The organism is Streptomyces sp. SDT5-1, assembly GCF_052245995.1.
GTDB lineage: Bacteria > Actinomycetota > Actinomycetes > Streptomycetales > Streptomycetaceae > Streptomyces.
On sequence record NZ_CM125963.1, the window covers coordinates 6529874 to 6585359 of the forward strand.

General features: G+C 72.0%; 55 protein-coding genes (2 of these 55 cut by a window edge). 40 read left to right on the top strand and 15 right to left on the bottom strand.

Going from position 1 to position 55486, the window contains the following annotated elements; genetic code table 11:
- Positions 1-337, bottom strand: the 5' portion of a protein-coding gene (locus ACTWJ8_RS29935) for a nucleotidyltransferase family protein (protein ID WP_356379052.1). 266 nt of this gene lie to the left of the window's left edge; 337 of the gene's 603 nt are visible here — the first part of the coding sequence; it begins with the start codon at positions 335-337; the stop codon falls past the left edge of the window.
- 211 nt (positions 338-548) lie between these two features.
- Here ACTWJ8_RS29935 and ACTWJ8_RS29940 point away from each other — a divergent pair, with 211 nt between their 5' ends.
- A complete protein-coding gene (locus ACTWJ8_RS29940) occupies positions 549-854 on the top strand; it encodes a DUF5955 family protein (RefSeq protein WP_356379054.1) in 306 nt (101 codons plus the stop codon).
- Between the two features lie 12 nt (positions 855-866).
- Here ACTWJ8_RS29940 and yczR read toward each other — a convergent pair whose 3' ends face one another.
- Positions 867-2354, bottom strand: a complete 1488-nt coding sequence (gene yczR / locus ACTWJ8_RS29945; protein WP_356379056.1) for a MocR-like transcription factor YczR — start codon at positions 2352-2354, stop codon at positions 867-869.
- 105 nt (positions 2355-2459) lie between these two features.
- Here yczR and ACTWJ8_RS29950 point away from each other — a divergent pair, with 105 nt between their 5' ends.
- Positions 2460-2963 (top strand): universal stress protein, encoded by a 504-nt coding sequence (locus ACTWJ8_RS29950; protein WP_356379059.1) that lies wholly within the window; start codon positions 2460-2462, stop codon positions 2961-2963.
- A gap of 13 nt (positions 2964-2976) precedes the next feature.
- Here ACTWJ8_RS29950 and ACTWJ8_RS29955 read toward each other — a convergent pair whose 3' ends face one another.
- Entirely contained in the window at positions 2977-3600 is a 624-nt protein-coding gene (locus ACTWJ8_RS29955; protein ID WP_443260772.1) for a response regulator, read from the bottom strand.
- Complete coding sequence (locus ACTWJ8_RS29960; RefSeq protein WP_356379063.1) at positions 3597-4775, bottom strand: sensor histidine kinase; 1179 nt, start codon at positions 4773-4775, stop codon at positions 3597-3599. Before ACTWJ8_RS29960 ends, ACTWJ8_RS29955 begins: the two co-directional genes overlap by 4 nt.
- Before the next feature lie 135 nt (positions 4776-4910).
- Here ACTWJ8_RS29960 and ACTWJ8_RS29965 point away from each other — a divergent pair, with 135 nt between their 5' ends.
- Both ACTWJ8_RS29965 and ACTWJ8_RS29970 read left to right on the top strand, forming a co-directional pair.
- Positions 4911-5984 (top strand): ABC transporter permease, encoded by a 1074-nt coding sequence (locus tag ACTWJ8_RS29965; RefSeq protein ID WP_443260773.1) that lies wholly within the window; start codon positions 4911-4913, stop codon positions 5982-5984.
- Positions 5981-6682 (top strand): ABC transporter ATP-binding protein, encoded by a 702-nt coding sequence (locus ACTWJ8_RS29970; protein WP_356379066.1) that lies wholly within the window; start codon positions 5981-5983, stop codon positions 6680-6682. The genes ACTWJ8_RS29965 and ACTWJ8_RS29970 overlap by 4 nt, the downstream gene beginning before the upstream one ends.
- On the opposite strand, the gene ACTWJ8_RS29975 is transcribed toward ACTWJ8_RS29970, so the two are convergent.
- A complete protein-coding gene (locus ACTWJ8_RS29975; protein ID WP_356379068.1) occupies positions 6670-7470 on the bottom strand; it encodes an IclR family transcriptional regulator in 801 nt (266 codons plus the stop codon). The two genes, ACTWJ8_RS29970 and ACTWJ8_RS29975, sit on opposite strands and share 13 nt — an antisense overlap.
- Positions 7471-7697: 227 nt before the next feature.
- On the opposite strand from ACTWJ8_RS29975, the gene allB reads away from it, so the two are divergent.
- On the top strand, positions 7698-9047 hold the full coding sequence (gene allB, locus ACTWJ8_RS29980; RefSeq protein ID WP_356379070.1) for an allantoinase AllB: 1350 nt from the start codon (positions 7698-7700) through the stop codon (positions 9045-9047).
- Positions 9048-9168: 121 nt separating this feature from the next.
- On the opposite strand, the gene ACTWJ8_RS29985 is transcribed toward allB, so the two are convergent.
- The gene (locus ACTWJ8_RS29985) at positions 9169-9900 is read right to left on the bottom strand and encodes an SDR family oxidoreductase (RefSeq protein ID WP_443260774.1); all 732 of its coding nucleotides are present in this window, start codon (positions 9898-9900) and stop codon (positions 9169-9171) included.
- Between the two features lie 174 nt (positions 9901-10074).
- On the opposite strand from ACTWJ8_RS29985, the gene ACTWJ8_RS29990 reads away from it, so the two are divergent.
- Entirely contained in the window at positions 10075-10497 is a 423-nt protein-coding gene (locus ACTWJ8_RS29990; protein ID WP_356379076.1) for a ribonuclease, read from the top strand.
- Between the two features lie 86 nt (positions 10498-10583).
- Here the strand turns inward: ACTWJ8_RS29990 and ACTWJ8_RS29995 are convergent, their stop codons facing one another.
- Positions 10584-10733 (bottom strand): hypothetical protein, encoded by a 150-nt coding sequence (locus ACTWJ8_RS29995; protein WP_443260775.1) that lies wholly within the window; start codon positions 10731-10733, stop codon positions 10584-10586.
- A 179-nt stretch (positions 10734-10912) separates the two neighbouring features.
- On the opposite strand from ACTWJ8_RS29995, the gene ACTWJ8_RS30000 reads away from it, so the two are divergent.
- The 7 genes from ACTWJ8_RS30000 (at position 10913) to ACTWJ8_RS30030 (ending at position 19457) form a co-directional block, all read left to right on the top strand.
- Entirely contained in the window at positions 10913-12184 is a 1272-nt protein-coding gene (locus ACTWJ8_RS30000; RefSeq protein WP_356379081.1) for a sensor histidine kinase, read from the top strand.
- A 29-nt stretch (positions 12185-12213) separates the two neighbouring features.
- Positions 12214-12882: a response regulator transcription factor gene (locus ACTWJ8_RS30005; RefSeq protein ID WP_356379084.1), complete on the top strand. Its 669-nt coding sequence runs from the start codon at positions 12214-12216 to the stop codon at positions 12880-12882.
- A gap of 138 nt (positions 12883-13020) precedes the next feature.
- Positions 13021-14211: a cytochrome P450 family protein gene (locus tag ACTWJ8_RS30010; protein ID WP_443260776.1), complete on the top strand. Its 1191-nt coding sequence runs from the start codon at positions 13021-13023 to the stop codon at positions 14209-14211.
- 140 nt (positions 14212-14351) lie between these two features.
- Positions 14352-15185, top strand: a complete 834-nt coding sequence (locus ACTWJ8_RS30015; protein WP_356379090.1) for an IclR family transcriptional regulator — start codon at positions 14352-14354, stop codon at positions 15183-15185.
- Between the two features lie 117 nt (positions 15186-15302).
- On the top strand, positions 15303-16967 hold the full coding sequence (locus ACTWJ8_RS30020) for an OPT/YSL family transporter (protein WP_443260777.1): 1665 nt from the start codon (positions 15303-15305) through the stop codon (positions 16965-16967).
- Between the two features lie 58 nt (positions 16968-17025).
- Positions 17026-18093 carry a hypothetical protein gene (locus tag ACTWJ8_RS30025; RefSeq protein ID WP_356379096.1) on the top strand — a complete coding sequence of 356 codons (1068 nt, stop codon included), beginning with the start codon at positions 17026-17028 and terminating at the stop codon, positions 18091-18093.
- Positions 18094-18197: 104 nt separating this feature from the next.
- Entirely contained in the window at positions 18198-19457 is a 1260-nt protein-coding gene (locus ACTWJ8_RS30030) for an alpha/beta fold hydrolase (RefSeq protein WP_443260778.1), read from the top strand.
- Positions 19458-19461: 4 nt separating this feature from the next.
- Here the strand turns inward: ACTWJ8_RS30030 and ACTWJ8_RS30035 are convergent, their stop codons facing one another.
- Positions 19462-20466, bottom strand: coding sequence for a Gfo/Idh/MocA family protein (locus tag ACTWJ8_RS30035; RefSeq protein WP_443260779.1), 1005 nt, complete (start codon positions 20464-20466; stop codon positions 19462-19464).
- Positions 20467-20610: 144 nt separating this feature from the next.
- Between ACTWJ8_RS30035 and ACTWJ8_RS30040 the strand changes: the two genes are divergently transcribed.
- The 9 genes from ACTWJ8_RS30040 to ACTWJ8_RS30080 all read left to right on the top strand — a co-directional run bounded on the left by ACTWJ8_RS30040 (position 20611) and on the right by ACTWJ8_RS30080 (position 29625).
- A complete protein-coding gene (locus ACTWJ8_RS30040; RefSeq protein ID WP_356379105.1) occupies positions 20611-21375 on the top strand; it encodes a GntR family transcriptional regulator in 765 nt (254 codons plus the stop codon).
- A gap of 104 nt (positions 21376-21479) precedes the next feature.
- Positions 21480-22490 (top strand): sugar ABC transporter substrate-binding protein, encoded by a 1011-nt coding sequence (locus ACTWJ8_RS30045; RefSeq protein WP_443260780.1) that lies wholly within the window; start codon positions 21480-21482, stop codon positions 22488-22490.
- Positions 22491-22627: 137 nt separating this feature from the next.
- Positions 22628-23632, top strand: a complete 1005-nt coding sequence (locus tag ACTWJ8_RS30050) for a sugar ABC transporter substrate-binding protein (protein ID WP_443260781.1) — start codon at positions 22628-22630, stop codon at positions 23630-23632.
- The gene (locus tag ACTWJ8_RS30055) at positions 23629-24678 is read left to right on the top strand and encodes an ABC transporter permease (protein WP_443260782.1); all 1050 of its coding nucleotides are present in this window, start codon (positions 23629-23631) and stop codon (positions 24676-24678) included. The genes ACTWJ8_RS30050 and ACTWJ8_RS30055 overlap by 4 nt, the downstream gene beginning before the upstream one ends.
- Positions 24675-25511: an ATP-binding cassette domain-containing protein gene (locus ACTWJ8_RS30060; protein WP_443260783.1), complete on the top strand. Its 837-nt coding sequence runs from the start codon at positions 24675-24677 to the stop codon at positions 25509-25511. The genes ACTWJ8_RS30055 and ACTWJ8_RS30060 overlap by 4 nt, the downstream gene beginning before the upstream one ends.
- Before the next feature lie 207 nt (positions 25512-25718).
- Positions 25719-26888, top strand: a complete 1170-nt coding sequence (locus ACTWJ8_RS30065) for an ROK family glucokinase (protein WP_356379120.1) — start codon at positions 25719-25721, stop codon at positions 26886-26888.
- 39 nt (positions 26889-26927) lie between these two features.
- Entirely contained in the window at positions 26928-27509 is a 582-nt protein-coding gene (locus ACTWJ8_RS30070) for a sugar kinase (RefSeq protein WP_356379123.1), read from the top strand.
- 149 nt (positions 27510-27658) lie between these two features.
- Positions 27659-28957 (top strand): bifunctional 3-oxoadipate enol-lactonase/4-carboxymuconolactone decarboxylase PcaDC, encoded by a 1299-nt coding sequence (gene pcaDC / locus ACTWJ8_RS30075; protein WP_443260784.1) that lies wholly within the window; start codon positions 27659-27661, stop codon positions 28955-28957.
- Positions 28958-28989: 32 nt separating this feature from the next.
- The gene (locus tag ACTWJ8_RS30080) at positions 28990-29625 is read left to right on the top strand and encodes an MBL fold metallo-hydrolase (protein WP_443260785.1); all 636 of its coding nucleotides are present in this window, start codon (positions 28990-28992) and stop codon (positions 29623-29625) included.
- Between the two features lie 9 nt (positions 29626-29634).
- Here ACTWJ8_RS30080 and ACTWJ8_RS30085 read toward each other — a convergent pair whose 3' ends face one another.
- Complete coding sequence (locus ACTWJ8_RS30085) at positions 29635-30210, bottom strand: hydrolase (protein WP_443260786.1); 576 nt, start codon at positions 30208-30210, stop codon at positions 29635-29637.
- Between the two features lie 130 nt (positions 30211-30340).
- Here ACTWJ8_RS30085 and ACTWJ8_RS30090 point away from each other — a divergent pair, with 130 nt between their 5' ends.
- Positions 30341-31120: an exodeoxyribonuclease III gene (locus ACTWJ8_RS30090; RefSeq protein ID WP_356379134.1), complete on the top strand. Its 780-nt coding sequence runs from the start codon at positions 30341-30343 to the stop codon at positions 31118-31120.
- A gap of 57 nt (positions 31121-31177) precedes the next feature.
- On the top strand, positions 31178-31849 hold the full coding sequence (locus ACTWJ8_RS30095; RefSeq protein ID WP_443260787.1) for a class I SAM-dependent methyltransferase: 672 nt from the start codon (positions 31178-31180) through the stop codon (positions 31847-31849).
- Here the strand turns inward: ACTWJ8_RS30095 and ACTWJ8_RS30100 are convergent.
- Entirely contained in the window at positions 31839-33653 is a 1815-nt protein-coding gene (locus ACTWJ8_RS30100) for an SGNH/GDSL hydrolase family protein (RefSeq protein ID WP_443260788.1), read from the bottom strand. The two genes, ACTWJ8_RS30095 and ACTWJ8_RS30100, sit on opposite strands and share 11 nt — an antisense overlap.
- A gap of 144 nt (positions 33654-33797) precedes the next feature.
- Here ACTWJ8_RS30100 and ACTWJ8_RS30105 point away from each other — a divergent pair, with 144 nt between their 5' ends.
- The 5 genes from ACTWJ8_RS30105 (at position 33798) to ACTWJ8_RS30125 (ending at position 37591) form a co-directional block, all read left to right on the top strand.
- Positions 33798-34247, top strand: coding sequence for a DUF6278 family protein (locus tag ACTWJ8_RS30105; protein ID WP_356379143.1), 450 nt, complete (start codon positions 33798-33800; stop codon positions 34245-34247).
- 146 nt (positions 34248-34393) lie between these two features.
- Positions 34394-35137 (top strand): amino acid ABC transporter ATP-binding protein, encoded by a 744-nt coding sequence (locus tag ACTWJ8_RS30110; protein WP_356379146.1) that lies wholly within the window; start codon positions 34394-34396, stop codon positions 35135-35137.
- 20 nt (positions 35138-35157) lie between these two features.
- Positions 35158-36069 carry a glutamate ABC transporter substrate-binding protein gene (locus ACTWJ8_RS30115; protein WP_356379149.1) on the top strand — a complete coding sequence of 304 codons (912 nt, stop codon included), beginning with the start codon at positions 35158-35160 and terminating at the stop codon, positions 36067-36069.
- 11 nt (positions 36070-36080) lie between these two features.
- Positions 36081-36725: an amino acid ABC transporter permease gene (locus ACTWJ8_RS30120; RefSeq protein ID WP_356379152.1), complete on the top strand. Its 645-nt coding sequence runs from the start codon at positions 36081-36083 to the stop codon at positions 36723-36725.
- Entirely contained in the window at positions 36722-37591 is an 870-nt protein-coding gene (locus tag ACTWJ8_RS30125; protein ID WP_443260789.1) for an amino acid ABC transporter permease, read from the top strand. Before ACTWJ8_RS30120 ends, ACTWJ8_RS30125 begins: the two co-directional genes overlap by 4 nt.
- A 192-nt stretch (positions 37592-37783) precedes the next feature.
- Here ACTWJ8_RS30125 and ACTWJ8_RS30130 read toward each other — a convergent pair whose 3' ends face one another.
- The gene (locus ACTWJ8_RS30130) at positions 37784-38551 is read right to left on the bottom strand and encodes a hypothetical protein (RefSeq protein ID WP_356379158.1); all 768 of its coding nucleotides are present in this window, start codon (positions 38549-38551) and stop codon (positions 37784-37786) included.
- Positions 38552-38654: 103 nt separating this feature from the next.
- Here ACTWJ8_RS30130 and ggt point away from each other — a divergent pair, with 103 nt between their 5' ends.
- Entirely contained in the window at positions 38655-40457 is a 1803-nt protein-coding gene (gene ggt, locus ACTWJ8_RS30135; RefSeq protein WP_443260790.1) for a gamma-glutamyltransferase, read from the top strand.
- Between the two features lie 89 nt (positions 40458-40546).
- Here the strand turns inward: ggt and map are convergent, their stop codons facing one another.
- Positions 40547-41314, bottom strand: a complete 768-nt coding sequence (map, locus tag ACTWJ8_RS30140; protein ID WP_356379163.1) for a type I methionyl aminopeptidase — start codon at positions 41312-41314, stop codon at positions 40547-40549.
- A 75-nt stretch (positions 41315-41389) separates the two neighbouring features.
- Between map and ACTWJ8_RS30145 the strand changes: the two genes are divergently transcribed.
- The 6 genes from ACTWJ8_RS30145 to hydA all read left to right on the top strand — a co-directional run bounded on the left by ACTWJ8_RS30145 (position 41390) and on the right by hydA (position 48413).
- The gene (locus ACTWJ8_RS30145) at positions 41390-41641 is read left to right on the top strand and encodes a helix-turn-helix domain-containing protein (protein ID WP_356379166.1); all 252 of its coding nucleotides are present in this window, start codon (positions 41390-41392) and stop codon (positions 41639-41641) included.
- A gap of 113 nt (positions 41642-41754) precedes the next feature.
- Positions 41755-43011: a hypothetical protein gene (locus ACTWJ8_RS30150; protein WP_443265029.1), complete on the top strand. Its 1257-nt coding sequence runs from the start codon at positions 41755-41757 to the stop codon at positions 43009-43011.
- A 143-nt stretch (positions 43012-43154) separates the two neighbouring features.
- Positions 43155-44450 carry an aspartate aminotransferase family protein gene (locus ACTWJ8_RS30155; RefSeq protein WP_443260791.1) on the top strand — a complete coding sequence of 432 codons (1296 nt, stop codon included), beginning with the start codon at positions 43155-43157 and terminating at the stop codon, positions 44448-44450.
- Between the two features lie 29 nt (positions 44451-44479).
- Positions 44480-46024, top strand: a complete 1545-nt coding sequence (locus ACTWJ8_RS30160) for a PucR family transcriptional regulator (RefSeq protein ID WP_443260792.1) — start codon at positions 44480-44482, stop codon at positions 46022-46024.
- Positions 46025-46141: 117 nt separating this feature from the next.
- On the top strand, positions 46142-46984 hold the full coding sequence (locus ACTWJ8_RS30165) for a nitrilase-related carbon-nitrogen hydrolase (protein ID WP_356379177.1): 843 nt from the start codon (positions 46142-46144) through the stop codon (positions 46982-46984).
- A 22-nt stretch (positions 46985-47006) separates the two neighbouring features.
- Positions 47007-48413, top strand: coding sequence for a dihydropyrimidinase (hydA, locus tag ACTWJ8_RS30170; protein WP_443260793.1), 1407 nt, complete (start codon positions 47007-47009; stop codon positions 48411-48413).
- Positions 48414-48425: 12 nt separating this feature from the next.
- Here hydA and ACTWJ8_RS30175 read toward each other — a convergent pair whose 3' ends face one another.
- Positions 48426-48983: a M23 family metallopeptidase gene (locus ACTWJ8_RS30175; RefSeq protein ID WP_356379183.1), complete on the bottom strand. Its 558-nt coding sequence runs from the start codon at positions 48981-48983 to the stop codon at positions 48426-48428.
- A gap of 69 nt (positions 48984-49052) precedes the next feature.
- Positions 49053-50129 (bottom strand): metallophosphoesterase, encoded by a 1077-nt coding sequence (locus tag ACTWJ8_RS30180; RefSeq protein WP_443260794.1) that lies wholly within the window; start codon positions 50127-50129, stop codon positions 49053-49055.
- 197 nt (positions 50130-50326) lie between these two features.
- On the opposite strand from ACTWJ8_RS30180, the gene ACTWJ8_RS30185 reads away from it, so the two are divergent.
- Positions 50327-51310, top strand: a complete 984-nt coding sequence (locus tag ACTWJ8_RS30185) for a phospholipase (protein ID WP_443260795.1) — start codon at positions 50327-50329, stop codon at positions 51308-51310.
- Positions 51311-51324: 14 nt separating this feature from the next.
- On the opposite strand, the gene ACTWJ8_RS30190 is transcribed toward ACTWJ8_RS30185, so the two are convergent.
- Positions 51325-52542 carry an MFS transporter gene (locus ACTWJ8_RS30190; protein WP_443260796.1) on the bottom strand — a complete coding sequence of 406 codons (1218 nt, stop codon included), beginning with the start codon at positions 52540-52542 and terminating at the stop codon, positions 51325-51327.
- Between the two features lie 249 nt (positions 52543-52791).
- Here ACTWJ8_RS30190 and ACTWJ8_RS30195 point away from each other — a divergent pair, with 249 nt between their 5' ends.
- The 3 genes from ACTWJ8_RS30195 to ACTWJ8_RS30205 form a co-directional block, all read left to right on the top strand.
- Positions 52792-53661, top strand: coding sequence for an oxygenase MpaB family protein (locus ACTWJ8_RS30195; RefSeq protein ID WP_443260797.1), 870 nt, complete (start codon positions 52792-52794; stop codon positions 53659-53661).
- A 63-nt stretch (positions 53662-53724) separates the two neighbouring features.
- Complete coding sequence (locus ACTWJ8_RS30200) at positions 53725-54744, top strand: TIGR03842 family LLM class F420-dependent oxidoreductase (protein WP_443260798.1); 1020 nt, start codon at positions 53725-53727, stop codon at positions 54742-54744.
- Positions 54745-54832: 88 nt separating this feature from the next.
- On the top strand, positions 54833-55486 hold the beginning of the coding sequence (locus ACTWJ8_RS30205; RefSeq protein WP_443260799.1) for an NCS1 family nucleobase:cation symporter-1. Its footprint extends 861 nt past the window's final position; only the first 654 of its 1515 coding nucleotides appear in the window; its start codon is at positions 54833-54835; the stop codon falls past the right edge of the window.

Genomic DNA, 55486 nt, shown 5'->3' on the forward strand with positions numbered 1-55486 from the left:
CCGGCTGGTCCACCAGGAGCACGAGCACGGCGGACGCCTCGGTGTCGGCGAGCGCCGCGAGCCCCGCCCGCAGCGACGACCCCATGCCGGCCTCCCAGTCCGGGTTCTCGGTCACCCGGCAACCGTCGAGTGCGGCCCGCTCCCGTACGGTGTCGGCCGCCGCCCCGAGTACCACGTGCAGCGGATCGCATCCCCCCTCGCGCAACGTCCGCACCGCGTGCTCCACCAGCGGCCGCCCCCGGTGCCCGAGCAGCGCCTTCGGCCGCCCGCCGAGCCGCCGCCCACCGCCCGCGGCCAGCAGCAGCCCCGCCACCGCGCCTGTGTTCTTCGTCGTCATGCCCCCTGCATACCGCACCCGCGGCCCGATCGAAGTCGTTCGAATTTTCACAGTTGCCTTGCGCAACGGACTGGCGAAACGCTTGCGTGTGGCGTTAACTGGTCGGCCACCCGCCCGAGTTGGACCCGTGGCGGTCGCGTCGGCCGGGTGGTGCGGGAGCAGGACAACACACGCACAAGGACGTGCGAGGGGGAGAGCTGTGTTGCGGAGCATGGAGCAGAGGCTTGTGACCGGCAGCGACGAGGACCCGCGGGTGGCGGAACTGCGCACCGCCGTGTCCCGGTTACGCCGCGAACTGGCCGCTCATCCGGCCGAGTTCCCCGACCGGGGGATCGCCGAGGACGAGCTCGCGGCGCTGGACGCCATGGCCGGTGGGGGCCGGCCGGAAGTGCCCAGGCTGCGCCGCTCGCTGCTGCTGGTCGCGGGGGCGATCGGCTCGGTGAGCGCGCTGTCCGGGGCGCTGTCCCAGGTCAGGGGAGCCGTGGAGCTGTTCGGGGGGCCGCCGGCGCAGAACTGACGCAGGCCGGTCTCACGCCACCCAGTGCGGGCGGCCGGGCTCGTCGCCCGCGCCGCCGAGACCGCCGATCGCGTCGTCGATGGATGCGGCGATCCGCCGCACCGCCTCCTCGGCCACGTCGATCGGCTGCACGTACGGGACCCGCAGCCGGTGCTCGAACGTGCCGGGGTCCGCGCCGAACCGCGAGCCGCCCTCGATCCGCACGCCGTGCCGCAGCGCCGCACGCCCCAGTGCGGAGGCGATCGGTCGGCCCAGGTCGACCCAGAGGGAGAGCCCGCCCGGCGGCAGCTCCCAGCGCCAGTCGGGGAACTCCCGGCCGAGCGCGTCCGCGAGCCGGTCCCTGCGCTCGCGCAGCACCGGGATCCGGCGGCGCAGGATGCTGTCCTCGTGGTCGAGCAGCCGCCCCGCCACCAGTTGGTCGAGGACCGAGCCCGACATGTCCGCGGTCACCCGCAGCGCGGTCAGCTCGGTGATCAGCCGGGTGCCCGCGCGCACCCAGCCGACCCGCAGGCCGCTCCAGTGCCCCTTGCTCAACGAGCCGACGGTGACGATCTGTTCGCCGCCACCGGGCCCCGCGAGCGAGGCGAACGGCGGCTCGCCCGGCCCGTCCAGCGCGATGTCCGCGATCGTCTCGTCGATCACCAGCCAGGTGCCGGTGGCCCGCGCGGCGGCGATGATCCGCTGCCGCTGCTCGCGGGGCATGAGCCGGCCCGTCGGGTTCTGGAAGTCCGGGATCAGATAGGCGAGCCGGGGCGCCGACTGCCGCAGCGTCGCCCCGATCAGCTCCACGTCCCAGCCGTCCTCGGTGACCGGCACCGGCGCGGTCCGCAGCCCCAACTGCCGGATCACCGACAGGGCGTTCGCGTACGACGGGTTCTCCACGACGATCCGGTCGCCGGGCCTGCCGAGCAGCGTCAGGGTCAGCGACACCGCCTGCTGGGCGCCCGTCGTGACCAGGATCTGCTCGGGCAGCGTGGGCAGGCCGCGCCGCGTGTACCGCTCGGCGATCCGCGCGCGCAGCTCCGGAAGGCCGTACGGGTGGTAGCCGTTGGTCGTCGCGTGCCGGGCCACGTCGGGGGCCGCCGCCGCGTACGCCGCCGACAGCTCGTCCTCCAGGAACCCCGGCGCCGCGACCGCCAGATCGATCACGTCGTCCCCGGCGGCGGGCGTCGCCACGACGGTCGGGCGGGCGCCCTCCGGCAGCTCGGTCCACGTCCCCGCGCCGCGCCTGCTGCGCGCGTACCCGCTCTCGCGCAGCAGGTCGTACGCGGCCGTGACCGTGGCCCTGCTGATCCCGAGGGCCGTCGCGAACTCGCGCTCCGCGGGCAGCCGGGTGTGCAGCGGGATCCGCCCGTCGAGCAGCAGCGTCCGCACGCCCTGCGCGAGCGCCCGGTAGCCGGGCCGCTCCCCGGCCACACCGGTCACCAGCGCGCCGAGCCGCCGCCCGCCGAGCCCGCGTCCGGCGCCGTCCACGCTGCGGACCACCGCTCCCTCACCCATGCCACATCTCCGTGATTGGCCCTGCTGTCCAGGCCAATCAGCGTACAGAGTGGGTGCCGATCGGCGAGGAGTGGCCTGGAGGAGGCCGCGGCGAGGAGGGGTGTCATGGACGGCGAGCGGGTCGGTGGGCGTGTGGTGGTCGGGGTCAGCGGCTCCCCGGCGAGCCTGGCCGCGCTGCGCTCGGCGGTGGCCGAGGCCCGGCGCTCGGACCGTCCGCTGGTGGCGGTGCTCGCGTGGGAGCCGCCGGAGGGCGAGGCGATGTACCGGCGGTGGCCGGACGCGGCATGGGCCAGGCACTGGCACGTACAGGCCCGCGCCCGGCTCGCGGAGGCGTTCGACGAGGCGCTCGGCGGGATCCCGTACGACGTCGACGTGACGCCGCGCGTGGTGCGCGACCGGCCCGGCGCCGCGCTCGTCGAGACCGCGACGCACCCCGACGACCTGCTGGTGATCGGCGTACGCCCGCGCAGCCTGCGCCGCGCCGCGCACCGCCACGTACGACGGCACGCCGTGTGCCCGGTGCTGACCGTGCCGGTACGGCCGCTGCTGCGCACGGAGCTGCGGGCGCTGCGGCGGATGAGCGCGGCGGACTTCGAGGCGACCGGCTGAGAGAGGCGACCGGCTAGGGGCGGCGCAGGAGTCCGTCCCTGGTTGCACGGGCGACCGCCGCCGTGCGGGAGTCGACGCCCAGCTTCGCGTAGATGTGCACGAGGTGGGACTTGACCGTGGCCTGGCTCAGGAAGAGTGCGCGGGCGATCTCCGCGTTGGACAGGCCGTCCCGCACGTGCCGCAGGACCTCGAGCTCGCGCCGGCTCAGCGCCTCAGCGGGCGCCCGCATCCGGTCCATGAGCCGGTCCGCGACGGCGGGCGCGAGCGCGGAACGCCCGGAGGCCGCCGTGCGGACGGCCGCCGCGAGCTCCTCCGGCGGGGCGTCCTTCAGGAGGTAGCCGGAGGCCCCCGCCTCCACCGCCGCGAGGATGTCGGCCTCGGTGTCGTACGTGGTGAGCACCAGGACGCGCGGCCCTCCGTCGAGCGCCGCGATCCGCGCGGTGGCCTCGGCGCCGTGCATCTGCCCCGCCCCGAACTGGAGGTCCATCAGGACGACGTCCACGTCCCCCGCCAGCTCCACTGCCCGCTCGGCGGTGGCCGCCTCCGCGACGATCGCGAAGTCCGGCTCGGCGTCGAGCACGGCCCGCAGGCCCGCCCGTACGACGGGATGGTCGTCGGCCAGCAGCAGCCGGATCACGCGGCACCCCCGGCGGGCATCGGCAGCGTCACCGCGACGGCCGTGCCGCCGCCGGGGGACGACTCGACGGTGAACGTGCCGCCGAGTTCCGCGACCCGGGAGCGCATCGCCGGGAGGCCGAAGCCGCCGTCGCCCGCCGGGGCCAGGGCCGGGTCGAAGCCCGCGCCGTCGTCCACCACGTCCAGGGCCACCGAGGTCTCCATGAAGCTGAGGGTGATCTCCGCCCGGCGCGCCCCCGCGTGCCGCACCGTGTTGCCGAGCGCCGACTGGGCGATCCGCAACAACGCCACCTCGTACGGGGTGGGGAGCTCGAGCGGCGTGCCGCTCACCGAGAAGCGCGCGGTCAGTCCGGGCGCCGTCGCGCACAGCCGGTCGAGCGCGCCCGCGAGCGAGCCGCCGTCGAGGTCGGGCGGTGACAGGGCCCGCACGAAGCGGCGCGCCTCCGCGAGATTGTCCTGCGCCGTCGCCCGCGCCCGCTCGACATGCCCGGCGGCGGGGGAGCCGGCGGGCAGTTCGCGCCCGGCCGCGACCAGCAGCAGCTGGATCGACGACAGGCCCTGCGCCAGCGTGTCGTGGATCTCGCGGGCGAGCCGCTCCCGCTCGGCCAGCGTGCCGCTCGCCCGCTCCGCCGCCGCGAGCTCGGCCCGCGTGGCCACCAGCTCCTCGATCAGCTCGCGCCTGCGCTCGCTCTCCCGGTACAGCGCCTGGTACCCGAGCACGGTCGCCACGGCCACGGCCGCCCCGAGCAGCGGCCCTATGAACGCCCCCGGGTTCACGGCCCCGTCATGCCCGACGTACGAGCCGATGGCCGCGCACGCCGCGAGCGTCACCGCCGGGACGCCCCAGCGCGCGGGCAGCAGATGCAGCAGCAGGAAGTACAGCGGGAACGCCAGCCACAGCGCGTCCGGCGACAGCACGAGCAGCACCGCCCACACCCCGCCCAGCGCGGCCAGCCACCACGCGGCGCCCGCCCGCGTCCCCCGTACGACGGGCAGCGCGGCGCCCACCCCGTAGACGCCGCCCATCGCCACGGCCACCGTCACGACCGCGGCGACCGGCTCGGCGGAGCGGCCGGTCAGGGCGCGCACGACGACGAGCGCGAGCAGGCCCGCCGTCAACAGATGCAGACAGAGGCGCAGCGCGCGCAGGGCGGGCGTGAGCGAACGTGGATCCATACGCTCACCAGCGTACGAACCCCGGACACGGAAGCGGTCAACCGAAAGTTTGAAAGCCGCGTCCCCCCTTCGATTCGGGTGAAGCGTGCTGTGGCGCGATGCCCGCGCGGGCCCCGGGGCAGCAGGCTTGGCCGCATGTTCGTCGCATGGAGGGATCTACGGTTCGCCCGGGGCAGGTTCGCCCTGATGGGAACCGTGATCGTACTGATCACGCTGCTCGTGGGACTGCTGTCGGGACTGACGGCGGGGCTCGCACGGGACAACACGTCGGCGCTCACCGGGCTGCCCGCCGACCATCTCGCCTTCGCCCGGCCCGCCGACAGCCAGTCGGTGTCGTTCACCGCGTCGACGGTGCGCCCGGCGCAGTGGCGGGGGCTCGCGGACGAGGAGGGCGTCGAGAGCGCGGAGCCGCTCGGCATCGGCACGGTCAACGCCAAGTCGGGCCGGCACACGGCGGCCGTCTCCGCGTTCGGCGTGCGCCCCGACTCAGGGCTCGCGCCCGACACCACGGCGCCCGGCACGGCGGTCCTGTCCACCAAGGCGGCCAAGGAGCTGGGCGTCTCCACCGGTGACCGGGTCGGCCTCGGTGGCGCGCGGCTCACGGTCGCGGCGGTCTCCGGCGACGCCTCGTACAGCCACACGCCCGTCGTCTGGACCGACCTCTCCGACTGGCAGCACGTGACGCCGACCGGCGGGACCGGCGCACGCGCCACGGTGATCGCGCTGCGCACCGCGCCGGACGCCGACCTGAAGGCCGCCGACGAGGCGGCGGGCACGGAATCGAGGACCATCGACGACGCGCTGACCGCCATAGGGTCCTACCAGGCCGAGAACGGCTCGCTGCAACTGATGCGCGGCTTCCTCTTCGTCATCTCGGCGCTCGTCGTCGGCGCGTTCTTCACGGTGTGGACGATCCAGCGCAGCGCCGACATCGCCGTCCTGAAGGCGCTCGGCTCCTCGACCCGCTATCTGCTGCGGGACGCGCTCGGCCAGGCGGTCCTGATGCTCGTCGCGGGCACGGCGATCGGCACGGGTCTCGCCACTCTCATCGGGGTCTTCGTCCCGGACACCGTGCCGTTCGTCCTCGACCCGCTGACCGCGCTCGGCCCGGCCGCCGTCATGACGGTCCTCGGCCTCGCGGGCGCCGCCCTCTCCGTCCGGCGGATCACCTCCGTCGACCCCCTCACCGCACTCGGGAGCGCCCGATGAGCCTGCACCTCGACGACATCACCCTGACCTACCCCGACGGCGACGGCCGCCTCACCGCCCTCGACCGGGTGCGCCTCACGGTCCCGGCCGGCAGTCTCACCGCGGTGGTCGGCCCGTCGGGCTCCGGGAAGTCGAGCCTCCTCGCCGTCGCGGCGACGCTCGTCGCCCCCGACAGCGGCCGCGTGCTCGTCGACGGCACGGAGGCCACGGCCCTGACCCGTACGGAATCGGCGGAGCTGCGCCGCCGCGCGATCGGCATCGTCTTCCAGCAGCCGAACCTGCTGCCGTCCCTTACGGCCCTGGAACAACTCCAGGTGATGGCCCACCTGGAGGGCCGCAAACCCCGCGAAGTACGGGACCGGGCACGGGAGTTGCTGGACGCGGTCGGCCTCTCCGCCCAGTCCCACCGCCGCCCGCACCAGCTCTCCGGCGGTCAGCGCCAGCGCGTGAACATCGCGCGGGCCCTGATCAACGAGCCCCGGGTCCTCCTGGTCGACGAGCCGACGAGCGCCCTCGACCACGAACGCGGCGCGGCGGTCCTGGACCTGCTCCGCAAGCTGACGAGGGAGCGCGAGACGGCCACCGTCCTGGTGACACACGACAGCGACCACCTGACGGTGGCGGACGAGGTGCGAGAGATGCGGGACGGCGCGCTTCACGCGCCGGCCGCTTCAGACCTGCGACGTCAGCCGCTCTGACCGGAACTGGCCAGCGCCTCCGACAATTCACGCGCCACCTGCTGCAGCACCGGCACGATCTTCTCCGTGGCGGCCTCCGTCACCCGCCCCGCGGGCCCGGAGATCGAGATCGCCGCCGCGGTGGGGGAGTCCGGCACGGACACCGCGAGGCACCGCACCCCGATCTCCTGCTCGTTGTCGTCGACGGCGTACCCGGCCCGCCGCACGTCCTCGAGCGCGTCGAGGAACCCCTCGGGCGTGGTCAGGGTCTTCTCGGTCGCGGCCGGCATCCCGGTCCGCCCGAGCAGCGCCCGCACCTCGTCCGCGGGCGTGTACGCGAGCAGCGCCTTGCCCACACCGGTCGAGTGCGGCAGCACCCGGCGGCCCACCTCGGTGAACATCCGCATGGAGTGCTTGGACGGCACCTGGGCGACGTACACGACCTCGTCGCCGTCGAGGAGCGCCATGTTCGCGGTCTCGCCGGTCTCCTCGACGAGGCGCGCGAGGTACGGCCGCGCCCACGTGCCGAGCAGCCGGGACGCGGACTCACCGAGCCGGATGAGCCGGGGCCCGAGCGCGTACCGCCGGTTGGGCTGCTGGCGCACGTAGCCGCAGGCGACCAGCGTGCGCATCAGGCGGTGGATCGTCGGCAGCGGCAGCCCGCTGCTGGCGGAGAGCTCGCTGAGGCCGACCTCACCGCCCGCGTCGGCCATCCGCTCGAGCAGGTCGAAGGCGCGCTCAAGGGACTGGACGCCGCCGGTGGGTGCGGACTTGGCGGCATCAGTGGTGCTGGCGTTGGACGTCGGCACAGCGCGTTCCTTTCGAGGTGGCAGGCAGAACTGCACCTTACCGGCGGGTTCCCGGTCAGTGATCCCTTGACCAACAAGTTCGTCGGTAGCTACGTTCTGCGTGTCGGAATTCTAATTCCACTTTGTGGAAACGTCCAGGGCCTGCGGCTCTGTCGGTCGGGTCTTGACGGTTCCCGAAGTCTGAGTGAAAGTCCTTCAACAGAACGTTGAAGCTTGAGGAGGCCCACGTGGCGGACGCCGTCCAGATCGAACTCGTGCTGCGCTCGACGCGCGTCATCACTCCCGAAGGTACGCGCCCGGCCTCGGTCGCCGTCGCCCAGGGGAAGATCGCCGCGGTGCTCCCGCACGACGCGGAGGTCCCGGCGGGGGCCCGCCTCGAGGACTTCGGCGACGACGCGCTGCTGCCCGGCATCGTCGACACGCACGTCCACGTGAACGACCCGGGCCGCACCGAGTGGGAGGGCTTCTGGACCGCCACCCGCGCCGCGGCGGCCGGCGGCATCACGACCCTCGTCGACATGCCCCTCAACTCCCTGCCGCCGACCACGACCGTCGACAACCTTCGTACGAAGAAGGACGTGGCCGCCTCCAAGGCGCACATCGACGTCGGCTTCTGGGGCGGCGCGCTGCCCGACAACGTCAAGGACCTGCGCCCGCTGCACGACGCCGGGGTCTTCGGCTTCAAGTGCTTCCTCTCGCCCTCCGGCGTCGACGAGTTCCCGCACCTGAACGCCGATCAGCTCACCACCTCCATGGCCGAGATCGCCGGCTTCGGCGGGCTGCTCATCGTGCACGCCGAGGACCCGCACGAGCTCGACGTGGCGCCCCACAACAGCGGCCCCAAGTACGACGACTACCTGGCGACCCGCCCGCGCGTCTCCGAGGACGTCGCCATCAAGGGCCTCATCGACACCGCCAAGCGGATCGGCGCCCGCGTCCACATCCTGCACCTGTCGTCCTCCGACGCGCTGCCGCTGATCGCCGCCGCCAAGGCCGAGGGCGTCGAGCTGACCGTCGAGACCTGCCCGCACTACCTCACGCTCACCGCCGAGGAGGTCCCGGACGGGGCCAGCGAGTTCAAGTGCTGCCCGCCGATCCGCGAGGCCGCCAACCAGGACCTGCTGTGGCAGGCGCTCGCCGACGGCACGATCGACTGCGTCGTCACCGACCACTCGCCGTCCACCGCCGACCTGAAGACCGACGACTTCGCCACCGCGTGGGGCGGCATCTCCGGTCTCCAGCTGAGCCTCTCCGCCATCTGGACCGAGGCCCGCAAGCGCGGCCACTCCCTCGAGGACGTGGTGCGCTGGATGTCCGAGCGCACCTCGAAGCTGGTCGGGCTCGACGACCGCAAGGGCGCCATCGCCGCCGGTCACGACGCCGACTTCGCGGTCCTCGCCCCCGAGGACACCTTCACCGTCGACCCGGCCGCCCTCCAGCACCGCAACCGCGTCACCGCGTACGCGGGCAAGACGCTGCACGGTGTCGTGAAGTCGACCTGGCTGCGCGGCGAGCGGATCGTCGCCGACGGCGAGTTCACCGCCCCGCAGGGCCGGCTGCTCGAAAGGGCGAAGTAAGGCCGTGTCCCAACTGGCGACCCGCCACGCGGAGTTGGTGCAGTAGCCCGCTACTCTGCTCGACTTGCGGGGCACACCGGCCTGACAGCACCGGTGTGCCCCGCATCCTCGTTTCCCGGCGTTACGCGGCGTGCCCGCCGTCCACCGCGAACTCGGCGCCCGTCACGTACGAGGCCCCGTCACCGGCCAGATACGCGACCGTCGACGCCACCTCGTCCGCGCCGCCGTACCGGCCGAGCGCCGTCGCCGCGGCCTGCGCCGCCGCGTACGGCCCGTCGGCCGGGTTCATGTCGGTGTCCGTCGGGCCCGGGTGCACGATGTTCGCCGTGATCCCGCGCCCGCCCAGCTCACGCGCGAGCGCCTTCGTCAGGCCGATCAGCGCCGCCTTCGTCGTGGCGTACAGCGTGCCACCGGGACCCGGCACGTGCTGCGCCATGCAGGAGCCGACCGTGACGATCCTGCCGCCCTCCGGGAGCCTCGCCGCCGCGGCCTGCGAGGTGAGGAAGACGCTCCGCACGTTCACGTCGAGCGCCCGGTCGACCTCCGCGACGGAGAACCCCTCCAGCGGCCCGAGCGCGCCCACGCCGACGTTGTTGACCAGCACGTCGATCCGGCCGAGGCCCGCCACCGTCCGCTCGACCGCCTCCGCCGCCTCACCGGCGTCCGCCGCGTCGGCCCGCACCGCGAGCCCCCGCCGCCCCTCCGCCTCGACCCGCCGCACCACCTCCTCCGCGGCCTCCTTTCCCGCTACGTAGGTCAGCGCCACGTCGAAACCGTCCCGCGCGAGCCGTACCGCCGTCGCCGCGCCGATACCGCGCGAGCCGCCGGTCACCAGCGCCACCTTGCCGTTCATGTCGCCTCCTGTGGGAGCGGATGTTGTGGCTTCAAGTACAGCGAGCGCCGGGGCCAGGGGCTGGCGGCAAATGGACATGAACCTCCCCCTTGACCTGGGACGCCGGTGAACTGGAGGAAAACAAGCGGAAGTTGGTGTTGACATGCCCACCTCTACGCGCGTCACACTGTGGGCATGAAGAATCCCCCACGCTTCATACGTGCCGTCGTCGCCGCCTCCGCCGTCCTCCTGGTCGGCGGACTCGGCGCCTCCACCGCGACCGCCGCCGCACCCGCCCCGGCCGTCGCCTCCCACAGCGTCTCGGCCGCCGCCGTCGGCGACATCTGCTACTCGGCGCTCCCCGCCGAGGCGCACGACACCCTGGACCTCATCGAGCAGGGCGGACCGTACCCGTACGAGCAGGACGGGACGGTCTTCTCGAACCGGGAGGGCATCCTGCCCGCCCAGTCCTCCGGCTACTACCACGAGTACACGGTGATCACGCCGGGCTCGGACGACCGCGGCGCCCGCCGCATCGTCACCGGTGAGGCCGACCAGGAGGACTACTACACGGCCGACCACTACGAGTCCTTCGACCTCGTCGACTACGGCTGCTGAGTCACTCCTCCCACCGAGTCACTTCTTCCGCTGGGCCTCGACGGCCGCGAACAGGGCGATCGCCAGCACGATCAGCGCGATGCTGCCTACACCTCGCGGCCGTCGAGGAACCCGACCCGCTCGATCAGCCCCCAGCCGAGCCACCCGGTGCACGCGTGCAGGACGCCGACCCCGCCCTGGATCAGGGCGAAGCCGCCGACGACCTCCACCAGCTGCAACCACTGCTTCTTGTTCATGCACAGGACTCTCGCCCCGCGGACCCCCCACCCGTATCGGCCGCGGGGCGAGCCCCGTACGACTCCGGCAGCGGAGTACGGGCGCCGTCCGCGACCAAAGTCGACGGGGGTGCGACTTTGGTCGCGGATGCGGCGTTCGAGTCGGTGCCGGACGCCCGCGGTGCGTAGATTTGTCGACCATGGAGGCAGTGCGGCAGACCGGAACCCCGCAGGCGGAGCGGACGCCCGCCGAGCGGTGGCGCCGACGGCTGCTGCCCTCGGCCGTCGCCGACGAGCTCGACCTGGACCCCGAGGGCAGGCCCGGACGCAGACGGCGCACCGCCCGTGACTGGATCGTCGACTTCAGCTGCTTCGGGATCGCCGTCTTCTTCGGCCTGATCTTCTCCGAGCAGGTCTGGGACGACCCGCACCTCGCCCCCGCCTTCGCCTGGATCGACCAGGTGCTCGGCGCCGCCGCCTGCGCCGGGGTCTGGCTGCGCAGACGCTGGCCGCTCGGGTACGCCGTCGCGATGATCCCGATCGGCTTCCTGTCCAACACGGCGGGCGGCGCGTCCATGATCGCCCTCTTCACGCTCGCCGTGCACCGCCCGTTCCGCTACATCGGCTGGGTCGCGGGCATCTCCGTCGCGCTCGTCCCGCTGTTCTTCTGGGTGCGCCCCGACCCCGAGTCCTCCTACCTGGTGTCGGTCTCGTTCACGATCGTCCTGTCGATCACGGTCGTCGGCTGGGGCATGTTCGTACGCTCCCGGCGCCAGCTCCTGATGTCGCTGCGGGACCGGGCCCGGCGCGCCGAGACCGAGGCCGTGCTCCGCGCCGAGCAGGCGCAGCGCCTCGCCCGCGAGGACATCGCGCGCGAGATGCACGACGTACTCGCCCATCGCCTCACCCTGCTGAGCGTGCACGCGGGCGCCCTGGAGTTCCGTCCCGACGCGCCCCGCGACGAGATCGCCCGCGCGGCGGGCGTCATCCGGGAGAGCGCGCACGAGGCGCTCCAGGACCTCCGCGAGATCATCGGCGTGCTGCGCGCGGGCGACCACGGCGACGAGTCGGGCCGCCCGCAGCCCACCCTCGCCGCGCTCGACGCGCTGGTCGCCGAGTCCCGCGACGCCGGCATGAAGGTCGACCTCGACAACCGGGTCCCCGACCCGGGCACGGTGCCCGCCGCCACCGGACGCACCGCCTACCGCATCGCCCAGGAGGGCCTCACCAACGCGCGCAAGCACGCCCCCGGCGCCGAGGTCGCCATCGCCGTCGAGGGCGGCGCGGGCGAAGGGCTCACCGTCGTCGTGCGCAATCCGCCGCCGCCCGGCGAGGTACCGCACGTCCCCGGCTCGGGACAGGGCCTCATCGGCCTCACCGAACGGGCCACGCTCGCCGGCGGCCGCCTCACCCACGGACCCGAACCCGACGGCGGATTCGCGGTGCGCGCGTGGCTGCCGTGGCCGCAGTGACGGGGCGGCGATCTCGCTACGGTGGCCCCATGACCGCGATCCGCCTGCTCATCGTCGACGACGACCCGCTCGTGCGCGCCGGACTCACCTTCATGTTCGGCGCCGCCGACGACATCGACATCGTCGGCGAGGCCGCGGACGGCAGCGAGGTGGACGCGCAGGTCGCCAGGCTCCGCCCCGACGTCGTCCTCATGGACCTGCGCATGCCCACCCTGGACGGCCTCGCCGCCACCGAGGCACTACGCGCGCGTGCCGACGCGCCCGAGGTGATCGTCCTGACCACGTTCCACGCCGACGAACAGGTGCTGCGGGCGCTGCGCGCGGGCGCCGCCGGATTCGTCCTCAAGGACACCGCGCCCGGCGAGATCGTCGAGGCCGTACGCCGGGTCGCGGCAGGCAGCCCGGTGCTCTCGCCGACCGTGACCCGGCAGCTCATCACCAAGGCGACGGGCGACGACCCGGCGCTCGACCGGCGGGCACGCGCGCGTGCCCGCATGGCCGAACTCGCGGACCGGGAGCGGGAGGTGGCCGTCGAGGTGGGCCGCGGCCGGTCCAACGCCGAGATCGCCGCGACGCTCTACATGAGCGTCCCCACCGTCAAGACCCACGTCTCGCGCATCATGGCCCGCCTCGACCTCAACAACCGCGTCCAGATCGCGCTGCTCGCCCACGACGCGGGCCTCCTCGACGGCGACTGAACAGCGGCGGCCACGGGGCGGAGAGCGGGCTGTACTTCGACACCCTCGGGACTTCGACACCCTCGGGACGGGAACGCACGGGCGATGCCGCGAGTTGAACCCGGTGAAGCGGGAATCCGGACGGACGGGAGCCACGACATGACGGGCAGCGCCGACATCATCGACCTGGGCGACCTCGCCGGCGGAGCCCGCCGCTTCCACGCCGACCCCTACCCGGTCTACGAGCGCCTGCGCCGCGAGGGCCCGGTCCACCACGTCCGCACGCCGGGGCCGGGCCCCACCGAGGACCTCTACCTGATCGTCGGCCACGAGGCGGCCCGCGCCGCGTTCACCGACCCCCGCCTGGTCAAGACACCCCCGTGGGGCCTCGAGGGCGACATGATGGGCCTGCACCTCCTCTTCGCGGACCCGCCGGAGCACGGCCGCCTGCGCGCCCTCGTCACACGGGAGTTCACGCCGCGCCGGGTCGCCGCCCTCGGCCCCCGCATCCAGAAACTCACGGACGAGCTGCTCGACGACATGGTGCCGCGCGGCAGTGCCGACCTGATCGGGGCGCTCGCCTTCCCGCTCCCGTTCGCCGTGATCTGCGAACTGCTCGGCGTCCCCGACATCGACCGCGAGCGCTTCCGCCGGATGTCGACGCAGGTCGTGGCGCCGACCAGCGAGGAGGACGCGTACGCGGCGCACGTCGAACTGGTCGCGTTCCTGGACGAGTTGATCGCGGCCAAGCGCCGCGCGGCCCCCGCCGACGACCTGCTGAGCGCGCTGATCCGCACGACGGCGGAGGACGGCGACCGCCTCTCGCCGAGCGAACTGCGCGCGATGGCCTTCCTCCTCCTCGTGGCCGGCCACGAGACGACGGTCAACCTCATCGGCAACGGCGTGCGCGCCCTGCTCCACCATCCGGACCAACTCGCCGCCCTGCGCGCCGACATGAGCCTCCTGGACGGCGCGGTGGAGGAGATGCTGCGCTACGACGGTCCGGTGGAGACGGCGACGCACCGCTTCGCGGCCGAGCCGGTCGAGATCGACGGCACGGTGATCCCCGCGGGCGCCCCCGTCCTCATCGGCATCGCCACGGCGGGCCACGACCCGCACCGCTTCGAGGCCCCCGACCGCTTCGACATCCACCGCGACGCCCGCGGCCACGTCGCCTTTGGCCACGGCATCCACTTCTGCCTCGGCGCCCCCCTGGCCCGCCTGGAGGGCCGCATCGCCATCCGCTCCCTCCTGGAGCGGTGCCCGGACCTGGCCCTCACCGAGGAACCGGAGGAATGGCTGCCGGGCATGCTCATCCGCGGCACGCGGAGCCTGTTCGTACGGTGGTGACCGGTGGGTGCCCGACGAGGTCCGGCCATGTGGCGGAAAACCCTTGACACCCTCGCCCCCCTGCTCCCATAGTTCTCGCCCCTGAGCGCAACGGCGTTGCGCTCAGCGCACCGAGCAAGGGTACGGAGAGGAGCGAGGCGATGGCCGAGGCGACCGGTACGAGCGCCGACGACACCGCGCACGAGGCCGACGGGCCCGACGGCGCGGACGCCCTCGCGCCACCCGCGCCCGGCGTCCTCCAGGGCGCCGACCGGGCCCTGCTGGCGCTGCTCTCCTTCACGGAGCGGCGCCCGGAGTGGGGCGTGAGCGAGATGGCGCGCCGGCACGGCTGGGACAAGGCCGTCGCCCAGCGCATCCTCACCACCCTCACCTCCCGCTCCTTCCTGACCTGCGACAGCACCACCCGCCGCTACAGACTCGGGCCCGCCGTCTCCCGGCTGGCCCGGGCCGGCGAGCACAGCGGTGTCCTACCCTCCCTGGTCCGCCCGATCCTCGCGGGGCTGCTGCGCGAGACCGGCGAGAGCGTCGTCCTGAACGTGCCGCAGGGCGCCGGCTACCGCTGCGCCGCGGCCGTCGACGGCACGGGGCCGATCCGCTACACCGCGATCATCGGCGCCGTCATGCCCGGCCACGCGGGAGCCTCCGGCCACGCGATCTTCGCCCACTACCCCGAGGCCGAGATCCGCCGGCTGTTCGGAGCCACCCCGCTCCAGCGCTTCAACGACCACACGGTCACCGACCTCGACGAACTCCAGGCCCGGTACACCGAGGTGCGCACCCAGGGCTACAGCGTCAGCCACGGCGAGTACGACGAGGCGGTCGCGGCCGTCTCCGCCCCGGTGTTCCAGGCCGGCGCCGTGGCCGCCTCCCTCACCGTCATCGGCCCGGCGACCCGCGTCTCGCGCGCCGCCGACCGCATCATCGAACTCGTCCTGTCGGGAGCCGAGGAGGCCACGGCCGCCTTCGGCTCCTGACCCCCACCCCGTCCGGCCCGTACGCGCGACCAGCACCACCGCCGTACGCGGCTCCAGCCTGCCCACAACCAGCCCTGCCCCGCCCCGGGCCGGGCCCGCCCACCAAGGGGTGCCCCCGTGTCGCACCACACCTCTCCGTCCGCCACCGCACCGCCCCCGCCGGGCGGCGCCGGGCAGGGCGCATCGCCGGCCGGCGCCGGCCACCCGCGCGTCCGTGAACCCGTCGTGTTCGTCGTCATCGCCGTGCTCTCGGTCGTCGGCGCCGTCATCGGCGCGGACCTCGTCGCCAAGCTGGGCATCTCCGCGAACACCTCGGTCGTCGGCGCCCTGATCGCCATGCTGATCGGCCGGATCCCGCTCGCGGGCCTGCGCTCGATGCGCTCCGTGCACCGGCAGAACCTCGCCCAGAGCGCGATCTCCGCGGCCACCTTCGCCTCGGCGAACGCCCTGCTGACCTCGGTCGCCATCCCCTACGTCTTCGGTCGCCAGGACCTGGTCTGGCCGATGCTCGCCGGGTCGTTCGCGGGCCTGCTCATCGACACCTGGGTGCTGTACCGGTCCTTCGGCTCACGGCTGCTGCCCGCCGACGGGGCCTGGCCGCCCGGCACCGCGGCCGCCGAGACCATCAAGGCCGGCGACAAGGGCGGCAAGCGCGCCCTCGTGCTCGGCGCCGGCACCCTCGTCGGCGTCGGCGGCACCCTGCTGAGCCTGCCGCTTTCCGCTGCGGGCGTCGCCTTCCTCGGCAACGTATGGGCGCTGCTCATGTTCGGTGTGGGCCTCGGCCTGCGGGAGTTCAGCCCCGCCCTGTTCCACACCGACCTCGGCGCGGGCTATGTGCCGCACGGCGTCATGGTCGGCGCCGGAGCGGTCGCGCTCGGACAGGCCGTGGTCATGCTGGTGCGCCGCCGCACGCCGGCCGAACCCTCGCCCGCCGCCGCGCCGGCCGACCCCACCACCGCGTACACGGCCGACGAGAAGCAGCTGCGCCGCTCCCTCGTGCGCGGCTACGCCCTCTTCGTGGCGGGCGCCGTGCTGCTCGCCGTGCTCGGCGGGCTGATCGGGGACATGAGCCCGCTCGGCATCGTCGGCTGGGTGCTGTTCGCCGCATTCGCCGCCCTCGTGCACGAGCTGATCGTCGGCCTCGCCGCCATGCAGTCAGGCTGGTTCCCGTCCTTCGCCGTCACCCTGATCTTCCTGGTCTTCGGCCTGCTCATCGGCATCCCCTCCGTCCCGCTCGCCCTCCTCGTCGGCTACGTCTCCGCCACCGGCCCCGCCTTCGCCGACATGGGCTACGACCTCAAGGCCGGCTGGCTGCTGCGCCGCGACCACCGGCCCTGGGACCCGTTCGAGCGCGAGGGCCGCCGCGAACAGTTCCGCGCCGCGCTCATCGGCTTCGCCGCCGCGCTCGCCGTCGTGGCCGTGCTCTGGCAGCCGTACTTCAAGCAGGGACTGATCCCGCCCGTCGCGAAGGTCTATGCCGACACCGTCAAGCACGGACTCGGCGAGCCAGGAGTGCTGCGCACGCTGCTGATCTGGGCGATTCCCGGCGCCCTCATCCAGCTGATCGGCGGCACGAAGCGGCAGATGGGCGTGATGCTCGCGACCGGTCTGCTGATCCTCACCCCGCACGCCTGCTGGATGGTCATCGCCGCCCTCGCGGTCCGCGTCGGCTACCGCAAGTGGCGCGGCCCGAAGGCCGACGAGGAGCTGAACCTCGTCGGCGCCGGACTCATCGCGGGCAGCTCCCTGGGCGACTCCGCCCAGATCGTCAAGGCGGGCTGACCAGCCCCCTCCCCAGCCACCTCTCGCACACGCACCACCGCAAGGAGAAGGATTCACCATGGAGATGTTCAGCCGGCTCGAACCGCGGTCCGAGTACCTGAGCTACGAACTCGCCCTCGCCGCCCGCAAGCTCGTCGAGCAGGTCATGCTCGTCAAGCCCGGCGAGCACGTCGTCCTCACCGGCGACACCAGCAGCGACCGCCGCGTCGTCGACGCCACCGCGCAGGCCGTCGCCGCCGCAGGCGCGCACCCCGTCGTCGTCTGGTCCGAGACCATGCCCAGCTCCTCCATGGAGCCGCCGCGCCCCGTCGCCGGCGCCATCGCCGACGCCGACGTGTGGATCGAGTTCGCCGTCTCGTACGTGATGCACTCCGACGCCTTCCGCCGCGCGATGGCGAACGGCTGCCGCTACACCAACCTGACCGCCATGGACGTGCACATGCTCGTCGCGACGGTCGGCCGCCCCGACTTCCAGGGCGTCATCAAGCTCGGCAACGCGCTCGTACGTCTCCTGGAGCAGGCCGACGAGGTACGCATCACCTCCGCCAACGGCACCGACATCACGGGTCGCAACGGCGACCGCCCGATCAACCTGCGCGGCAAGCCCGCCGAGAAGCCCGGCGAGACCGTCATGCTCTCCGGCCAGATCTCCTGGAACCCCCTGGAGGAGACCCAGGACGGCGTCCTCGTCTTCGACGGCGCCCTGTGGCCGCCGGACCAGCTGGGCCTGCTGCGGAACCCGGTGCGCTGCACCGTCGAGAAGGGTGTCGTGACGAAGATCGACGGCGAGGGCCAGGACGCCGAGATCTTCCGCCGCTGGATGGAGTCCTGGGACGACCCGAACATGTTCCGCGTCGCCCACTGGTCGCTCGGCTTCAACCCGGGCGTGCCCGCGCCCACCGGCCGCATCGTCGAGGACGAGCGCGTCTTCGGCTGCGTGGAGCTCGGCATCGGCACGAAGGGGGCGTGGATCGGGGGCGAGCCGTGGGTCTCCGCCGCGCACACGGACGGCTCGATCCTCGGCCCGTCCATCTACCTGGACGGCGAGTGCATCGAGAAGGACGGGGTGTACGTGCACCCCGAATTGGTCGAGATCTGCCGCGAGTTGGGTGTGGCGGGTTACTGACACGCCGCACCGTGGCTTAGGTCGCGCAGTTCCCCGCGCCCCTGAAAGGGGCGCGGGGAACTGCGCAATCCTTCGCCCCGTCCTACCCCAGGAGTCACCCCACCATGACCACCTACCGCCACAACGGCCTCGTCTGCACCGACCACACTCTCGACGTCCCCCTCGACCACGCTCGCCCCGACGGTCCGCGCATCACTCTGTTCGCCCGCGAGGTCGTCGCCGAGGGCACGGAAGGGCGTGAACTGCCCCGACTGCTCTGGCTCCAGGGCGGCCCCGGCGGTCGTGCGGAACGGCCCAACGCCGCCGGAGCCTGGCTGCGCCGCGCCCTGAAGGAGTACCGCGTGGTCCTCCTCGACCAGCGAGGCACCGGCCGCTCAACCCCCGCCGACCGCACCACGCTCGCCGCCCACCCGGACCCGGCGACGTACCTCACGCACTTCCGCGCGGACGCCATCGTGCGCGACGCGGAACTGCTGCGGCGCCACCTCCAGGGCGACCGCCCCTGGACGGTCCTCGGCCAGAGCTTCGGCGGCTTCAGCACGCTGACCTATCTGAGCTTTGCCCCCGAGGGCATCGAGCGGGCCCTGATCACCGGCGGCCTCCCCACGCTCACCGGCCACGCGGACGACGTCTACCGCGCCGCCTACCGCCGGATGCTCGAAGGCAACTCCCGCTACTTCGCGCGCTATCCGCAGGACCAGGCACTGGCCGAGCGGGTGGCGGACCACCTGACGAAGCACGACGTGCGCATGCCGTCGGGGGAGCGGCTGACCGTCCGCCGCTTCCAGACGACCGGCATCACCTTCGGCACCTCGTCCGGCTTCGACACGCTGCACTATTTGCTGGAGTGCGCGTTCGTCCCCGGCCCGAACGGCCCCGCGCTCTCCGACCCGTTTCTGCGCGGCGTCGACGCGGTCGTCTCCTTCGCCCCGCGCCCCCTGTACGCGGTGCTGCACGAACCGATCTACGCGCAGGGCGGCCGGGCCACCGACTGGTCGGCCCACCGGATCCGCGCCGAGTTCCCGGAGTTCGACGCCGAGGGGCCGGGGCCGCTGCGGCTCACCGGCGAGATGATCTACCCGTGGATGTTCGACGAGGACCCGGCCCTCGTCCCGCTCAAGGCTGCGGCCGAGACGCTCGCCCACCGCACGGACTGGCCCGCCCTCTACGACCTCGACCGGCTCGCGGACAACGAGGTGCCGGTCGTCGCCGCCGTCTACCACGACGACATGTTCGTCGACCGCGAGCAGGCCCTGGAGACGGCGTCCCTGGTGCGCGGGCTGCACCCCTGGGTCTCCGAGCGGCATCTGCACGACGGCGTGAAGGCGGACCCGGCCGTCCTCGACCGGCTCCTGACGATGTAGCGGGTCAGCCCCCCGCGATCTCCCCCACCCGCACCACCCTCCGCTCCGCCCGCGACAGTTCGCAGGCCTCGGCGATGCGGAGGGCGTGGAGGGCCTCGTGGCCGTCGCAGGGGTTGGGGCGTTCGCCGCGGGCGACGTCGACGAAGGCCTTGAGTTCGGCCTCGTACGCGGGGGCGAAGCGTTCGAGGAAGCCGGGCCAGGGCTTGGTGGCGGCGGGCGGGCCCTCGGGTTCCGTGGAGGTGACGGGGGTGCGGTCGTCGAGGCCGACGACGACGGTGTCCCGCTCGCCGGAGAGCTCCATGCGGACGTCGTATCCCGCGCCGTTGCAGCGCGTGGACGTGGCGGTGACCAGGGTGCCGTCGTCGAGAGTGAGGAGCGCCGCGGCCGTGTCCACGTCCCCGGCCTCCCGGAACATGGCGGGTCCGGCGTCGGACCCGGTCGCGTACACCTCGACGACCTCGCGCCCGGTCACCCAGCGCACCATGTCGAAGTCGTGGATCAGACAGTCCCGGTAGAGCCCGCCGGAGAGCGGCAGGTAGGCGGCCGGGGGCGGCGCCGGGTCGGAGGTCATCGCCCGCACGGTGTGCAGGCGGCCCAGCCTGCCCTCGCGCACGGCGGCCCGCGCCGCCGTGTACCCGGCGTCGAAGCGGCGCTGGAAGCCGAGCTGGAGCACGGTGCCCGCCGCGTCGACCTCGGCGAGCGCGGCCAGCGTGCCCGGCAGGTCGAGCGCGATCGGCTTCTCGCAGAACACCGGGAGCCCGGCCCGCGCCGCCCGTGCGATCAGATCGGCGTGCGCCGACGTCGCCGCGGTGATCACGAGCGCGTCCACGCCCCAGGTGAAGATCTCGTCGACGCTGGGCGCCGCCGTCGCCCCGATCCGGTCGGCGAGCGCGACCGCCCGCGCGGGCTCCGCGTCGGTCACGACCAGCGAGCCCACCTCCCGGTACCGCTCCAGTACGCCCGCGTGAAAGGTGCCGATGCGGCCCGTTCCGATCAGTCCGATGCGCATGGCATCCAACGGTGGCGCGGCCCCGGGCGGGTGTCAATCGTTTGTCCTGACAAACACCCGGCTGCCGCGGGCCGGAACAGGGTTTGTCCGGACAACCTGACCTCCGGCTTCCCGTCGGCATCCCGCCCCCGCTACCCTCGCCCCGTGGCCAAACCCCCAGCCGACCCGACCGTCGACCTCGGTCTCAGCGTCGACCGCAGCAGTCCGGTCCCGCTGTACTTCCAGCTGTCCCAGCAGCTGGAGGCGGCGATCGAGCGCGGCGCCCTGACCCCCGGCAGCCTGCTCGGCAACGAGATCGAGCTGGCCGGGCGCCTCGGCCTGTCCCGGCCCACCGTCCGCCAGGCCATCCAGTCCCTCGTCGACAAGGGGCTGCTCGTGCGCCGCCGCGGCGTCGGCACCCAGGTCGTGCACAGCCAGGTCAAGCGGCCCCTCGAGCTCTCCAGCCTGTACGACGACCTGGAGGCGGCGGGCCAGCGCCCCGAGACCCGGGTCGTCGAGAACACCCTCGTGCCGGCGTCCGCCGAGGTCGCCGCCGCGCTCGGTGTCGCCGAGGGGGAGGAGGTGCACCGCATCGAGCGGCTGCGCCTCGCCCACGGCGACCCGGTCGCGCACCTCCGCAACCACCTGCCCACCGGACTCCTCGCCCTCGACGACGAGCGGCTCGCCGCGACCGGCCTCTACCGCCTCATGCGGGCCGCGGGCATCACCCTGCACAGCGCCCGCCAGTCCGTCGGCGCCCGCGCCGCCACCGCCGTCGAGGCCGAGCGGCTCGGCGAGAAGGAGGGCGCCCCGCTGCTCACCATGGAGCGCACGACGTACGACGACACCGGCCGCGCGGTCGAGTTCGGCTCGCACACGTACCGCGCCTCGCGCTACTCCTTCGAGTTCCAACTCCTCGTACGCTCCTGAGAGTTGGCCGTCCGAATGTTCTGACAAATGCATTGACGCTGCGGTGGGACCCCGCTACAAACTCCTCCAGCCGCACCGGGCGGCGGAGGAGAGGTGGCTCCACCATGCGCACGATCCGCACCGGCCGTACGGCCGCAGGCTCCGTAGCTCTCGTCGCCGTGATCGCGCTCGCCGCCGGATGCAGCGGCTCGGGCGGCAAGGACTCCGAGGACAAGGCCGACGGCGGCGGGGGCGGCGGCAAGGCCGTCACGACGCCGCGCATGAAGATCGCCATGGTCACGCACTCCGGCGAGGGCGACACCTTCTGGGACATTGTGCGCAAGGGCGCCCAGCAGGCCGCCGACAAGGACAACGTGCAGTTCCTCTACTCCAACGACAAGGAGGCCAAGGGCCAGGCCGAGCTGGTGCAGGCCGCGATCGACAAGAAGGTCGACGGGATCGTGGTCACGCTCGCCAAGCCGCAGGCCATGCAGTCGGTCCTCGCCAAGGCGAAGGCGGCCGACATCCCGGTCGTCTCGATCAACTCCGGCTCCGAGTTCTCGGCGAAGTTCGGCGCCCTCAGCCACATCGGCCAGGAGGAGGGCGTGGCCGGCGAGGCGGTCGGCACCGAGCTGACGAAGCGGGGCAAGAAGAAGACCCTGTGCGTCATCCACGAGCAGGGCAACGTCTCCCTGGAGCAGCGCTGCGACGGCGTCCGCAAGACGTTCAAGGGCAGCGTCGAGAACCTCAACGTGGAGGGCACGAACGCGCCGTCCGCCCAGTCGTCCATCGAGGCGAAGCTCCAGGCCGACAAGGACATCGACGCCGTCGTCGCGCTCGGCGCCCCGATCGCCGCGCTCGTCGTGAAGGCGGAGGGCGACGCGGGCAGCAAGGCGGAGATCGCCACGTTCGACCTGAACGCCGAGGTCGTCCGCCGCCTGAAGGCCAAGGAGGTCGCGTTCGCCGTCGACCAGCAGCCGTATCTGCAGGGCTATCTGGCGGTGGACGAACTGTGGCTCTACAAGACGAACGCGAACGTGCTCGGCGGCGGCAAGCCGGTCTTCACCGGACCCGCGATCGTCACCGAGAAGGACGTGCCGCGCCTGGAGAAGTACACCGCGCGCGGTACCCGGTGAATGGATGCATGATCCCCGTGACCCATACTTGTGCGTTTGGGACCGTAATGGGGTCCTCCAGGACCGATGTACGGTCCGCCGGGATCGGCCCGCCGGTCCCGGTCGACGACGCAGCAGACCAAGAAGGGCACGGCCTCGTGGCACGGTTTCGGACCTGGGTGAGCATCGCGGTTGCGGGGGCCCTCGGCCTCTCGCTCGCCGGGTGCAGCAGCACCGGCGGCAAGCGGGCGGAGGACGCCAGGAAGGCCCAGGCCGCACAGGGCAAGGCGGCGGTGAACACCCCCCGCTGGACCTTCGCGATGATCACCCATTCGGGCGATGGCGACACCTTCTGGGACATCGTCCAGAACGGCGCCAAGCAGGCGGCGACCAAGGACAACATCAACTTCCTCTACTCGCACAACGAGGAGGCGAACCAGCAGGCGCAGCTCGTCGACGCCGCCATCGACAAGAAGGTCGACGGCATCGTCGTCACGCTCGCCAAGCCGGACGCCATGAAGTCCGCCCTCGCCCGCGCCGAGAAGGCCGGCATCCCGGTGATCACCGTGAACTCGGGCTCCGAGATCTACAAGAAGTACGGCGCGATCGCGCACATCGGCCAGGACGAGACGATCGCCGGCGAGGCCGTCGGCAAGGAGCTCAACAAGCGCGGCAAGAAGAAGGCGCTCTGTGTCCTGCACGAGCAGGGGAACGTCGGGCACGAGCAGCGCTGCGAAGGCGCCAAGAAGACCTTCGACGGCACGATGCAGAACCTGTACGTCGAGGGCACCAACATGCCCGACGTGCAGTCCTCCATCGAGGCCAAGCTCCAGTCCGACCACTCCATCGACGCCGTCGTCACGCTCGGCGCCCCGTTCGCCGCCACCGCCGTGAAGGCGAAGGAGGACGCGGGCAGCAAGGCGGAGATCGACACGTTCGACCTCAACGACAAGGTCGCGCAGAGCCTCAAGGACGGCAGCCTCGGCTTCGCCGTCGACCAGCAGCCCTACCTGCAGGGCTACGAGGCCGTGGACCTGCTCTGGCTCTACAAGTACAACGCCAATGTGCTGGGCGGCGGCAGGCCGGTCCTCACGGGTCCGGAAGTGGTCACCAAGGACCAGGCCGCCAAGCTCCAGGAGTACGCGAAGCGGGGGACCCGATGAGCACGACGGCTCCACAGAGCGCGGAGAAGATCGACGAACGGCTCGTCAAGACCTCGCCCTGGAAGAAGCTGATGGGTCGGCCCGAGCTGGGGTCGATCGTCGGCGCGCTCGCCGTCTTCATCTTCTTCGTGATCTTCGCGGACAGCTTCCTGCGGGCGTCCAGCCTCTCGACGGTGCTCTACGCCTCGTCGACCATCGGCATCATGGCCGTCCCGGTCGCGCTGCTGATGATCGGCGGCGAGTTCGACCTGTCGACCGGCGTCATGGTCACCTCGTCGGCGCTGATCTCGTCGATGTTCAGCTACCAGATGACGGCGAACACCTGGGTCGGCGTCGGTGTCTCGCTCCTGGTGACGCTCGCGCTCGGCGTCTTCAACGGCGTCATGCTGACCCGCACCAAACTCCCCAGCTTCATCATCACGCTCGGCACGTTCCTGATGCTGACCGGAATGAACCTGGGCTTCACCAAGCTGATCAGCGGAACCGTCTCCACGAAGTCGATCGCCGACATGGAGGGCTTCGACTCGGCCAAGTCGGTCTTCGCCTCCACGTTCAGCATCGGCGGCGTCGACTTCAAGATCACGATCCTGTGGTGGCTCGCGCTCATCCTGATCGCCACGTGGATCCTGCTGCGCACCCGGATCGGCAACTGGATCTTCGCGGTCGGCGGCGACCTGAACGCGGCCCGCGCGGTCGGCGTCCCCGTCAACAAGACGAAGATCGGCCTCTACATGGGTGTCGCGTTCGGCGCCTGGATCTCCGGCCAGCACCTGCTCTTCTCGTACGACGTCGTGCAGTCCGGCGAGGGTGTCGGCAACGAGCTGATCTACATCATCGCGGCCGTCATCGGCGGCTGCCTCATCACCGGCGGGTACGGCTCGGCGGTGGGCGCGGCGATCGGCGCGCTGATCTTCGGCATGACCAGCAAGGGCATCGTGTTCGCCGAGTGGAACCCGGACTGGTTCAAGTTCTTCCTCGGGGCGATGCTGCTCCTCGCGACCCTGCTCAACGCGTGGGTCCGCAAGCGCGCGGAGGCGACGAAATGACCACCGATACGCGTACGCCGCTGGTCGAGCTGGACGGCGTCAGCAAGTACTACGGGAACATCCGGGCGCTCGACGACGTGTCGCTCGTCGTCCACGCGGGGGAGATCTCCTGCGTCCTCGGCGACAACGGCGCCGGGAAGTCGACGCTCATCAAGATCATCGCGGGGCTTCACCAGCACGACGGCGGGCGGTTCACCATCGAGGGCGAGGAGACCCGCCTGTCGAACCCGCGCGACGCGCTGAACCGGGGCATCGCCACGGTCTACCAGGACCTCGCCGTGGTGCCGCTGATGCCGGTGTGGCGGAACTTCTTCCTCGGGTCCGAGCCCACGAAGGGGACGGGCCCCTTCAAGCGCATGGACGTCGAGTTCATGCGGCGCACGACGCACGAGGAACTGGCCCGCATGGGCATCGACCTGCGCGATGTCGACCAGCCGATCGGTACGTTGTCCGGCGGCGAGCGGCAGTGCGTCGCCATCGCCCGCGCCGTCTACTTCGGCGCGAAGGTCCTCGTCCTCGACGAGCCGACGGCCGCGCTCGGCGTCAAGCAGTCCGGCGTCGTCCTCAAGTACGTCGCCGCGGCGCGTGACGCGGGTCTCGGCGTGGTGCTGATCACGCACAATCCGCACCATGCGTACCTGGTGGGGGACCGGTTCGTGCTCCTGAAGCGCGGGGCGATGTTCGGCAGCAACACGCGCGACGAGATCACGCTCGACGAACTCACCCGTCAGATGGCGGGCGGCAGCGAGCTGGACGACCTCCGCCACGAGTTGGAGCGGGCGCCGGTCCCCACCCGCCTGGGCGGCCACACGCCCCCCACGGCGGACAAGTAGCGCCGCGCCCCGCTTCCGCGCGGGGCGCGTCCCGCGTGCGGGTGGGCGGATTGGGGGCGCGGGGAACTGCGCGACCGGGGGACGGGGAGCCTGGCAGCGACGGGTGGCGGAGGGGCGGCGCGGGCGGGGCCGGGGCGCAACCCCCGACGGCGTGTGGCGGAAAACCCGGTATGCGGCGGAGCCGATGCGTGAGGCAGAATCGCCGCAATGAGCACCTACCGCGACCTCGCCCACCGTGGCAGCGCACGGGCGACCGTCCTCAGGACGGTCGGCACCCGCGAGCGCCGCTCGCACACGACGGCCCCGCGCGTCCCCACCGTCGGCATCGACATCGGTGGCACGAAGGTGATGGCCGGAGTCGTCGACGCGGACGGCACCATCCTGGAGACCCTCCGCACGGAGACCCCGGACAAGTCGAAGAGCCCCAAGGTCGTCGAGGACACGATCACGGAGCTGGTGCTCGACCTCTCCGACCGCCACGACGTGCACGCGGTCGGCATCGGCGCCGCCGGCTGGGTGGACGCCGACCGCAACCGCGTCCTGTTCGCGCCCCACCTGTCGTGGCGCAACGAACCGCTGCGCGACCGCCTCGCGGGCCGCCTCGCGGTCCCCGTGCTCGTCGACAACGACGCCAACACCGCCGCCTGGGCGGAGTGGCGCTTCGGCGCGGGACGCGGCGAGGACCACCTCGTGATGATCACGCTCGGGACCGGGATCGGCGGCGCCATCCTGGAGGACGGCCAGGTCAAGCGCGGCAAGTTCGGCGTCGCCGGCGAGTTCGGCCACATGCAGGTCGTCCCCGGAGGGCACCGCTGCCCGTGCGGCAACCGCGGCTGCTGGGAGCAGTACAGCTCCGGAAACGCCCTCGTCCGCGAGGCCCGCGAACTCGCCGCGGCCGACTCCCCGGTCGCGTACAACATCATCGAGCGGGTGCAGGGGCACGTCCCCGACATCACGGGGCCGCTCATCACGGAGCTGGCCCGCGAGGGCGACGCCATGTGCGTCGAGCTGCTGCAGGACATCGGCCAGTGGCTGGGCGTCGGCATCGCGAACCTCGCCGCCGCCCTCGACCCCTCGTGCTTCGTCATCGGCGGAGGCGTCAGCGCCGCCGACGACCTCCTGATCGCGCCCGCCCGCGACGCGTTCAAGCGCCAGCTCACCGGCCGCGGCTACCGCCCGGAGGCCCGTATCGCCCGCGCCCAGCTCGGCCCCGAGGCCGGCATGGTCGGCGCCGCGGACCTGGCCCGCCTCGTCGCCCGCCGCTTCCGCCGCGCCAAGCGCCGCCGCGTGGAGCGCCACGAGCGGTACGAGCGCTACACCCGCCCCCGCAGCACCGCCCCCGCCGCCGCGCCTGCGGACGGCACGGAGCAGGGCTAGGCGCGGCGGATGCCCCGGAAAGCGACAGGAACCCCAACGATGACCGTGCCCCGCCAGCCCCCGACCGCGGCCGACGCGCCGCGTCCGGACGAGGACCGCGGCCATGTGATCCGCCGGCGCGCCCTCACGCTCCTGATCATCGTGCTGCTCATCGGCATCCCCGCCGGCTATCTGGTGATCTCCGCGAACCAGAGCCGGGACAGCGGCAAGGACAAGGAGGCGAAGTACTCGGCGACCGGCCTCACCGTCGGCTGGCCCTCCAAGGTGCAGCGCCGCCTCTACCAGATCCCGATCCCCCCGCACTCCCGCAACGTCGCGTACTACGAGACGAACAACTACAAGGTGAGCCGCCTGTACGCGCAGTTCCTCACCAGCAACGACGGCCTGGACAAGTTCCTCGACGAGGTCGACGCGGGCTACTCGGTCGGCGACCTGGCGACGGACGACATCGCGATCGGCAAGCGGGACCGGCGCATCGCGGGCTGGGACTTCACGGGCCCGGGCCCCTGGTACGGCCTCACCCACCACCAGGACGACCCGTCCCCGACCCAGACGGTCGTCGTGAACCGCTCGAACCCGGACCACCCCATGGTCTACGTGGTGTCCACGACGCACCCCTGACCGCACCCGCGGCCCGGACCCGACCGGTAGGTCCGTTCTTCACGCCGTCCCCACCTCGAGCCCACGCCGGGAACCCCGGGTGAACACCTCGCGTCCACTCCGGGGACCCGGCACAAGAACGCTCAGGAGCACTGGCTAGCGTTGCTCATGTGAGTGACACGAAGACCCCGCGCCTGCAGTACCGATTCGACGGCCGTGAGGACGACTCCGCCCCGGTGCTCGTCCTCGGCCCGTCGCTCGGCACGACGTGGCACATGTGGGACCGCCAGGTCCCCGAGCTGGCCCAGCACTGGCGGGTGCTCCGCTTCGACCTGCCAGGACACGGCGGCGCCCCCGCGCACCCGGCGGGGTCCGTCGACGAGCTCGCCGACCGGCTGCTCGCCACGCTCGACGAGCTGGGCATCCAGCGGTTCGGCTACGCGGGCTGCTCGCTGGGCGGCGCGGTCGGCATGGAGCTCGCCCTGCGCCACCCGGAGCGTGTCGCGTCGCTCGCCGTGATCGCCGCTTCGCCGCGGTTCGGCACGGCCGACGAGTTCCGCCAGCGCGGCGTCATCGTGCGCAGCAACGGCCTGGACCCCATCGCCCGTACGTCCCCCGAGCGCTGGTTCACGCCCGGTTTCGCGTCCGCGCAGCCCGCGATCACGGACTGGGCCGTGCAGATGGTCCGGACGACCGACCCCGGCTGCTACATCGCCGCGTGCGAGGCGCTCGCCGCGTTCGACGTGCGGGAGAAGCTCGGTGAGATCGGTCTGCCGACGCTCGTCCTCGTCGGCTCGGAGGACCAGGTCACCGGCCCCGCCGAGGCGCGCACGCTGGTCGCCGGGATACCGGACGCCCGGCTCGCGGTGGTGCCCGGCGCCTCCCACCTGGCCCCGGTCGAACAGCCCGCGGCCGTCACCGACCTCCTCGTACGGCACTTCACCTCGGCCTGGCCCGCGGCGCACGAGAAGACCGGGCAGACCGCCATTCCGGCCGCCCCGGTCAAGCCGGTCATCGCGCCGCCGCCCCCGTCGGCCCCGCCGCGCGCGGAGATCGCCGCCGCCCAGCAGCCGGAGGCCGCGACCCGGCCCGACCCGCACGACGCGGGCCTCAAGACGCGCCGCGAGGTGCTCGGCGACGCCCACGTGGACCGGGCGCTGTCCACGGCCGACGACTTCTCCGGCGACTTCCAGGAGTTCCTGACGCGCTATGCGTGGGGCGAGATCTGGTCGCGACCGGGGCTGGACCGCCGCACCCGGTCGTCGGTGACGCTCGCGACGCTGGTCGCGGGCGGCCACCTCGACGAGCTGGTGTTCCACACGCGGGCGGCCCTGCGCAACGGCCTCACGGCCGCCGAGATCAAGGAGATCCTGCTCCAGACGGCCGTCTACTGCGGCGTCCCGGCGGCGAGCGCGGCATTCAAGGTGGCCCAGCAGGTGATCCGCGAGGAGACCACGCCCCAGGAGTGAATCCCGGCGGGCTGGGGCGCAGGATGGGACGTATGAAGCTGACGAAGAAGACCCACGCCTGTGTCCGCCTCGAAAAGGACGGGCAGACGCTCGTCATCGACCCGGGCGGGTTCTCCGAGGAGGACGCGGCCGTCGGCGCCGACGCCGTCCTGGTCACGCACGAGCATCCCGACCACTTCAACGAGGAGCGGCTGCGCGCCGGCATGGAGGCCAACCCCGGCGCGCACATCTGGACCCTGAAGTCGGTCGCGGACCAGCTCTCGGCGGCGTTCCCCGGCCGCGTCCACACGGTGGGGCACGGCGACACGTTCACGGCGGCCGGCTTCGACGTGCAGGTGCACGGCGAGCTGCACGCGGTGATCCACCCGGACATCCCGCGCATCACGAACGTCGGCTATCTCGTCGACGGCGGCACGGTCTTCCACCCCGGCGACGCCCTCACCGTCCCCGACCAGCCGGTCGAGACGCTGATGCTGCCCGTCATGGCGCCCTGGAACAAGATCGCCGAGGTGATCGACTACGTGCGCGAGGTCAAGCCGCGCCGCGCCTACGACATCCACGACGCGCTGCTCACCGACCTCGCGCGGCCGATCTACGACAACCAGATCGGCGCGCTCGGCGGCACCGAGCACCTGCGCCTCGCTCCGGGCGGTTCGGCGCAGGTGTGAGCCCGGCCGCTACGTGCCCAGCAGGCCGATGACCTCGTCCGTGGAGCCGATCTCCGCGATGCGCGGGAAGATCTTGCCGAAGCTGTGCTCGTGGGAGTCGGCGTCGGTGTCGGTCGTCGCGTCGTCGACGAGCACCAGGTTGTAGCTCAGCTCCCAGGCGGAGCGGGCGGTGGACTCGACGCCGATGGACGTCGAGATGCCGCACAGGACGATCTGCGTGATGCCGCGGCGGCGCAGCTGGAGGTCGAGCTCGGTGCCGGTGAAGGCGCCCCAGTGCCGCTTGGTGATCACGATGTCGTCGCCGAGCGGGCCGAGCTCGGCGGGGAACTCGGAGAACGCGGGCGGCGGCGCCTGCGTCATGCCGCCCGCGGCGGCGCGGCCGGTGGGCAGGTCGCCGCCGTCCTGCGACCAGGCGACCTTCACGCGCACGACCGGCAGGCCCTTGGCGCGGAACGCCTCGGCGAGCTTGGCGCCGTTCTTGAGGACGTCGGCCGAGGGGTGCACGGTCGGCAGGCCGAGGATGCCGTTCTGGAGGTCGATGAGGACGAGGGCGGGGCGCTCGTCGAGGGGGGTGTTGATCGTCATGTTCGGCAGGCTAACTGTCTAACAGAAAAACTTGCAAGATTGCCTGTCGATCGCGGGCGCGGCGCCCCGCGCGGACGGCCGTCCCGGCACGGTCGCGTGACTGTCAGTGGGGCCCGGTAGGTTGTGGGACATGCGCATTGCTACCTGGAACGTGAACTCGATCACCGCGCGGCTGCCGCGCCTCCTTGCCTGGCTGGAGAGCAGCGGCACGGACGTGCTGTGCATCCAGGAGACCAAGTGCTCGGCGGAGCAGTTCCCCGCTGACGAGCTGCGGGAGCTGGGCTACGAGTCGGCGGTGAACGCGAACGGCAGGTGGAACGGGGTGGCGCTGCTCTCCCGCGTCGGCCTGGAGGACGTGGTCAAGGGCCTGCCCGGCGACCCCGGCTACGACGGCGTCGAGGAGCCCCGCGCGGTCTCCGCGACCTGCGGCCCGGTCCGCGTCTGGTCGGTGTACGTGCCGAACGGCCGGGAGGTCGACCACGCGCACTACGCGTACAAGCTCCAGTGGTTCGAGGCCCTGAAGGCGGCCGTCGCGGGCGACGCGGCGGGCTCCCGGCCCTTCGCGGTGATGGGCGACTACAACGTGGCGCCGACGGACGACGACGTGTGGGACATCTCCGCCTTCGAGGGGGCCACGCACGTGACGCCCGGCGAGCGGGCGGCGCTCACGGCGCTGCGCGAGACGGGCCTGAGCGACGTCGTGCCGCGCCCCCTCAAGTACGACCACCCGTTCACCTACTGGGACTACCGCCAGCTCTGCTTCCCGAAGAACAAGGGCATGCGCATCGACCTCGTGTACGGGAACGAGCCGTTCGCCAAGGCCGTCTCCGACGCCTACGTGGACCGCGAGGAGCGCAAGGGCAAGGGCGCGTCCGACCACGCCCCCGTCGTGGTGGACCTCGACGTCTGACCTGAGATCGACGGTGCCGGGGCCCGTTGTCAGTGGCGGCCGCTAGCGTCTGCGCCCGTGACGGATCTGACGACGTACCTGACCTCGACCCAGCTGGCCTACGACACCGCCGCGGGCGCCTATGCGGAGATCATTCCTCCGCTGTTCCCGCAGGACCTGTACGCGCAGGCGATGTTCGGCGTCTTCGCCGAGCGCGTGAAGAGGGCCGACGCCGGGCCCGTGGCCGATCTCGGCTGCGGGCCCGGACATGTGACGGCCCATCTGGCCTCCCTCGGCCTGGACGCCTTCGGTATCGACCTCTCGCCGAAGACGGTCGCGGAGGCCCGCCGTGCCCACCCCGAGCTGCGGTTCGAGGAGGGCACGATGACCGGCCTCGACCTGGCGGACGGCTCCCTCGGCGGCGTCGTCGCCTGGTACTCGACGGTGCACACGCCGCCGGAGCTGCTGCCCACCGTGTTCGCCGAGTTCCACCGCGTCCTCGCCCCTGGCGGCTATCTGCTGCTCGGCTTCAAGGTGGGCGATCTGCTGCGCCACCTCGACCACGCCTACGGGCACGACCTCTCGCTCGACGTCTACTGGCTCGACCCCGAGCAGGTCGTCGGGCTCGTGGAGCAGTCCGGGCTCCCGGTGGAGGCCCGACTCGTCCGCGAGCCCGAGGACTTCGAGCGGGCGACCCAGGGCCGGCAGGCCGTCCTGATCGCCCGCAAGCCGCTGGACGCTACGGCCTGAGCACGTCCAGGTCGATCGAGTCGGCCAGCGCCTTCAGGCCCGGGTCGCCCGGATGCAGATGGTCCCCGCTGTCGTACGCGGGGAGCATCCGCGCCGGGTGGGCCGGGTCGCGCACGACGGCGTCGAAGTCGAGGAAGCCGTCGAAGCCGGAGTCGGGGCCGCGCACGAAGGCGTTGATCGCCTCCCGCTGCTCATCGGCGGCCGCCGTGCACAGCGCCTCGCCCTCGCACGGTGTGATCGTCGCCCCGATCACCTTGAGGCCACGCGCGTGCGCCCGCGCCACGATCTCCCGCAGGCCCGCCTCGACCTGCGCGGCGCTCGCGCCCCAGCGGACGTCGTTGACGCCCTGGAAGACGACGACCGTCCTCGCCGAGGTCTGCGCGAACACGTCGCGGTCGAGCCGGTGCAGGGCGCTGACGCCGCCGGTGTCCGTGGAGAGCCCGTCGCCGGGGTAGCGGTCGGCGACGACCCGGTTCGCGGAGATGCCCTCGTTCAGCACCCCGTAGTGCGGCACCTTCGACTGGGCGAGCAGCCGCGTGGCGAGCACGTTCGGCCAGCGGTGGTTCGCGTCGAGCGTCGATTTCACGCCATCCGTGATGGAGTCGCCGAGCAGCACCACGGAACCGGGCCCACCACCCACGTCGACGCCGGTGAGCAGCGGCCAGTACGAGATCGTCGAGGAGTACGCGGCCCCGTCCGCCTCCGCCGCGTGATCGCCCGCCGTGCTCACGTAGGACCGCTGGATCGCCTGGCTGTGCACGGGCGCCGCGGTGACCGGCTCCGGCAGATGGAAGCTCACCAGCAGGTTCGTGTTCTCCGGCACGTCGAAGTCCACCGGATCGCTGAACGCCTGACCGCCGGCCGGCAGCGAGGTCCCGGACGAGCCGCGGAACGTCAGCGGCACCGGCGTCCCGCGCGCCGCGGCCCCCGCCCCCTGCACCGCCACCGACGCGCTCCCGATCCGCACCGGAGTCGCCGCGAAGGTGTTCTCCAGGCGGATGCGGACCTTCGGACCGCCGGTGCTGGTGTGCACGACGAGCCGGATGGTGCGGTCGGCCCACGGACCGACCGCGGTGTACCCGGCGGGCGAGGCCGACCAGGTGCCCGTCCAGCCGGAGGTCGCCGCGCGCACGGACACGTCGAAGACGTGCAGCGTGCCGCCGCTCGCCTTCGGCAGGTCGACCGAGGCGATCTGCCGTCCCTTGCGCACCGGCACCGTCACCGCGTAGAGCCGGGTCTTCTCGGCGACCTGACCTGTCGGCGCGTTCCGGTGCGGCAGCGCCACCGACTTCGTGGCGAGCGGCCCGGTGCGCCAGTCGGGCGCGGTGAGCGAGTACGTCGACCGTGACCCGTCCGCGTACCGGACGACGCCGGTCCCCGAGGCGTCGCCGCCGGTCCCCGCGACCAGGAACGCGAGCGCGTCGCCGCTTCCCGACACCCGCACGGACTGCCCGTTCGCCCGTACGTTGTCGGGCCCGGCCCCCGCCGTCTTCGGCCAGCTGAGCCGGGCCCTGTCGATCGCCATCGTGCGGCCGGGGGTCCAGCCGGCCGCGGCGAGGTCCTGCGCGGACAGGGAGCTGCCCGCGCCGTCGAAGTCCGCTTCCCCGGGCGCCCGGTCGTCGCTGACCGCCCGGTTGTCGAAGAGCCGCTCCAGGGGGAGCGGCCCGGGTCTCGCGGGTGCGGCGTGGGCCGCGGTGACGGGGGTGATCCCCGCGCAGGCGGCGAGTATGAACGCGGCTCCCCAGATGCGTCGGCGCAAGACCGACTCCCTCCGCTTGTGTGTTCGGCGTGACGGGTGCGCCATGAAGCTAAGGACGGGGTGATGGCCCGTCAATGTGTCGCGAGGCAACCGGGGGAGAAACGCCGGTGTCCGGTTCCTGAACTCCGCGCGGCGCCACCTCCGCGCGCCTGTGGTGCGGGCCGCCGCACGGGTGCCAGTCTGGTCGGTATGAAGATCCCTTTCGCGGCCAATTGGCGCAGGAAGCACCCTTCGGCCCACGGCGTGGCCGTGTTCCCGACCGGTGAGGAAGGCGACGAGAGCGAGAGCGGACTGGTCGAACTGCTCTCCGAGTGCGAGCTGCTGCGCTCCCAGGCCGACGACGCGGGGGTCGAGCTCGACGAGTCGGTGCGCTCCCTGGAGGCGCTGGACCAGCTCGTGCCGCGCTGGCGCGAGGACGAGGACACGCTGCACTGGCTCGGCAACGACGCGGGCCTCTACCTCGGCTCGGTCATGGTGCGGCACGTGCCCGGCGCCTCCTGGGTGATCTGGGAGAACGGGCAGCCGGTGGTGCGGCTCGCCTCGGGCCGGGAGATCGACGTGGTGGAGGCCGGGCACGAGTGGGCGGCGAGCGGGGCGCCCGAGCTCTCCCAGTTCTACGCGGAGGCCGCCGAGTCGTAGGCCGCCCTCGCGGGTCCCGGAGGGTCACCACGTAGCTGAGCCGCAAATACGGTTAATGCCCATAAGTGCGTGTCGTCTGTTAAGTCCCATGTAAGCGTGGATAGTTTGCGCGGACCGACACAGCTGAAAGTGGGCAGGGACTGCCGATGGCCGTCGATCCGTTGATCGAGCTGCGTGACGTGAACAAGTACTACGGGAAGTTGCATGTCCTCCAGGACATCGACCTCACCGTCGGCAAGGGGGAGGTGGTGGTGGTCATCGGCCCTTCGGGGTCGGGCAAGTCGACGCTCTGCCGGACGATCAACCGTCTGGAGACCATCGAGTCCGGGACGATCCGGCTCGACGGACAGCCGCTTCCGGAGGAGGGCAAGGCCCTCGCGCAACTGCGCGCCGAAGTCGGCATGGTCTTCCAGTCGTTCAACCTCTTCGCGCACAAGACGGTCCTCCAGAACGTCTCCCTGGCCCAGCTGAAGGTCAGAAAGCGCAAGAAGGACGCGGCGGACCGACGCTCCCGCGAACTCCTGGAGCGGGTGGGACTCGCCGCGCACGCCGAGAAGTTCCCCGCGCAGCTCTCCGGCGGACAGCAGCAGCGCGTGGCCATCGCCCGCGCCCTCGCCATGGACCCCAAGGCGCTCCTCTTCGACGAGCCGACCTCGGCCCTCGACCCGGAGATGATCAACGAGGTCCTGGAGGTCATGCAGCAACTCGCGCGCGACGGCATGACGATGGTCGTGGTCACCCACGAGATGGGCTTCGCCCGCACCGCCGCCGACCGCGTCGTGTTCATGGCGGACGGGAAGATCGTCGAGGACCGCAACCCGGAGGAGTTCTTCACCCACCCGGAGAGCGAGCGCGCCCGGGACTTCCTCTCCAAGATCCTGAAGCACTGACCGGGGGAGCGCACCACCACATGATCGCCAAGTCGCTACGGCTGCTCGCCGCGCTCGCGGTGACGGCCCTGGCCGCCACCGCCTGCGGCAAGGAGGGCAGCCCACCCGTCAAGGGCCCGTCCGCCGCCGAGCTCCCGCAGTACAAGGTCGCGCAGGGCTTCTCGCTGCCCGACTCCCCGACGTGGAAGAAGGCGCAGCGCCGCGGCCACTTCGTCGTCGGCGCCAAGGAGGACCAGCCCTACCTCGGCGAGAAGAACCCCGCCGACGGCACGTACACGGGCTTCGACATCGAGATCGCCAAGATGGTCTCCGCCTCCCTCGGCCTCGACCCGAAGAAGATCCGCTACAAGACCATCGCGTCGGCGAACCGCGAGACGGCCCTGCAGAACGGGCAGATCGACTACTACGTCGGCACGTACACGATCAACGACATGCGCAAGAAGCTCGTCGGCTTCGCCGGGCCCTACTACATGGCGGGCCAGTCGCTGCTCGTGCGCTCCGACGAGGACGACATCCACGGGCCGAAGGACCTCGCCGGCAAGCGGGTCTGCTCGGCGGCGGGGTCCACCCCGTACCAGCGCATCAAGGCCGACTACCCGAAGGCCGAACTCGTCGCGTACGACACCTACTCGATCTGCGTCGACAACCTGCTGACCTATCAGGTCGACGCCGTCACCACCGACGACGCGATCCTGCTCGGCTACGCGGCCAAGGCGCCCGACGAGCTGAAGCTGGTCGGCAAGCCGTTCTCCGAGGAGCCGTACGGCATCGGCGTCCCCAAGAAGGACACCGCGCTGCGGTTCGCGATCGACGACGCCCTCGAGGCCCGCCAGAAGAACGGCGACTGGAAGAAGGCGTACGAGGCGACGCTCGGCCTGTCCGGTGTGCCCGCCCCGAAACCGCCCGCCATCGACCGCTACCCGGCGAACTGAGGAGGCGTCGTATGAATGTCCTGACCGACAACATCGAGCTGTACTGGAAGGGCTTCCTCGGCACCGTCGAACTCACGGTCTTCGCCTCGATCCTGGCCCTGGTGCTCGGCTTCCTCATGGCGTCGTTCCGGGTCGCGCCCGTCGGCTCCTTCCGCGCCTTCGGCACCGCCTGGGTCACGGTCCTGCGCAACACCCCGCTGACCCTGCTGTTCTTCGCGGTGCTGCTCGGACTGCCGCGCTTCGGTCTCGTACTGCCCTTCACCGTCTTCGCGATCCTCGCCCTCGGCTGCTACACGTCGGCGTTCATCTGCGAGGCGGTCCGCTCCGGCATCAACACGGTGCCCAAGGGGCAGGGCGAGGCGGCCCGCAGCCTCGGCATGACGTTCGGCCAGACCCTGGTCCACGTCATCCTGCCGCAGGCCTTCCGGTCCGTGATCCCGCCGATCGGCTCCACGCTCATCGCGCTCGCCAAGAACTCCGCGATCGCGGGCGCGTTCAGCGTCGTCGAGCTGCTCGGCACGTACAAGACGCTCAGCGAGCTCGGCTACAACATCATCTGGACCTTCGTCTGGATCGCGATCGGATACCTGATCATCACGCTCGCCATCAGCGCCCTGTTCAACTTCCTCGAGAAGCGCTGGGGGTTCGCCCGATGAAGGCCCTGCGACACGACGCCACCGCCCTCTACGACATCCCCGGCCCGAGGGCCGAGCGCCGCCACAAGCTGTACGGGGTCCTCTCGACGGTCGTCCTGCTCGCTCTGCTGGCCTGGATCCTGTACCTGCTGTTCGACACCGACCAGTTCACGTACACGAAGTGGATGCCGTTCCAGTACACGGGCATCCAGGAGCTGCTGCTGCGCGGGCTCGGCAACACGCTGAAGGCCTTCGCCATGGCGGCCGTCCTGTCGCTCGCGCTCGGCACGATCCTGGCCGTGGGGCGGCTCTCGGACCACAAGCCGGTGCGCTGGATCGCGACGCTGTTCGTCGAGTTCTTCCGCGCCATGCCGGTCCTCGTGATGATCTTCTTCATCTACGTGGCCCTGAAGATGGAGCCGCTGGCCGCGCTCGTCGCCGGCCTGACGCTCTACAACGGCTCCGTGCTCGCCGAGGTGTTCCGATCGGGCATCAACGCGGTGGAGCGCGGACAGCGCGAGGCGGCGTACGCGCTGGGCATGCGCAAGACGCAGGTCATGACGCATGTGCTCGTCCCTCAGGCGGTGCGGGCCATGCTGCCCGCCATCATCAGCCAGTTGGTGGTGGCCCTGAAGGACACGTCGCTCGGGTATCTCATCACCTATGAGGAGTTCCTCCACGCCGGAAAACTGATCGCGTCCAACCTCGACTACGATTTGCCCTTCATCCCTGTGGTGATGGTGATCTCGCCGATCTACATCGGGATGTGCATGGTGCTGTCCTGGTTCGCCCAATGGGTGGCCAAGCGCCAGCGGCGCAACCCCAAGACGGAGGCGGCTGATGTCGCCCCGGCCGAGCCAGGGACGCTGCTGCCAGGTACGCAGTAGCCACAAAGCATGGGTCGTCCCCGCCCTGCCGCAGCCGGAGATCACTGCGTCACGCAGTTCGTGTCGGAGAAGGTCAGCTGCAGCGTGCCGGTCGGGACGTGCCTGCTTGCCGAGGAGGAGCGGGCCCTTGTCGCATTCGTACGCGGCGGGGGTGCCGCTCTCCTTGGTTTTGCGGCCCCTTCGGCGTCCCGCCTACTTGGCGCGGTGCGCCGCCCGGCCGCCGTTGGTGGGCGCCGCGGGGATCGGCGCCTGCGCCGCCCGTGTGACGTCGGAGACCACCTCGACGACGTCGGGGCCGTACGCCCCCGAGTTCACGACCTTCAGAAGCAGTACGAAGGAGGAGTTGCCGTGCTTGCGCGCGAGCCGCTCGTGGTGCCGGGCGAGATAGCGGGTGGCGGCCTGGTTGGTGATGGGCAACTGGCCGCAGAACAGGAACACCGGCCGCGCCTCGGGAGTGGCGGGGCCGGCGGTCAGGCGGGCCAGGAGCACGTACTCGGTTCTGCCGGGCTCCAGGCGGTACCGCTCGGAGCCGATCTGGAAAGCGCCGCGGTCCGGGCCCGGCTCGGGGTCGGTGTTCACGCGGATGCCGGGCAGCAGGCTGACCATGTGTGCGGCCATGCGTCTGTTGGAGGCCGGTCCTCCGACACAGAACTCGGTGCGGTCGCCGAAACCCTGCTGTGTGGTGTCGTGGGCGACGACCTGCGCGTGCGCGTTGCAGTCCTTGATGAGTGCGGAGAGTTCGAGGAGGGCGAAGACGTCGTGCCGCTTCACCGTCAGCTCGGGGCCGCCCGCGTCGCGGTTCACGACCAGCAGCGACTCGGAGTTGTCGGGCAGCCCGAAGAAGGCCTGCTTCCTGCGGAGCTTGCGCTTCCACAGGTAGGTACGGACGAGCCAGCCCAGCGCGGCGCCGATGCCCGCCGTGATCAGGCCGAGGACGATGTCACGCACGTCTTCAGTCATGGGGGCGCACTCTAGCGGGATGTTCGACCGGGGTTCGAGGGGGGCCTGACGGCGCGGACGCATCAAGTTACGCTGCGCTGACGCCTGTTGACCGGAGGTACTGATGAGACGTTCAGTTGTACGGAATCTGTCGGTCTTCGCCGCCCTTGGCAGCATGGTGGCGGTTGGTGCCGCGGCTCCGCCTTCGTCCGGTTCGAGCACGCCGGCGAAGGAACCGGTCGCGGTCGGCTCCGGCGGCGCCGTGGCGAGCGTCGACCCGGACGCCTCGGCGGCCGGCATCGAGGTGCTCAGGAACGGGGGCAACGCGGTGGACGCCGCCGTCGCCACCGCGGCCGCCCTCGGCGTCACCGAGCCGTACTCGTCCGGGGTCGGGGGCGGCGGCTACTTCGTCTACTACGACGCCAAGACCCGCAAGGTGCACACCATCGACGGCCGCGAGACGGCGCCGCTCACCGCGGGCTCCGACCTCTTCCTGGAGAACGGCAAACCGCTCGCCTTCAACGACGCCGTCACCAGCGGACTGAGCGTCGGCACCCCGGGCACCCCCGCCACCTGGCAGTCGGCGCTCGACGCGTGGGGGACCAAGGGCCTCGGCCCGGTCCTGAAGCCCGCCACGAAGCTGGCGCGCGACGGGTTCACCGTCGACGACACGTTCCGCTCGCAGACCGCCTCGAACGAGGCCAGGTTCCGCAACTTCCCCGACACCGCGAAGCTGTTCCTGCCCGGCGGGAAGCTTCCCGAGGTCGGCTCCACGTTCAAGAACCCCGACCTGGCGCGCACGTACGAGCAGTTGGGGCGCGAGGGGATCGGCGCGCTGTACCGCGGCGACATCGGCAAGGACGTCGTGAAGACGGTCAACAAGCCGCCGGTCGACCCGGCCTCCGGGTACAACGCGCGGCCCGGGAAGCTGTCCGCGAAGGACCTCACCGCGTACGGCACCAAGTTCCAGGCGCCGAGCAGGACCTCGTACCGGGGGCTCGGCGTCTACTCCATGGCGCCGTCCTCGTCCGGCGGCACCAGCGTCGGCGAGGCGCTCAACATCCTGGAGAACACCGACCTGTCGAAGGCGTCCGAGGCGCGGTATCTGCACCGGTTCATCGAGGCGAGCCGGGTGGCGTTCGCCGACCGGGGGCGCTGGGTCGGGGACCCGGCGTTCGAGGACGTACCGACGAAGGAACTCCTCTCGCAGCGGTTCGCCGACTCCCGCGCGTGCCTCATCAAGGACGACGCGGTGCTCAAGAGCCCGCTCGCGCCTGGCGACCCGCGGCATCCGGGGAAGTGCGGCAAGGCCGGGGACAAGGCGGCGCCCACGACGTACGAGGGGGAGAACACGACGCACCTCACCGCGGCGGACAAGTGGGGCAACGTCGTCGCCTACACCCTCACCATCGAGTCGACCGGCGGCAGCGGGATCACCGTGCCGGGGCGCGGGTTCCTGCTCAACAACGAGCTGACGGACTTCTCCTTCGCGCCGGCCAACCCGGAGGTGCACGACCCGAACCTGCCCGGCCCCGGCAAGCGGCCGCGGTCCTCGATCTCGCCGACGATCGTCCTCGACAAGGCGAACAAGCCCGTGGTGGCGGTCGGCTCGCCGGGCGGCGCGACCATCATCACCACCGTGGCGCAGACGCTCACCGGGTTCATCGACCGGAAGCTGCCGCTGGTCGACGCGATCGCGGCGCCGCGGGCGAGCCAGCGCAATGCGGCGCAGACGGAACTCGAACCGGGCCTGTACGACAGTGCGCTCCGCGCTCAGCTGGAGTCCATCGGCCACTCCTTCAAGGCGAACCCGGAGATCGGCGCGGCGACGGGCGTGCAGCGGCTGCCGGGTGGCCAGTGGCTGGCGGCGGCGGAGAAGGTACGCCGCGGTGGCGGCTCGGCGATGGTCGTCTCGCCGACCCGGTAAGGGCTGGGCGGGCACATTCAAGCCCCTGCGGCGATTGAGCAGCGGGGTCCGGGGCGGAGCCCCGGGGCGCAACCCCGGGGCTGCGGAAACTAGCGGGCCGTCAGGACCACGGGACCCGCCTCCGTCACCGCCACGGAGTGCTCCGCATGGGAGGCGCGGGAGCCGTCGTTCGTGACGAGGGTCCATCCGTCCGGCGCCTCGTGGTAACCGTCCCGGCCGCCGCCGATCACCATGGGCTCGATGGCGAGCGCCATCCCTGGCCGCAGCCGCATGCCCCGTCCCGGCCGCCCCTCGTTCGGCACCGGAGGGTCCTCGTGCATACGGCGCCCGATGCCGTGACCGCCGAAGCCCTCCGGGATGCCGTACCCCGCCTCCCGGCACACCGTCCCGATGGCGTGCGCGATGTCCCCGATCCGGTTCCCGACGACCGCCGCCGCGATCCCCGCCGCGAGCGCCCGCTCCGCCGTCTCCACCAGTCGTACGTCCTCCGGCCGCGCCCGCCCCACCACGAAGCTGATCGCGGAGTCCCCGGCCCACCCGTCGAGCTGCGCCCCGCAGTCGATCGACACCAGGTCCCCGTCCCGCAGCCGGTACCCGGTCGGGATGCCGTGCACGATCGCGTCGTTCACGGACGCGCAGATCACCGCGGGGAACGGCGTCGGCGCGAAGCTCGGCCGGTACCCGAGGAACGGCGACGTGGCGCCCGCCTTGCGCAGCACCTCCCGTGCCACCTCGTCGAGCTCCAGGAGGCTCACACCCACCCCGGCCCGGTCCCGTACGGCGGTGAGTGCGTCGCCGACGACCCGCCCCGCCTCCCGCATCGCGTCGATCTGTGCTTCCGTCTTCAGTTCCACCATGCCAATAACTATACCGGTATAAGAATCCGGTACAGAAATCCGGTACGGAAATGTGGGTCCGGGTAGCATGGAGGCATGGTCCGAACCCCCTTGACCCCCGAAGAGCGCGAGCGCGGCGAGCGGCTCGGGCGGCTGCTGCGCGAGGCGCGGCTCGGGCGCAGCATGACGGAGGTCGCCGCGGGCGCCGGCGTCTCCGTCGAGACGCTGCGCAAGATCGAGACCGGCCGGGCGCCCACACCCGCCTTCTTCACCGTCGCCGCCCTCGCCCGCGAGCTGGGCATCTCCATGGACGAGCTGGTGGCCCACTGCGCCCTGGCCCCCGCCTGAGCGGTGCGGTGAACGCGCCGAAAAGCGCGCGTAGCGCCCCCGTAACACGCGAGGTGTTTGCTTCCGGAGCGTAGGCCGTGACGGGTGCGACGATCGGTGGGCGCGTGACAGGCGTGGGGCAACTCCCGGACCGGGCACAGGACTTCGCGACGTATCTGCGAGGCCTGAACGCCCGGCTCGACCAGCGGGCCGGATGGTGCGGAGTCTTCTGGCGGCGGGACCCGGAGGGTATGCGGGCCTGTCTCGACGGCGTCGAGGTGCCTCCGTGGGACGTGGTGGAGGCACTCCTGAACGACCTCGCCGCGACGATGGGCAGCGAACACGCCGAGCGTGAGGCGGCCCGTGCCCGCGCCCTGCACCGGGCCTCCGCCCGCGCCCACGACACCGCGCCTGGCGGCCGGGCCCTGCTCGCCGAGCGGGTGGACGAGATGGCGCGCGAGCGGGAGATCACGGCCCAGCGCCTCCGGGAGCTGGGCGCCCGCCTCGAATCCGCCGCCGACGCGGAGGAGGCCGACGCCGTCCGCCTCGACCTCGCGTGGGCGCGCGACGACCACGAGCGGGCGACCGCGCGGGTCGCGGAACTCGGGGCGCGGCTGGCCGAGTTGGGGCCGGGGCCCGTCAACCCGGACGGCTCGGCGCCACCCCCTGCGCCCATCAAGGAGCGCAAGCGTCGCGCTCGCGGCAGTGCCCGTTTCGCGGGGATGCCCACCGAGGAGCCCGAGACGTCGGCCCCGGCCGGGCAGGCGGCCTCCGCACCCGCGACCCCCACCGGCGCCCGCTTCGCCGGCGCCGCTCCCGGACGGGACGAGCCGACCGCCCCCGCCCCGCCCGTGCCCGACGCCGCGGCGCACGCCGACGTCGCGGCCGCGGTCGACCTCCTCGCCCACCACCGCGCCGCGGGCCGCAGCGGCGAGGCCCACATGGTTCTCGTGGGCGCGGCGGAAGGCCCTGCCAGCCATCTCCCCTTGTATGCGGAGGAGTTGGCGCGCCGCGGGCTCGGGGCCGACTGGGCCACCCTGCTGTGGGAGGCCGCGTCGCTGCCGCCCGAGCGGCTGGTGGCCGCCGTCGACGCGCTGACCGCCGCGGGCCGCGCCGCCGACGGCGGGCAGCTGCTGCGCCAGGGCACGAGCCGCCCGCCCGCCGAGTTCGGTGACGCCGTGGACCGGCTCGACGCGGCGGGCCGGCACCGCGAGGCCCGCACCCTCCTCGACGCGTACGTGCGCGGTCGCACCCCCGAAGAGGCCGCGCACACCGCGAGCGGGGACCCCGACCGGCTCGTCCCCCTCGTCCTCGACGCGGCCCGCGGGGTCTCCGACGAGCGGTACCGGGACGTGGCGCACGCCCTGCGCGTCGCCGGGATCGCGCACTGAACCGTCACCCGCACGGGTGCCGGGCGGGACGCGATCCAGCGGGTTGCCGACGATGGCCTTGGCAAGCACCCCCAAGAGGCTTACGTTCGACCCTCTACGGCCGTTCTACGTGCGTAGAGACGTAAGGAAAAGGAGTGCCGCCGATGACCGCCCCCTCCCGAGCCTCTCTGCACCACCGCCACCGCGAGGTCCTGCCGGACTGGCTCGCCCTGTACTACGACGACCCGATCGAGCTGACCCACGGCGAGGGTCGGCACGTGTGGGACGCCGAGGGCAACAAGTACCTGGACTTCTTCGGCGGCATCCTCACCACGATGACCGCGCACGCGCTGCCCGAGGTCACCAAGGCGGTGAGCGAACAGGCCGGCCGGATCATCCACTCCTCGACGCTCTACCTGAACCGGCCGATGGTCGAACTCGCCGAGCGCGTCGCCCAGTTGTCCGGCATCCCCGACGCCCGCGTCTTCTTCACCACCTCCGGCACGGAGGCCAACGACACGGCCCTGCTGCTCGCCACCGCGTACCGCCGCTCGAACCAGATCCTGGCGATGCGCAACAGCTACCACGGCCGCTCCTTCTCCGCCGTCGGCATCACGGGGAACCAGGGCTGGTCGCCCACGAGCCTCTCCCCGCTCCAGACCCTGTACGTGCACGGCGGCGTGCGTGGTCGCGGACCCTACGCGCACCTGTCCGACGCCGAGTTCGTCGACGCCTGCGTCGCGGACCTGCGCGACATGCTCGGCCAGACCAGGGGCAGCGTGGCGGCGCTGATCGCCGAACCCATCCAGGGCGTCGGCGGCTTCACCTCCCCGCCCGACGGCCTGTACGCCGCGTTCCGCGAGGTCCTGAACGAGCACGGCATCCTGTGGATCTCGGACGAGGTGCAGACCGGCTGGGGCCGCACCGGCGAGCACTTCTGGGGCTGGCAGGCGCACGCGCAGGCCGGACCGCCGGACATCCTCACCTTCGCCAAGGGGATCGGCAACGGCATGTCGATCGGCGGCGTCGTCGCCCGCGCCGACGTCATGAACTGCCTCGACGCCAACTCCATCTCGACGTTCGGCGGCTCACCGATCACCATGGCCGCGGGCCTCGCCAACCTCTCGTACCTGCTGGAACACGACCTCCAGGGCAACGCGCGGCGGGTCGGCGGGCTCCTCATCGAGCGGCTGCGCGCCATCGCCGCCACCGCGCCCGGCGTACGCGAGGTGCGCGGGCGCGGGCTGATGATCGGCATCGAGCTGGAGACCCCGGGCCCCGGCCCCGACGCGGTACAGGTCGTCGAGTCCTGCCGGGAGCAGGGCCTGCTGATCGGCAAGGGCGGCGGCCACGACACGAGCGTCCTGCGGATCGCGCCGCCGATGTCGCTGACGGTGGCCGAGGCGGAGCAGGGGGCCGGGATCCTGGAGCGGGCGCTGCACTCCAGCCCCGCCGGGTAGCCGCTCGACGCGAGGGAGGCCCTCCGGAGATGTCCGCACACGCTCTCACCGTCCGCCAGATACTCGCCCTCGACCGGATCGCCGCGGGCCGCCCCGAGGTGGTCGCCGCCGCCGACCACCTCGACCGCCCCGTCCGCTGGGTGCACGTCGCGGAGGCCGCGGACGTCGGCGTCATGCTCAGCGGCGGCGAACTGGTGCTGACCACGGGCGTGCTGCTCGCGGACGACGCCCGGCGGCAGGCCGAGTACGTGCACTCGCTGCACCGCGCGGAGGCCGCCGCGTTCGTCCTCGGCCTCGGCCGCGCCTTCCCCGCTCCTCCGGAGGAGATGCGCCGCACCGCCGAGCGGCACGGGTTGCCCATGGTGGTGCTGCACCGCCCGTTCCCGTTCGCCGAGCTGACGGAGGAGGTGCAGTCCCGGCTCGTCCGGCGGAAGTTCGCGGCCGTCCGGCTCTCCGACGGCATCCGCACCGCGCTCACCGGGCTCATCACGGCGGGCGCCCCGCTCCAGCGGCTGCTCGACGAGATCGCCGCGCACAGCGGCTGCCCCGTCGTCCTCACCAACCTTGCCCACCGCGTCCTCGCCACCGCGGGTGAACGCCCCGCCGTCGACGACGTGCTCCGCGACTGGGACCGCATCGCGCGGCAGCCGGGCGGCGTCGACGGCGAGGGCTGGATCCGCGCCGAACTCGGCGGGCGCGGCGAACACTGGGGCGCCGTCGTGCTGTGCGGGCACCGGGGCGACGCGGCGTCCGGGCGGCTGCTCGCGGACCGGGCCGCCGAGGCGCTCGTCCTGCACCACCTGCTGACCGGCACCGGGCCCAGCTGGGAGGAGCAGTCCGCCCGCTGCCTCCTCGCCGACCTGCTCTCGGGCGCCGCCCCGCCGCGCGGTCTGCTGCCCCGCGCCCGCGCGGCGGGCCTCCCGGTGAACCGCCGCACCTTCGTCCCGCTCGTCGTGCGCGACACCACGCCCGCCCAACTCGACCGGCTGCTACGCCTGTTGGGTCTGCCCGGGCTGGTCGCCGAACTCGCCGAGCACACCACCGCCGTCCTCCTCAGCCTCGCCCGCGACCAGTCGCCCGACGCCCTCGCCGCGCACTTCGCGCGGCGGCTCCGCGCCGAGACCGGCGACGCGTCGGCCGTGGTCGCGGCCGGGCCCGCCCGCGCCGACTGGGAGGACGTGCCCGACGCGCTGCGCGAGGCGCTGCACGTCGCCGACGCCGTCACCGGGGCGCCGCCCGGCCTTCCGGCGGTCGTCAGGATCGGCGACGTAGGACTGCGCGGACTGGTCAGGCAGCTGCGCGACGACCCGCGCGTACAGGCCTTCTCCGAACGGGAGTTGGACGCGATCCTGGCCGTCGAGGACTCCGACGCACTGCTCCCCGTGCTGCGCGCCTACCTCTCCACCGGCCGCAACAAGTCCCGCACCGCCCACCTCACCCACATGAGCCGCCCGGCCCTCTACCGCCGCCTCGAGTCCATACAGGCGCTGCTCGGCGTCGACCTCGACGACTTCGAGCAGGCCGCCGCCGTGCATCTGGCGCTGCTCGCGCACGACGCGCAGTCGGCGCCGTGACACCGTGCAACGCCCCCGGCCCCCGCGCGTGACACGTTGCGACTCGGCCGCCGCGCCCCCGCCCCCTACCGTCTCAGCCAGCACCACCGAGCCGTCGAAGAACCGTTGGAGGTCCCGATGAGCCCCGTCATCCGCGCCGCGATCTTCCAGACCGCATGGACAGGCGACAAGGAGTCCATGATCAAGGTGCACGAGCAGGCGGTCCGCGACGCCGCCGCCCAGGGCGCCCAAGTCCTCTGCTTCCAGGAGCTGTTCTACGGCCCGTACTTCTGCCAGGTGCAGGACGCGACGTTCTACGAGTACGCCGAGTCGGTGCCGGACGGGCCGGTCGTCCAGCGCTTCCAGGCCCTCGCCCGCGAGCACGGCATCGTCCTCGTGCTTCCCGTGTACGAGGAGGAGCAGCCCGGCGTCCTCTACAACACGGCCGCCGTGATCGACGCCGACGGCACCTATCTCGGCAAGTACCGCAAGACCCACATTCCGCAGGTCAAGGGGTTCTGGGAGAAGTTCTACTTCCGGCCCGGCAACAGCGGCTGGCCGGTCTTCGACACCGCCGTCGGCAAGATCGGCGTCTACATCTGCTACGACCGGCACTTCCCCGAGGGCTGGCGCGCGCTGGGCCTCGAGGGCGCCCAGATCGTCTTCAACCCGTCGGCCACCTCGCGCGGCCTGTCCCGCTACCTCTGGCAGCTGGAGCAGCCCGCGGCGGCCGTCGCCAACGAGTACTTCGTCGGCGCCATCAACCGCGTCGGCGTCGAGGAGTACGGCGACAACGACTTCTACGGCACGTCGTACTTCGTCGACCCCGAGGGCCAGTTCGTGGGCGAGGTCGCCGACGACAAGGCGCCCGAACTCGTCGTCCGCGAGCTCGACATGGCGAAGCTGCGCGAGGTCCGCGACCGCTGGCAGTTCTACCGCGACCGCAACCCGCAGGCGTACGAGCCGCTGACCCGTCCGTGACCAGCTGTCCTTGGAGGAGCACATGAGCGCCGTCCGTACGGTCATCCGCGGCGGACTCGTCGTCACCGCCGCCGACGAGATGCACGCCGACGTCCTCATCGAGGGCGGCCGCGTCGTGGCCCTCGCGGCCACCGGCAGCGACACCGCCGCGTCCTGGTCGGACGCGCGCGCCATCGACGCGTCGCAGAAGTACGTCATCCCCGGCGGTGTCGACGGGCACACGCACATGGAGATGCCGTTCGGCGGCACGTACGCCGCCGACACCTTCGAGACGGGGACCCGGGCCGCCGCCTGGGGCGGCACCACCACCATCGTCGACTTCGCCATCCAGTCCGTCGGCCACTCGCTGCGCGAGGGCCTCGACGCCTGGCACGCCAAGGCGGACGGGCAGTGCGCCGTCGACTACGGCTTCCACATGATCGTCTCCGACGTCCACGACGAGACGCTCAAGGAGATGGACCTGCTGGTGGAGGAGGGGGTGACGTCCTTCAAGCAGTTCATGGCGTACCCCGGCGTCTTCTACTCCGACGACGGGCAGATCCTGCGGGCCATGCAGCGGGCCGGCGAGAACGGCGGCCTGATCATGATGCACGCGGAGAACGGCATCGCGATCGACGTCCTCGTCGAACAGGCCCTCGCCCGCGGCGAGACCGACCCGCGCTTCCACGGCGAGGTCCGCAAGGCCCTCCTGGAGTCCGAGGCGACCCACCGCGCGATCAAGCTGGCGCAGGTGGCGGGGGCGCCGCTGTACGTCGTGCACGTGTCGGCGCAGGAGGCGGTGGCCGAGCTGGCGCGGGCCCGCGACGAGGGTCTGCCGGTGTTCGGCGAGACGTGTCCGCAGTACCTCTTCCTGTCGACGGACAACCTCGCGGAGCCGGACTTCGAGGGCGCCAAGTACGTGTGCAGCACGCCGCTGCGGCCGAAGGAGCACCAGGCGGCGCTCTGGCGCGGACTGCGCACGAACGACCTCCAGGTCGTCTCCACCGACCACTGTCCCTTCTGTTTCAGCGGCCAGAAGGAGCTGGGCCGCGGCGACTTCTCGAAGATCCCGAACGGCATGCCGGGCGTCGAGAACCGCATGGACCTCCTGCACCAGGCGGTCGTCGACGGACACATCTCGCGCCGCCGCTGGATCGAGATCGCCTGCGCGACCCCGGCCCGGATGTTCGGCCTGTACCCGAAGAAGGGCACGATCGCGCCGGGCGCGGATGCCGACATCGTGATCTACGATCCGGCCGCCGAGCAGACGATCTCCGCCGACACCCACCACATGAACGTCGACTACTCGGCGTACGAGGGGAAGCGCATCACGGGTCGGGTGGAGACGGTGCTGTCGCGGGGCGAACCGGTGATCAGCGAGCGGGAGTTCACGGGGCGCGCGGGGCACGGTGTGTACATGCCGCGAGGGACCTGCCAGTACCTGGCCTGACAGGGGGCGGCGTCACGTGAGGCGGACGCCGTGCCGTGCCAGATAGGCGACCGGGTTCACGTCCGAGCCGTACCCGCGGCGTGCACGGATCTCGAGGTGGAGGTGCGGGCCGGTGGCGCGTCCTGTGCTGCCGCTGTCCGCGATGCGCATGCCGGGGGTGACCCGGGCCCCCGGGCGGGTTCGGATGCGGCTGAGGTGTCCGTAGACGGCGTAGTGACCGTCCGTCATCCGGATGGTCACCGCCTTGCCGTAGTCGCCCGACCGCTTGGCCAGCACGACGGTGCCCGCGCGGACGGCGAAGACCGGCGTCCCCTCGGGAACCGCGAGGTCGATCCCCGTGTGGTGCCCCGCCTGCCAGTTGCCGCGCACTCCGTAGCGGGCGGAGACGCGGTAGCGCCGACGGAGGGGCATGGCGGCGCGCCGGGGCGGCCCCATGGGAACAGGGGAGTGGGCGGCGGCGTCGGGCGCCAGGCACGTGGTGAGCGCACCGCCGATCAGGGCCGTGGACAGGCCGAGGACCCGACGCCGTGTGGAGTCCGCGGCCGGTGTGCTGTGCTCGTGAGAAGCCATGACCGACAGGTCACCCTCGTTGGGGACCGCCCGCATCTCCGCGGGAACCATACAGGTGAGCGCGTGCCGCTAACGGGCGATGCGCTCCGTTCGTGTGTGGCGGTACGCGTGCCGGTGGTCGGAGGTCTCCGGGTCCACGGTGTACGCGTCGGTGACCACGCGGTCGGCGTTGATCGAGAGCATCATGAAGCCGAGGGTGTCGTAGGCCGCCCAGAACTCCGTGTTGTCGGCCCGGTTGCCCTTCCCACCGGTCTTCGCGGCCGCGCCGCAGACGATCTGCTGGGTGCCGTGGTGGTCGGCGCCGGTGTCCAGGATCTGGAGCGTGTGGTCATGGCCGGAGAGGATGAACTCGGCCTTGCCGCAGACCACTTCCTCGTACAGTTCCTTGACGTGCTTCCCGCTCATGTAGTCGCCGCAGGTGACACCCTCGTACGCGCCCGCGTTGCCGTGCGCGCCGTTGTTGCGCAGCGGGTGGTGGGCGAAGACGAACTTCCAGCGGGCGCGGGAGGCGGCGAGCGCGTCGGCCAGCCAGGCGCGCTGCTTGTGGGCGAACGGGCCGTCCCAGTGGTATTCGGGGTCGGTCTGAAGGACGTACGAGGAGAGTGGCGTCGTGTCGATGGCGAAGAACTCGGCGACGGGGGCCTGTTGGGGGACGGCCACGCGGTAGTGGCGGTCGGGCATGTTCCAGCGGGCCGAGTGCCGGTGGTAGGCGATCTCGTGGTCGCCGCGGGAGGGGCGGCCACCGCTGCCGGGGATGACACCGCTGGTGTCGTGGTTGCCGAGCACCATCAGCCAGGGGACGTCGATGCCTTTGTTGGGCTCCTCGAACTTGGTGGTGAACTCGTCGTCCAGGTCGTCCTCGGGGCCGTTCTCGTAGATGTTGTCGCCGAGTCCGATCGCGAGGTCGACACCGCGCTTCGCGCACAGCTCGCGTGCGGCGGCCGCGACGGCGAACTGGTCGGGCGTGCCGGTGCCGGCGTCGCCCGTGATCAGCACGTTCAGCTCGGCCTTGTCCGGCATCGGGAACTTGGCCACGCCGTTCTCGGCCGCCAGCGCCTGCCGGCCGAACGCGCCGAGGGCGACGGCGGTGCCGACGCCGCCGACCCCCGCGAGCATGGCGCGCCTGTTGATTGCCTGCGACTGCATCCTGTGTCTCCGTCTCCGGGGGCCGGACGGGCTGGGGAGGTGCAGTGAATCCCGGTGGCACCGCGAGGAACAGGTTACTGACCGGTTACTTACGTCACACTCGCTGGTTACCGAACGGTAACCAAGCGTAGGCTCCTCCGAGTTTTGCCTGCTCCAGAACGACTGTTGCCCCCAACGACAGAGAGGACCCCGTCCGGATGAGCGCCGTACGCAGACGCCGCAGGACATTGCTGGCCCTGGCCCTGGCCTTCGCCGCCGCCCTGGGAACCGCGGGCTCCGCGGCCGCCGCCCAGGGCTCCGCACCCGCCGAGGAGCCCGGCCATCAGCGCCCCACCTGGGCCATCGCTCACCGGGTCCTCACCACTCAGGGGGTGACCGCGGCTCTCCGGGACGGCGCCAACGCGCTGGAGATCGACGCCACGGCCTGGAAGGAAGGCTGGTGGGCGGATCACGACGGCACGCTCACCAGCTACGGCGACACGATGGCCGCCATGTTCGACCAGGTCGCGAAGGAGCACCGGACGGGGCGTCACGTGTCGTTCGTCTGGCTGGACATGAAGAACCCGGACTGGTGCGCGAGCAGCGACTCGGACAGGAAGCAGTGCTCCGCGGTCGCCCTGAGGGACCTGGCCCGCGCCAAGCTGGAGAGCCAGGGCATCCGGGTGCTCTACGGCTTCTACGGGACCGAGGGCGGCAGCGGCTGGAAGGACGTGACGGGCAGCCTGAACAGCAAGGAAGGCGTCGCCTACAGCGGCACCTACGCGGACGTCCGGGACGGCTACGCCGAGCACGGGGCGGCCATCGCGCGGAACCAGCGGGTGATGGACGACGGCCTGTTCGACATGGCGCTCAAGTTCGGCGGCATCCGCGAGGAGCTGCGGGCCGGCGGCCGGGCCCGGGACCGCGGAGAGCTCGCCGGCACGGTCGGCTGGACCGTGGGCACCGGCGACCGGGAGCGCGCCGAGACCCTGCTCTCCGACTCGGCCGACGGCGCCGCCGTGGACTCCCTGATCTACGGCAACCGGATGTCCTGCTACCCCGACGGCGTCAGCGGCCCGAAGGGCTGCGGAACGAACGGCAGCGGCGCGCGGGAGGCCCTCTCGTACATCCGGAACTACGTCGAGGCCCACCCGAACACCCGCCGGATGGCCACCAGCCAGGACGTCCCCTTCGGCAGCTGAGAGGGCAACCGCCGTCAGGGCTTCGTCAGCGTGACCTGGTCGGGCCGCTCCGACGTCTCGATGCCGGACGACGCGACCACCTCGGAGCGGCGGCCGCGGTCCAGCGCGCCGCCGACGAAGGCGAGCGCGAGGCCCGCGAGGGCGAGGGCCGCGCCCACCAGGGTGGGGGAGGTCCAGCCCCAGCCCGCGGAGATGGCGAGGCCGCCGAGCCAGGCGCCGCCCGCGTTCGCGAGGTTGAACGCCGAGTGGTTGGAGGCGGCCGCCATCGTCGGCGCCGCCTCCGCCTTGGCCATCAGGAGCATCTGCACGGGCGTCGTGATGAGGGAGCCGAGCGCCCCGACGAGCGTGATGACGACGAGCGCGGCCACCGTGCTGTGCACCGCGAAGTAGAACGCCACGAGCGCCGCCGCGAGCAGGCCGAGGCCCGCGTACAGGGTGGACCGCAGCGCGCGGTCGGTGAGCGGGCCCGCGACCAGCGTGCCGAGCGTCATGCCGACGCCGTACAGGGCGAGGACCAGCGTGGTGGAGGAGTCGGAGATGCCGGTGACGTTCGTCAGCATCGGCACCAGGTAGCTGTAGACGGCGAAGAAGCCGCCGAAGCCGACCACCGCCGTGGCCAGGCCGATCACCACCTGCCGGTTGCCCATCGCGCGCAGCTCGTGCCGGATCCCGGCGCCCTCGCCGCGCGGCTGGTGCGGCACGAACAGGGCGAGCGCCGCGAGCGCGAGACCGCCGATGACGGCGACCGCCCAGTACGCGGAGCGCCAGCCCAGGTGCTGGCCGAGCGCGGTGCTCGCCGGGACGCCGACGATGTTCGCGACCGTCAGGCCGAGGAACATCTTCGACACGGCGCGCGCCGCCCGGTCCGGCGTGACGAGCCGGGACGCGACGACGGCGCCGACACCGAACAGCGCGCCGTGCGGCAGCCCCGCGAGGAACCGCGCGGCGAACAGCAGGCCGAAGTTCGGGGCGAGCGCCGACGCGGCGTTCCCGACCACGAACAGGCCCGACAGGAGCAGCAGCAGCTTCTTGTGCGGGATCCGGGCGCCGATGCCGGTCAGGACGGGGGCGCCGACGACGACACCGAGCGCGTACGCCGAGACGAGATTGCCGGCGTGCGGCACCGACACGTCGATGCCGTCGGCGATCTGGGGCAGCAGCCCCATCGTGGCGAACTCGGTGGTGCCGATGCCGAACGCGACAACAGCCAGGGCCAACAGGGCCAGCGGCATGGTGCAGAAAGCCTTTCGAAGAACGGGGGAGGCCGACCCCTGGCGCAGGGATCGGCCGACAACCCGTGCAGCACCGGGACGGACCCGCGCATTCCGCGATCGCCCCGTGAACCGCCGTGACCTCCGTCACCCCGCGCCGTGTGTCCGCGCGCCGACGCCCTTGATCCGCGACCGCGGCCGTACGAAGGTGGGTCGGCGGGCACGTCGGGGAATCGGCCCCGCGTGCGCCACGGCCCAGGGAGGACCAGCGTGCGGCGCGACCACTGGATTCGACAGATCCGCCGGCTCGACCCCGACACCGACTACCACGAGATCTACGGCATCAGCTCGTCGTACGAGTTCCCCTGGGACACCATGCAGGCGCTCGGGTTCGCGCTCTACCGCACGTACGCGGTGCCGAGCATCGGCCGACTCCTCGGCCGCACCGGCGAGTTCACCGAGCGCACGCAGAAGCGCTACGACGACACCGTGCTCATCCTCGACGCCATCGGCGAGCACGGCCCCGACACGGGGGAGGGCCGCGAGGCGGTGCGCCGGATGAACCGGATGCACCGGGCCTACGACATCTCCAACGACGACTACCGCTACGTCCTGTCGACGTTCGTCGTCGTGCCCAAGCGCTGGATGGACGACTACGCGTGGCGCCCGTACTCCCCGCACGAGGTGCGCGCCGCCACCAACTACTACCGGGACCTCGGCCGCCGGATGAACATCAAGGACATCCCGGAGACGTACGAGGAGTTCGAGACGCTCATGGACGACTACGAGCGCCGCCACTTCGCGTACGACCCGGGCGGCTACGCGGTGTCGGAGGCGACGCTCGACCTGATGGCGTCCTGGTACCCGGGCCCGCTCGGCGGCGCCGTGCGCCGGGCCTCCGTCTGCCTGATGGACGCCCCGCTGCGGGCCGCGTTCGGGTACCGGAACCCGCACCCGGCCGTGGAGCGGGTGGTGCGCGGCGGGCTGCGGGCACGCGGCAGGTTCGTACGGCTGCTCCCGGCGCGCGGAAATCCCAAGCACGGAAGGGAGAGCAGCACCGTGCGCGGCTACCCGAACGGGTACCGGATCGCCGACCTCGGCACGTTCCCCGGGAGGATGAAAGAAGAGCGACGCGCGTAGAGAAGCTCTTGCCAACCCCCTGCACGAGGTCCACGATTGTCCCTTCCGAACGAGGGGCTCGCCATGGATTTCGGACTCGTCCTGCAGACCGACCCGCCCGCGTCCGCGGTCGTGGACCTCATGAAACGCGCGGAGGCCGCCGGCTTCACCCACGGCTGGACCTTCGACTCCTGCGTGCTGTGGCAGGAGCCGTTCGTCATCTACAGCCGGATCCTCGCCGAGACCGGCACGCTCACCGTCGGACCGATGGTGACCAACCCGGGCACCCGCACCTGGGAGGTCACCGCCTCCACCTTCGCGACCCTCAACGACATGTACGGCAACCGCACCGTGTGCGGCATCGGGCGCGGCGACTCCGCGATGCGCGTCGCCGGGCGCAAGCCGAACACGCTGGCCAGGATCAGCGACGCGATGAAGGTGATCCGCGCACTCGGCCGCGGCGAAGAGGCCGACCTCGGCGGCGGCTCCGTCGTCCGCTTCCCCTGGGTGCGCCCCGGCGCCGAACTGCCCGTGTGGATGGCGGCGTACGGCCCCAAGGCCCTCAAGATGGCGGGCGAGGAGGCCGACGGGTTCATCCTCCAGCTCGCCGACCCGTTCCTCACCGAGTGGATGGTGAAGGCGGTGCGGGACGCGGCGAAGGCGGCGGGCCGCGACCCCTCCGACGTGAAGATCTGCGTCGCCGCGCCCGCCTACGTCACGGCCGACGACTCTCCGGACGCCCTGGCCCACGCCCGCGAGCAGTGCCGCTGGTTCGGCGGCATGGTCGGCAACCACGTCGCCGACCTCGTCGCCAAGTACGGCGCGCACTCCAGCATGGTCCCGGACGAGCTGACGGATTACATCAAGGCCCGCGAGGGGTACGACTACGCGCACCACGGCCGCTCGGGAAACCCCGACACGGCGTTCGTGCCCGACGAGATCGTCGACCGCTTCTGTCTCATCGGCCCGCCCGCCGCGCACCGCGAACGGCTGGGAGCGCTCAGGGAGTTGGGCGTCGACCAGTTCGCGGTGTACGCGATGCACGACGCGCGCGAGACGGTCATCGACACGTACGGCAGCGAGATCATCCCGGCGCTGCGCTAGCAGGACCGAGCAAGGCCCGTACCAGGCAAGGCAGTTGACGGCACACCGCACGGCCGCTGTATCCGTCCCTCCGCAGAACGGACTGCCCATGACCGACACCGCTCCGAGAGCATCGAGGACCGCGGTGGAGCTCGCCGCCGACGCGTACCCCGCCGGCAGCCGCTACGCCAACGAGGATCTGCGCCCCGTACCGCTCGCCGACCGCCGCTGGACCACGTACAACTTCGTGGCCCTGTGGATCGGGATGGCGCACTGCATCCCCTCCTGGACGCTGGCGTCCGGGCTCGTCGCGCTGGGCATGGACTGGAAGCAGGCCGTCCTCACCATCGCCCTCGCCAATGTCATCGTGCTGCTCCCGATGCTGCTCACGGGGCACGCGGGACCCAAGTACGGCATCCCCTTCCCGGTCCTCGCGCGGGCCGGGTTCGGGATCCGCGGCGCCAATCTGCCCGCGATGGTGCGGGCCGCCGTCGCCTGCTGCTGGTTCGGCATCCAGACGTGGATCGGCGGCCAGGGCATCTTCGTGCTGCTCGGGAAGATCTTCGGCGGCTGGACGGGGGCGGCCGAGGTCGGCGGCTACCCGTGGACGCTGTGGCTCTGCTTCGTCGTCTTCTGGGCCATCGAACTCGCCATCATCTACCGGGGCATGGAGACGCTGCGCCGCTTCGAGAACTGGGCGGCGCCGTTCGTGCTCGTCGGCGCGGTGGTGCTGCTCGTCTGGATCGCGAACAAGGCGGGCGGC

Excerpts from the sequence above, each read along its gene's own strand:
- ACTWJ8_RS30130 (WP_356379158.1), bottom strand. The coding sequence starts at position 38,551 with ATGACTGAAGACGTGCGTGACATCGTCCTCGGCCTGATCACGGCGGGC.
- ACTWJ8_RS30055 (WP_443260782.1), top strand. The coding sequence starts at position 23,629 with ATGAGCACGACGGCTCCACAGAGCGCGGAGAAGATCGACGAACGGCTC.
- ACTWJ8_RS30160 (WP_443260792.1), top strand. The coding sequence starts at position 44,480 with ATGTCCGCACACGCTCTCACCGTCCGCCAGATACTCGCCCTCGACCGG.
- ACTWJ8_RS29995 (WP_443260775.1), bottom strand. The coding sequence starts at position 10,733 with ATGAACAAGAAGCAGTGGTTGCAGCTGGTGGAGGTCGTCGGCGGCTTC.
- ACTWJ8_RS30180 (WP_443260794.1), bottom strand. The coding sequence starts at position 50,129 with ATGCAGTCGCAGGCAATCAACAGGCGCGCCATGCTCGCGGGGGTCGGC.
- ACTWJ8_RS30155 (WP_443260791.1), top strand. The coding sequence starts at position 43,155 with ATGACCGCCCCCTCCCGAGCCTCTCTGCACCACCGCCACCGCGAGGTC.
- ACTWJ8_RS30015 (WP_356379090.1), top strand. The coding sequence starts at position 14,352 with ATGGCCGAGGCGACCGGTACGAGCGCCGACGACACCGCGCACGAGGCC.
- ACTWJ8_RS30120 (WP_356379152.1), top strand. The coding sequence starts at position 36,081 with ATGAATGTCCTGACCGACAACATCGAGCTGTACTGGAAGGGCTTCCTC.
- ACTWJ8_RS30175 (WP_356379183.1), bottom strand. The coding sequence starts at position 48,983 with ATGGCTTCTCACGAGCACAGCACACCGGCCGCGGACTCCACACGGCGT.
- ACTWJ8_RS30085 (WP_443260786.1), bottom strand. The coding sequence starts at position 30,210 with ATGACGATCAACACCCCCCTCGACGAGCGCCCCGCCCTCGTCCTCATC.
- ACTWJ8_RS30165 (WP_356379177.1), top strand. The coding sequence starts at position 46,142 with ATGAGCCCCGTCATCCGCGCCGCGATCTTCCAGACCGCATGGACAGGC.
- ACTWJ8_RS30145 (WP_356379166.1), top strand. The coding sequence starts at position 41,390 with ATGGTCCGAACCCCCTTGACCCCCGAAGAGCGCGAGCGCGGCGAGCGG.
- ACTWJ8_RS29970 (WP_356379066.1), top strand. The coding sequence starts at position 5,981 with ATGAGCCTGCACCTCGACGACATCACCCTGACCTACCCCGACGGCGAC.
- hydA (WP_443260793.1), top strand. The coding sequence starts at position 47,007 with ATGAGCGCCGTCCGTACGGTCATCCGCGGCGGACTCGTCGTCACCGCC.
- ACTWJ8_RS30185 (WP_443260795.1), top strand. The coding sequence starts at position 50,327 with ATGAGCGCCGTACGCAGACGCCGCAGGACATTGCTGGCCCTGGCCCTG.
- ACTWJ8_RS30005 (WP_356379084.1), top strand. The coding sequence starts at position 12,214 with ATGACCGCGATCCGCCTGCTCATCGTCGACGACGACCCGCTCGTGCGC.
- ACTWJ8_RS29965 (WP_443260773.1), top strand. The coding sequence starts at position 4,911 with ATGTTCGTCGCATGGAGGGATCTACGGTTCGCCCGGGGCAGGTTCGCC.
- ACTWJ8_RS30125 (WP_443260789.1), top strand. The coding sequence starts at position 36,722 with ATGAAGGCCCTGCGACACGACGCCACCGCCCTCTACGACATCCCCGGC.
- ACTWJ8_RS30045 (WP_443260780.1), top strand. The coding sequence starts at position 21,480 with ATGCGCACGATCCGCACCGGCCGTACGGCCGCAGGCTCCGTAGCTCTC.
- ACTWJ8_RS30010 (WP_443260776.1), top strand. The coding sequence starts at position 13,021 with ATGACGGGCAGCGCCGACATCATCGACCTGGGCGACCTCGCCGGCGGA.
- ggt (WP_443260790.1), top strand. The coding sequence starts at position 38,655 with ATGAGACGTTCAGTTGTACGGAATCTGTCGGTCTTCGCCGCCCTTGGC.
- ACTWJ8_RS30110 (WP_356379146.1), top strand. The coding sequence starts at position 34,394 with ATGGCCGTCGATCCGTTGATCGAGCTGCGTGACGTGAACAAGTACTAC.
- ACTWJ8_RS30025 (WP_356379096.1), top strand. The coding sequence starts at position 17,026 with ATGGAGATGTTCAGCCGGCTCGAACCGCGGTCCGAGTACCTGAGCTAC.
- ACTWJ8_RS30105 (WP_356379143.1), top strand. The coding sequence starts at position 33,798 with ATGAAGATCCCTTTCGCGGCCAATTGGCGCAGGAAGCACCCTTCGGCC.
- ACTWJ8_RS30115 (WP_356379149.1), top strand. The coding sequence starts at position 35,158 with ATGATCGCCAAGTCGCTACGGCTGCTCGCCGCGCTCGCGGTGACGGCC.
- ACTWJ8_RS29990 (WP_356379076.1), top strand. The coding sequence starts at position 10,075 with ATGAAGAATCCCCCACGCTTCATACGTGCCGTCGTCGCCGCCTCCGCC.
- ACTWJ8_RS30070 (WP_356379123.1), top strand. The coding sequence starts at position 26,928 with ATGACCGTGCCCCGCCAGCCCCCGACCGCGGCCGACGCGCCGCGTCCG.
- ACTWJ8_RS29950 (WP_356379059.1), top strand. The coding sequence starts at position 2,460 with ATGGACGGCGAGCGGGTCGGTGGGCGTGTGGTGGTCGGGGTCAGCGGC.
- ACTWJ8_RS30190 (WP_443260796.1), bottom strand. The coding sequence starts at position 52,542 with ATGCCGCTGGCCCTGTTGGCCCTGGCTGTTGTCGCGTTCGGCATCGGC.
- map (WP_356379163.1), bottom strand. The coding sequence starts at position 41,314 with ATGGTGGAACTGAAGACGGAAGCACAGATCGACGCGATGCGGGAGGCG.
- ACTWJ8_RS30035 (WP_443260779.1), bottom strand. The coding sequence starts at position 20,466 with ATGCGCATCGGACTGATCGGAACGGGCCGCATCGGCACCTTTCACGCG.
- ACTWJ8_RS30200 (WP_443260798.1), top strand. The coding sequence starts at position 53,725 with ATGGATTTCGGACTCGTCCTGCAGACCGACCCGCCCGCGTCCGCGGTC.
- ACTWJ8_RS29985 (WP_443260774.1), bottom strand. The coding sequence starts at position 9,900 with ATGAACGGCAAGGTGGCGCTGGTGACCGGCGGCTCGCGCGGTATCGGC.
- ACTWJ8_RS29960 (WP_356379063.1), bottom strand. The coding sequence starts at position 4,775 with ATGGATCCACGTTCGCTCACGCCCGCCCTGCGCGCGCTGCGCCTCTGT.
- ACTWJ8_RS30065 (WP_356379120.1), top strand. The coding sequence starts at position 25,719 with ATGAGCACCTACCGCGACCTCGCCCACCGTGGCAGCGCACGGGCGACC.
- yczR (WP_356379056.1), bottom strand. The coding sequence starts at position 2,354 with ATGGGTGAGGGAGCGGTGGTCCGCAGCGTGGACGGCGCCGGACGCGGG.
- ACTWJ8_RS30000 (WP_356379081.1), top strand. The coding sequence starts at position 10,913 with ATGGAGGCAGTGCGGCAGACCGGAACCCCGCAGGCGGAGCGGACGCCC.
- ACTWJ8_RS29940 (WP_356379054.1), top strand. The coding sequence starts at position 549 with ATGGAGCAGAGGCTTGTGACCGGCAGCGACGAGGACCCGCGGGTGGCG.
- ACTWJ8_RS30080 (WP_443260785.1), top strand. The coding sequence starts at position 28,990 with ATGAAGCTGACGAAGAAGACCCACGCCTGTGTCCGCCTCGAAAAGGAC.
- ACTWJ8_RS30060 (WP_443260783.1), top strand. The coding sequence starts at position 24,675 with ATGACCACCGATACGCGTACGCCGCTGGTCGAGCTGGACGGCGTCAGC.
- ACTWJ8_RS30090 (WP_356379134.1), top strand. The coding sequence starts at position 30,341 with ATGCGCATTGCTACCTGGAACGTGAACTCGATCACCGCGCGGCTGCCG.
- ACTWJ8_RS30100 (WP_443260788.1), bottom strand. The coding sequence starts at position 33,653 with ATGGCGCACCCGTCACGCCGAACACACAAGCGGAGGGAGTCGGTCTTG.
- ACTWJ8_RS30030 (WP_443260778.1), top strand. The coding sequence starts at position 18,198 with ATGACCACCTACCGCCACAACGGCCTCGTCTGCACCGACCACACTCTC.